Genomic DNA, 57671 nt, shown 5'->3' on the forward strand with positions numbered 1-57671 from the left:
GCTGTGGTATGGTAGACCCTAATGTTTTAGAAAACTGTGGTATCGATTCTAAGGAATACTCTGGTTTTGCCTTCGGGATGGGCATAGACCGTATTGCCATGCTACTACACCAAATTGGAGATATTCGCTTATTGAGTGAAAACGACGTACGCTTTTTAGAGCAGTTTAAGAGCGCTTTGTAAAATTCTTTTTTTGCAGTTTTTGGTTAGATAGGCTACTCTAGTAGGTTAGATATTTTTATTCCTTTTTTTTCATTTCCATTGGGTCAAATCCGTACATAAATTTATTCAACTGTCCGTTCGAGCTTTCCAATCCAACTATATCCATCAATTGCTCAATATAAACACAAACCATTTCTCGATCTTCTGTGTCTAATTCCAGATCGTTTTCTCTAAATCTTGAAAGTCCAATTCTAATCTGTTTTTGATAATCTTTGTCAGTCGCATTTTCAGATTCCGCAACGGTTTTAAAGTCAGATGCAATTTGATTAATTTTCTTTGTAAAAATTGGTCGCAATTTTTCGTCTGTAATTCCTGGGTAATAATTCGGATAGGGTTGAGCAACAAATTTTTTCTTTGCAATGAATTCCGCAAATTGCTCATTAGCATTTTCAGGTGTTTTCATTTCAGTTGCTTTTTGTCCACAAGCAGATAAGGTTAAAAAAAATATGAAAATTTGGATGTACTTCGTCATTTCTCAAATTGTAGCTAACGGTTCAGTATGACCATCAGTTAAGGGTTAATATGCGTTAATTTTCTGTTTAGAATTGTTGTTAGCAATTTTTTTATACGGTGTTGCCCAAAGTATTTTTTATTGCGTTATTATTTCTTTTATTTTTTTCAGTCCGCTATCTGATAAGTTTCCCCATTTCATTGTTTTAGTCGATGGTGTGGAATAGGTTTGTCTTAAGTCAGAATCTAATTCCGTAATTCCAATTATATTTTTTTCGGAATCGTAAAATACGATTGTTTTATGTTTTACAAATGTTCCTATTTCTCCCCAACGATATGATGATGAATCGTTTAGTATTTTAGTAAGTTTTTTAGCTTTAGTAGAATTCAGTTTTTGGTCTGCTGAAAAGAAGTTTCCAAAAATTTTAGCAGAATTCAATTCGGCTTTGGGGAATTCTATTCCGTTTGTTTTTTCTCTTAAAACGTCTGTATTGTATGTCAGTTTATCTTCGTCAGTTCCATTTTGAAAGTCAGAATACTTTTCTCTCAACTCGTTTCTTACTTTTTCAAAGTTCGGATAGGTGAAAAACCGGTATCCTAACAAGAATAAAACTCCGATTAATAAGTATTTAAGGTTTCTAATTTTCATATTGTGGACAACGGTTTTGTGTATGGTTTCGATGCATGTTTGGTTACTAAGTTATTAGATATTACTGGTGTTAGTTCGGTACGAGGATTTTCCGAAAGGAAAATCAGAAGCCAGCAAATGAGCAACTAACTTTGATTTAGCTAAAACTAGCTATTTTTTTTAAACGTTGTTGTAGCCAGTTTTTGTTCAATTTAATTTCCACCATTTTGGTTTTTTCGATTTTTCCCAACGTTTAAATCTTTTGTCCAATATTGGCTTAAATTTTTCATAGTTCTCCCAATTATCCTGGATATGATAAAGTGTTGGTAAATTGGTTCCTAATATTTTAGAATAGTCGTCTAAAAACTTTCCCTTTTGATAGTAGTAATAGCTGAATTCATTTCCCAATTCAGTCAAGTCATCGTCCATTAAAACACCGTCAAGATTCTCTTCAAAAAATTCAGCACCGGTCAATTCCTTTCTTTTTACTTTAGATATTTCTATGCTTAGATGGTCATCTCCATTTGTATCGAAAATTCCATTTTCAATAATCCAAGTTAAATAAAAACCTGTATGAACGTATCCTTGAAATATGTCAAGCTCATCGGGGAATTCTCCTCTAAAATGCCATTTTGCTTTATCATAAACCCCATTAAAATCACTTGGTATTTGTTTTGATTTGACTTCAAAATATTTTTTATCGAGAAATTCCTGTTTTATCTTATTTGCTTCAATAATGGCATTTTCAATTGTTCCGCAATGCTTTCCCCATTTTGGCCCTCCATTTTTTTTAAGTTTTCCTTCTCGGACGTTCAAAATTTCTTTGTCAACTTCTATTTCTACAAAGTCTGTTGATACTCTATTTTTCTTTTCTAAACGAATTCTCATTTAATTGGCTACAACATAAGAATATACTCCCCAAGGAGTATATATCTATTATACACCATCAAATATACATAATTACCTACAAGAACCAGATAAATGAGAACAATAAACTACAAACCGTAACTTTCTTTAGCACTTTTAATCTGTGCTTCTTCTGTAGTTTCAGGATACAAAACGTATCTAGGTGCTAAAATGGGTTTTGCGGTGTCTACGGTTATTTTAAAAATACTTGAAAACGGAAACTGGCCTTGTGTTATTTCTAGCAGTGGTTTTTCTAAAACTTCAAATTCGGTATCATGTTTAGAAACAACCTTAGCCTTCCCTTTCAATTGATAGCCTTTTTGAACCAATACGTCAATAAAACTAAGGCAAACCATTGAGTTTTCATTGATGTTCTTTGCTGTTTGCGGAGAGGCAACATTTGCAATGATAATAGTATCATCGCCATAAACCGTAAAAATTTCTTTGGGAGACACATTGGGGACGTTTTCTAAAGACGAGGTAGCCAACCAACAAAGTACACTGGCCTCTACATAATGTGTTATGTTTTCCGTTAGTTTCATTTTACGAGTTTTAACCTAAATAGCTTAAACGAATTTAGAGGATTTATTTCAAAACCAATTATTTAAAACCCCTATTTTTGCAAATCTAAATCAAGCGCATAAAATGAAAAAGGATATTGAAATTCCGCAAGTTGAAGGAGTATACATTGCTGTAGTTAACGAATATAACGAAGTTTACAAATCTCAAGATTGGAATGCTTACATAATTAATGATAAGGATGTGGATTTAGATATGGTGATTATTGTAACCAGTGGCTACTCCGAGAATAAAACCACATCGGTTTTTAGAAAGCGATTGGACAAACTGCCTAAAAAAAGCTATGCTAAAATTGAGCTGATGCAGGAATCGCTGTTCGCTTTAAACAACACCTTTAAAGTCTCTTTTTTTGAGGACAACAAAATGTTCGATAAAACCTATCTCTTTAGAAAGAACACCATTAATTTAAGAGCCTTACAGCCCATCCCGTTAATGGCTGTTAAAGGTGTTTTGGTGAAGTAAGTATTAGTTTTTAACCCTTCCGACTTTATTACGACTTTAGGTCGCAATAAACCCACCTTACCTTAAAAAAGGGGAAGGAGTTTCCTTTAAATCAATTTTTTATCTATATATGGATTCTCCTCCTTAAAAAAGGAGGAGTGGCTTCAATTTTTTAAAAAATTGAAGTCGAGGTGGTTGTAATCATCTAAAACTATGGCTTATCTCCTGAAGCACAAAAGCCAAATCTTCGAATATCATTTTATTTTCGAATCGTATTACTTTGAATCCTAAATATTCTAATCGCCTTGTTCGTTCTAAATCATAATTCTGTTGAGCGAAATCTAAATGAACAGCACCATCTAATTCAATAATTAGTTTTTCCTGCGGACAATAAAAATCGACTATAAAATGTTCGATACTGTGCTGTCGTCTGAATTTTCGACCTCCTAATTGTTTTAGCTGTAAATGTTTCCAGAGTGTTGCCTCTGCTGAAGTTAAGTGTTTACGGAGGTGTTTTCGGCGCTCTTCTAGCTGTTTTAGGTTGTGGATGTTTTTCATGATATTCAACTGTAAATATACACTTATCCCTTCCGTCTTTATTCCGATAAAAATTGGGATAAAGCCACCTTCCCTTAAAAAGGGAAGGAATTACTAAGCAAAAATTAGTTCAGCTTTTCAGTTAATTTTTTGAAGACTTTTTTAGGGCTTTTCCCCTCGTATAAAATGGCATAAACCGCATTTATTATTGGTATGCGCGTTCTCTTATTATTTCTCTCGTATAGTTGATGCGCACTTTTGGTAGCGTAATAACCCTCGGCCACCATGTTCATTTCCATCTGTGCAGATTTTACGGTGTAGCCTTTTCCGATCATATTACCAAACATTCGATTTCTCGAAAAGGTAGAATATCCTGTAACTAATAAATCGCCCAAATAAGCCGAATTATTAATGTTTCGTTTCATTTTATGGCGCTTCTTTATAAAACGGTTCATTTCACGAATGGAGTTGCTCATAAGTACACTCTGAAAGTTATCGCCATAGCCCAAACCATGAGCAATACCTGCTGCAATAGCATAAATATTCTTCAGCATCACGGCATATTCCACGCCTATAACATCATCGCTTACCTTGGTATTAATGTAATTAGAGGCCAAACTCTTGGCTATTTTCTTGGCCTTATCAATATCTGAACACGATATGGTAAGATACGATAACCGCTCTAACGCCACCTCTTCGGCATGACAAGGCCCTGCAATTACCGCGATATTCTCATAGGGTAAATCATAAAACTTATGGAAATGCTCTCCAACCAATAATCCCGACTCTGGCATGATACCCTTTACGGCAGAGACAATGGTTTTTTTGGATATATCTACTGTAAGTTTATCAAGTTCTGTATGAATAAATGCCGACGGAATAACAAAGAATAAAACATCGGCCCACTCGGCTATTTCATTAATGTCGTTACTTAGCTTTAACTGCTCTAGGTGAAACTCAACCGAACTTAAATAATTAGGGTTGTGCTGCTCTCTTAAAATGTGTTCTTTAGTATACACACTGCGCATGTACCAACCTACCTCATCTACATTTTCACATAGCATTTTTACTATGGCTGTTGCCCAACTTCCTCCACCAAAAACCGCATATTTCAAAGGTTTATCCATAAAAACTATTCTCGTTTATGGCTCTAAAAGTACATAAAATTATTAAAGCCCTTAATCCAAAATTCTTCTAAAACCATTTTTTTGGCACGCGTTTTGAATTCCATAATGCAGAAACCCTAAAACATGTAAGATATGAAGACTCTAAAACTATTTTTTGCATTTGCTTTATCTGCGACACTATTTACATCGTGTTATACAGAAGTTCTTGTTGATGATATTGTAGATGAACCACGTATCTCTGTTAACCAATTACTTAGTTCTTATGAATTGTGGTACGTAGATATTGGAGCTACTCAGGGTTATGGCGAAACGCCTTTCTTGCAAAAAGCCTTTACGATATCATTTCGTGGTGGTATTGTTTACGCCAACAATAATATTGTAGGCCTTGGAAATAGTGGCGGTGGTTTTGGAATTGATGTTGCCGAGTATGATGCTTACGATATGATTCTTGATGTAAATCATGATTTAGATGGGTTTTCTACTTTCGATGTTTTTCAAGTAGACCATAATACCATTGAATTGTATAACCCCGATAATGACACTTCCTACTTTTTAGATGGCTACCAAAGAAACGATTTTGATTACGATTTTGTTTTCTATGATAATATTCATTATTTCTTGCAGGAATACGAGGCTTGGGAAAAAGTTTATACCAGTGATTTTGGTGCGTTAAACGAGTTTGACAATGAAAACTTTTTGCAGTTTTTAGCTGGCGGAAATGATTCTGAATTTAGAAGTTCACAAGATGTAACGGGTACAAATGTAAACCGCCTTGTGTGGGATTATACAGGATTATACGGTGTTGGTAATGTCACCAATAATATGTACCTAAAAACTTTAACATTAGATTATGATTATTTCGACAATGAATATTTTGAATTGACCGTTATTGATGATGAAACCATAGAGTTATTTCACCCGGCGTCTGAGACCGTGTATGAATTTAAAGGTAGGGGCTACATACAGTTCCTCAAGAATGCTGACGCCAAAGGGAAAACAAATTCTAAAGTTGAAAAGAAACGAAAGTTTAAAAATAAAAGGGTAGACAACCCTAGAGAAAACACAAGAACATAATATTATTTGGTTGGTTATTTAGTTTGGGGACCGTTTAAAGCAACTTCGCTTTAGGCGGTTTTCTTTTTTGTTTCCTTATCGATTCGTGTATGAAAAGTTGCGTATTTGCGCCCGAAGGTTCTTCGAAGGAAAATTAGAGTGTCCAATACGTATTAACTTTTGATTTTGGTTAAATTATACATTATTGGCCATAGTCTTTTCAATTTTTGATTTCAACTCTTCTATTTCATTTTCATTGTAGAAAAAATCTATATTATCATTTAAAATTCTATTAAACAAAGGTTTAAATACAAAGTTGTCTTTTAGTTTTTTGTTGTTTTCGAATAAATAGTTTACAATTTTTTTAGCTTCATCTGTTTGATTAATTTTCTGTAGTATTCTAACAATTGATAGCATATGTTGCCCTCCCATAATATTCTCTTCGTTTAGAAAGTCAACTGAGTTATTCTTTATTTTTTCCAAATTGATTTTATCGAAGGGTAATGGGAAATTTGTAAAATTATTTAGAAAATTTAAAGCTTGATTGTTAAAAGCTTGTAATATATATTTAATAGTTTCTATTGCCTCATTTTCACTATTGCCATAGTAAAAAATAGGGTTTTCATTTGGGAGCGTTATTCTTTTAACAAGAAAACAGTCATGGACTTTCATTTTGTTAATATTCTTTTTTAACCAATATGATGCTGGTAAAAAATCAAGATGAACACCTACAAATATTTCACAGCCACCACCATATTTTGTAGCAGATAATTCAAAAATATGAATATATCCATTGTCTAACTTTTTTATAAATTTAAACCCAGAACCTATAAATCCAAATTTTCTAATTTTTGGAGAAAGATGTTTGGTTAATATCTTTTTAAATCCAGCAGTTTTTAAACTTAATGGCAGTATAAAATTAAAATAATTCATGTATTCTTCATGACTGCTCCATTCCTCTATTTTTAAGAACCTTTTTGGTAAATTACTTGAATTCATTTGGTTACAGCTAATGTTTGGATATGAATCATTTTAATTATGTATATCTTGGTTCTTGCTTGTCAGAAGGCAAGAACGAACGTTATTGGAAATTTATATAAGAATAAGCGATTAAAGCGCCCTGACCAATAATTCAGCAGTCGCAGGATTTGTAGCCAGAGGTACATTGTGTACATCGCACAAGCGCATGAGCATGATTACATCTGGTTCGTGTGGGTGTTTCTCTAACGGATCTCTAAAAAAGATGACCATTTTACAGATACCTTCGGCTACCCTTGCCGCAATTTGAGCATCACCACCCAAAGGTCCTGATAACATTTTAGTGACTTCAATCCCTGCATTCTCAACCTTTCCACCTGTTGTTCCTGTTGATATTATAGAGATGTTCTTTTCTTGTAATTTTTCTTTGTGTTGATTTAAAAACTGAACCATATCAGCTTTTTTACCATCGTGTGCAATTATTGCTATTTCCATTTCATTAAATTTTAACTTGTAAGACCTGTGTTAAATTCATTAACCATACTTTTAATAATAGCTTTGGTATCGCCTTCTTTTAAACTTTCAAAAGAGACGTAACCACGGTAATTACTCGCCTGAATAATTTGAGCTATTCGTTTTAAATCTGCAGGAACTTTAGTGCTATCCTTTTGTTTTACATGTTCTTTTACAAAATAATAGTTGGCGTAGGGTGCGAGATTTTCAATTTCTTTATACGGGTCATCAGATGGGAGACTTCCACAGTCCAGTATTAACCCAAACCACTCTGAATTTACCCTTTCTAACACGTCGATAACTTCAGAGCTAGTAAATAAAAATTCATCATGATTCTGTAGCCCTACTATCACACCGTTTTCCGCTCCATATTTAGCGCAAGTCTTAAAATCATCAATCATCCATTGCTTTATGTCCTCTTTAGGATATGCTTTACTTTTATCTCTCCCAGTAAACACTCTCATAATTGGAGAACCCAATTTAGAAGATACTTCAAGCCAATTTTTGATGAGCGCAATATCCTTGTTTCGGTTTTCAGTATTTGGTGTTGCAAAATCATTTCGAACGCCTGTCCAAGAAATATCTAGCCCCAAATTTAGTGCGTGTCTCTTTAACTTAAAAAGTTCCTCATTGGTAGGCTTCTCGGGGTAGGAATCAAAATAATAACCTGTTAAATCTACAGCATCCATACCAATTTCTGCTGCATAGTCCATCATATCGAAAAAAGTCATGGTGCCACTTCGCAATTCTGAATTAAACGAATACGCATTGATACTATACTGCAACCTTGATACTTTTCTTTTTGGAGAAGTTCCCGTATGTGCTAAAAGTCTATTGGCTCCTAAAACAATAGGGGTAAGCATTAAACCCCGTAAAAAATGTCTCCTTGTTTTATCCATAACTGTTGTTTTTGTGAACTTTAGATTCCCAAGGAAAAAATAAGAAATTCTAACTACCTGTAAAAATTCATTTCATCTAAATATTCCCAAACAGGTAGCGGCAGCAAAGGTTTAATGTTTTTACCGTCTTTGATAGCATTTCTAATAAAGGTTGAAGAAATTTCCATGATTGGCGCCTCTATAAAGTGAACCTTATCATGTTTATGTAGCTCGGTTTCTATCGCTACTTGTGATACTCTAGGATATACGTAGAGTTTATAATTTTCTAGAATTAACTCGGCATTTTTCCACTTATGGAAGTGGTTTAAATTGTCCTCGCCCATTATTAAGGAAAAGCTGTAATCTGGATATTTTTCTTCCAGATGAACCAGTGTGTTTATGGTGTAATTTGGCTGTGGTAATTTAAACTCTATATCGCTTGGTTTTAATTTAGGGTAATCTTTTGTGGCGCGATAAACCATTTCTAAGCGTTGGTAATTATCCAACAAAGAACTTTTTTTCTTAAATGGGTTGTGTGGTGTAACTACAAACCAAACTTGATCCAGGTCACTATACTCGGCAAAATGATTAGCAATAACCAAATGCCCAATATGAATAGGGTTAAAAGACCCAAAATACAACCCTATATTCATGGTTATGAGTTAATAAAATTTTTAACTAACACTTCAGCATCTTTAAAGGCATTCTCTAGGTTGTCGTTTACAACAATTTCATCAAATAATGGCGCTGTAGCCAATTCAGCAGAAGCTTTGGCAACACGCATACTTATTTTTTCATCGCTTTCGGTCTTACGCTTTTTCAGTCGGATTTTAAGCTCATCTACACTTGGAGGTTTTACAAAAATTGCTAAAGTCTGTTCTGGAAATTTTCGTTTAATACGTAATCCTCCAGATACGTCAATATCAAAAATAACATGTTTCCCTAAGGCCCAAATACGCTCAACTTCAGTTTTTAAAGTCCCATAGAAATTATCTCTATAAACCTCTTCCCACTCTAAAAATTCTTCGTTTTTTATTTTGTTTTTAAACTCTGATGCTGAAAGAAAATAGTAGTCCTTACCATCTTCTTCTGTGCCTCGCTTTTCACGTGATGTGGCCGATATTGAAAACTCTAAGTTTAAATCTTCAATACCCAACAAGTGCCTTACTATGGTTGTTTTTCCAGAACCAGAGGGTGCCGAAAACACTATGAGTTTACCTGGTTTATTTTCGTTGTTTGTCAAAAGTTTTTAATTTTTTATTGATTGCACTTCGACTGCACTAAGTGTGATTATTCAACACTGTTTACTGTGACATCCTAATGAACATTGATTACTGAACTAAAGTACATTCAATAACTGTTCCTTAATTTTTTCAAGCTCATCTTTCATCTGTACAACCAATTGTTGCATCGGGGCATAGTTACTCTTGGAACCTATGGTATTTATTTCACGACCTATTTCCTGACCTATAAAACCTAATTTTTTACCATTAGAATCTTGGGTATTTAAGGATTCAATAAAATAGTTCAGGTGATTTTTTAAACGGACCTTTTCTTCTGTGATATCGAACTTTTCAATATAATAGACCAACTCCTGTTCAAAACGATTCTCATCGTATTTCTCTTTAAGTTCTTCCACACCCTTTAACAATCGTTCCCTAACAGCTTCGATACGTTCTGGATCTAAAGCAATGACTTTTTCAAGTAAGGTATCTATGTTTTCAATACGCTTTATGAAATCTAATTCCAGAACCTTTCCTTCGTCTTCTCTGTAAATACGCAACGCTGAAACCGCTTTATCTATTTCAGATTGAATGACCTTCCACTCTTCCTCATCAATTTCTTCTCTTACGGTATTTAGAGCATCTGGAAACCTAACCGCCATTTTAAGCAATTCTATTTCGTTGCCATCTACAACATCTTTTAACTGATTTATATATTGCTCAACTACGGGTTTATTGATCTTAGAAGATGTATCCTCTCCAGTAACCTCCATGTAAATAGAAAAATCTACTTTTCCACGTACCAATGCATTAGCAAGTTGCTTTCTTATAACGAGTTCCTTTTCTCTGTAAACAGCTGGCATTCTTGCATTAAGATCTAGATTTTTACTATTAAGGGATTTTAACTCTATAGTAATTTTTTTAGTAGGTAATTGCAAAACAGATTTTCCGTAACCTGTCATTGAATATATCATAAACTTATGTCTTTAAGTTTACAAAGGTAATCTATTTGCATTTTACTGCAAGAGTAGACATATTATTCACCAAGAGTACCACAATGGCCACTGCCACCGCTACCATAAACACGTTCTCCTTTACCATTATCGCATAATTTTGAGGGCCTTGTACCATTCTTACAACCCACAGAATACCACCAACCATTATGTACGGAATCCATTCTTAGAAAAGACACACCTGTTCCGCCAATATGTTCTGCAACCATAGAATTATTTTTCGAGACACTTACTCTTAAAAACGTATGTTCTTTTGGTATGGCTACCTGCAAACTTTGTCCAGGTGCTACGGCAACATACTCGCTTTTAGTATTAGTTTCTAAATTAAGGAACTTGCTATTGTTGTTTCTAAAAACCAAAACCTTGTTTTTATGTTGGCAGGTACCATTGTTTGAGTTATAAAGCGTTCCCTTAACCCAGCCTGTAGGAACATCTTTAGATGTGTTATTTTTAGCATTGTTCGGATTTTGTGGTAGTGCCGCTACCTCTTTTTCAAGTTCTTCCTGATGAAACGTTTCTCCGTTAAAAACAAAGCGAAGTTTATTTAGTTGGCCTTCCTTAAGAATCACATTGCTTATTGCTTTGGTCTTGTAGTTATGCCTTAACGACAGAGTCATAGCAACATTAGCTTGTAAATCTGTTGATATTAACTCTGGTGTAGCCGTGTAACCATACGAAACAACCTTGTCATTTCTTTTAAACTCATACCCAAAATTTAAAAGTTTATTATTCTCATCGACAACCTCTAGCTGAACACGACCATAAGGGGTGAAAATTATATCACTGTTCATGAATGAAAATAACGGCGCTGATGGGATTGTAGCTTTTTCCATTCTAAAACCCTGTAATGAAGTGAGCTGATTTATATCAATTTTATAAAGTCCCTCTGCAAGGTCAAAAGTCTTTTTATATCGTGTAGAACCTTTAAAAACCTCTTTGCCATCTGATAGCCTAACTATAGAAACAAATGGAAAATACCGCTTGCCCAAACCATCATTAAAAACGAGCTTGTAGGGTTTCAATGGATTTTCACAAGACTCAACCCCTAGCCATGATTTATCAATTTCTTTACTAAACTTTGATAATAGAGGTTTATAATATTTTAGTCCACTAGAATAACTTGTTTTTTGGGATGGTGGATTGAACAGAGCATTCCTAGTAAAACGCTTTTTGCCAGCTTTACACTTTATACCCAAACCTCTAACACCGTCAAACCTGTTTTCTATTTCGTATCTAATGTCATCCAATTTGTCTAAAAGCTTAAAGTGATAATGATACCTGTTAAACAACTCCCCTTGAAAATCTTGATTGGTTTTTAATAGATCATCTAATTGCTTAATTTCCTCCTTTAATTTATTTTGCTCATCGGTTGCTACCAGGCCTAACAAATTCCCTATAGCGGCTGCCAACCCCCAAATGGTTGGGTTGTCTAGCTTGGCCAATCTTTCCATTTTGGTCATATCATTCCAACCAGAGGCGTATTCTTTAATCTCCTTGGCATTGACTATAGATTCTCTCAACCCCTCAAAGGCAGCTCTTAATTCGGTGTAATAATTATACGCGTTGGGATTACCAGAAACTTCATTAAGATAATTAGTTCCTGGATCTTCCTTAAAATACTTCATAATTATATCTAATGCTGAAAGCGCAACGTCAATTGTATCTATGGCTCTATTCAATAACCCAATAAAGTTTTTTGATTTACCCGGATTTTTTATAGCATTTGCAATATTTACCACATCTAAAATAACAGAACCTGTATTGCTTAAAAGTTCAGAAGCCATAAGAACATACTCTGTTTGTAATTTAGTCTTTACGTTTTTAACATTCGTTTGGTAATACAATTCCCACTGCTTCTTATACAGGCCTTTTGCCCATTCCAGATAAAATTGGTAATGCTTTATATCTTCATTTAAATTATACAAAGCATTTTGATAACGTTCAATATTCTCGCAATTGACATTTAAACATTCCTCATGGACCATTGGAGCTTGCTTTAATTTTTGGTGAAGTGTAACCAAGTCCTGCAAAGCAATGTACTCGGCCTCACTAAATAAAGATACTTTATCATTTTGTGCCGAAACCGTTTTCAAAAATGAAAAAGCAAATACCAGAGTTAAAAAAAGAACTTTTTGTTTCATCTTGCTATGTTTAAAATTCAAAATTGAAAGTAAAAGATAGTGGTTAAATGAGTAAATGCATAATTTAAAATCTATTTCCAATACACAACTCTTTATTCTTAACCACAAATAAATACTTAAATCTTTAGTTATTCGTAAAAAAATATATTGATACTTTTGTATAAATAATGAGCAAAAGAATAACACTTAAACATATTGCAAGCGAATTTGACGTTTCTATCGCTACGGTCTCTAAGGCCTTGAGCGATAGCTATGAAATAAGTGCAAAAACCAAAGAGAAAATTCAGCAGTATGCGAAGATGCACAACTATACCCCCAATAGTGTTGCGCTTAGTTTACTTAATAAAAAAACAAAGACCATTGGGGTTATTATACCCAATATTATGAATAACTTTTTTGCTAAGGTTTTTGTTGGGATTGAAGCCAAAGCTACCGAAAAAGGGTATAGTTTAATTTCTTGTATCTCTAACGAATCTTATGAGAAAGAGGTAAAAACTATGGAGCTCTTAAAGAATGGTACTTTAGATGGTTTTATTTTATCCTTAGCTGAAGAAACCCAAGCCAAAGGGGCGTACCAACATTTAAAGAACACCATAAACGAAGGGGTGCCGATGGTAATGTTTGATCGTGTAACCGATGCCATTGCATGCGATAAGGTAATTGTAGACGATTTTGAAGGTGCCCGACATGCTACCAATCACTTAATAAAAACAGGCTGTAAGCGTATTGCATTAATTTCCGTAATCCATAATTTAAGCGTTGGAAAACTGAGAGCAGAAGGATACGAGCAGGCGCTTACCGAAAACCAAATAGACATAGATCAAAAACTTATTGTTAAAATTGGTAAACGTGAAGATTTTGAAACAGCTATGAAAATTGTTCTAGCCGATAAATCTATAGATGGTTTGTTATGTTTGGAAGAGAGTTCTGCTGTTCAATCGCTTGAAATCATTAAAGGTATGGGTTTGAATATCCCTCAAGATATATCGATAATTTGCTTTACCAATGGGAAACTTCCCAAATACGTATCACCAAAAATTACGACTATAAGCCAACATGGTAAATACATAGGCGAAATGGCTGCCAATATACTCATAGATCGTTTAGAAGGCAACGCCGAGGCACCTTTTCAAACTAAGGTAATCAAGACCAGTTTAATTGAGCGGGAGAGTACGAAAACCTCTGACTAAAAACGTCTTTTAAACCTTTCCTTCCTTTTTGAATCCAATTAGTAAGCAATACTGCAAAAATTGAGTTCTAACACTTCATTATGCAAAAAATATCCATTTTAATTCTAATTAAACTAATTGTTCTATTCCCATTTATCACTGGCTTAACTAGTGGTAATGATCAAAACATCGACCATCCCAATGTTCTATTTATTATAGGAGATGATATGGGCGTTGATGCCCTGAGCATATACAATATTGGCAATCTTGATGCACAAACACCTAACCTCGACGAATTGAGTGCCAATGGCGTTAAGTTTAACAACGTCTGGTCAGCTCCAGTTTGTTCAGCAACAAGAGCTTCTCTCGTTACTGGTAAATATGGTATTAATAATGGGGTAAACTCCGTACCCGGGAATCTTAGTACAGAACATAAATCTATCTTCAAGGAAATAAAAGAGCAAACCAACGGACTGTACAAAACCTGCGTAATTGGAAAATGGCATTTAGGTAGAAGAAACAATTACCAACATCCCTTTGAGCATGGTGTGGATCATTTTATGGGCATATTATCTTCTGGTGTTAAAGATTATTATAATTGGGAAAAGTATGAAAATGGCAAGATTGAATATTGCAATACCTATGCTACAAAATATTTCACAGACTATGCTATAGATTGGATTAATAATCAAAAACAACCATGGTTTATGTGGTTAGCCCATGCTGCTCCTCATGCCCCTTTTCAAATTCCACCTGAGGGGACGTATAGTAATGACAATACTGAGACCAACAAAGGAAAATACATTGCCATGATAGAGTCTTTGGATTATGAGATTGGCAGATTAATTAATGGCATTCCAAAAAAGGTATTGAAAAATACAGTGATTATTTTTCTTGGAGACAATGGTTCTCCAGGTAGAATGATGTCTGGTTTTCCAAGCGGAAGGGGTAAGAGTACTACCTATGAAGGTGGGGTTAGAGTTCCCTTAATAATATCCGGAAATGGCGTAACACGATATAACGATGAAGAGCAGGCGTTGATAAACGTAAGCGATTTTTACACGACCTTTTCACAAATTGTAAATCCAAAAGCATTTCCTAATGGAAGCCATAATGATGGCATAAGCTTTAGACATTTACTAGACCATTCCGAAGGAAAAAACAGAACTTATAATTTCATGAGTATGGGTGCAAATAGAAGGGTAAAAAATACCACGTATGCCATCAGAAACGAATCTTATAAATTAATAGATAAAGGCGCAAATTATTTTGAGTTCTATGACCTCATTTCAGACCCTTTAGAAAAAAATAATCTTCTAAATTCTAATCACCTAACAGAACGTCAAAAAAATTCAAAAGATGAATTACTGGATTTAATTAATGATATTGTAAATAATTAAAAAGACCTTAACTGATTTTCAGTTAAGGCCTCAATTATTTTACTAAATTGTATATATCTATTTCTTCCAAACACTTTCCATTTCCTCAAGGGTTTTACCTTTAGTTTCAGGAACAAACTTCCAAACTAATAACGCTGCAAGAACTCCCATAATACCATAAATCCAATAAGCGAAACCGTGGTTAAATGTTTCCAACAGATAAGTGTTCTTATCCATCATAGGGAATGTCCATGACACCAAATAATTAGAAATCCATTGGGCAGCCACCGCTACGGCAAGAGCCTTGCCTCTAATTTTATTTGGGAAAATTTCAGATAGCAATACCCAACAAACTGGTCCCCAACTCATGGCAAAACCTGCAACATAAATCAACATAAATATTAGCGCTCCTATACCAACCGATTCCATATAAAAAGAGGTTCCCAATGAAAACATGGCGAATGCCATACCTACGGCCCCAATAATCATTAGCGGTTTTCTTCCATATTTATCTACGGTCATAATTGCCAATACAGTAAACAACAAGTTAACCGCTCCAACAATTATAGTTTGCAGTAAGGCAGCATCTGTTCCAGATCCCATACTCTTAAATATTTCTGGCGCATAATAAAGCACTACGTTTATACCAACAAACTGTTGAAAAACCGATAATAAAACCCCTATTACAATGACTGGGACACCATAGGAGAACAATTTACCTGAGTGGCTAACCACAGTATTTTGAATTTCACCCAAAATCTTTTTAGCTTCCTCAACACCATTCACTTTTGTTAATACATCCAGTGCTTTCTGAGGTTGAGATTTTAATACTAAAGACCTTGGTGTATCAGGAACCATCAACAACATTAACAAGAATAATGTAGCCGGAATTGTTTCAGAAGCAAACATCCATCTCCAGCCAATGGTGTTTAACCAAGAATCGTCGCCTTGTTTTGCAATAAAATAGTTTACAAAATAAACCACCAGCATACCAAAAATGATAGCAAACTGATTCATTGAAACTAGTTTCCCCCTGATTTTAGCAGGTGCAATTTCAGCAATATATAAAGGTGAAAGCATGGATGCGAGTCCAACACCAATGCCACCTATAATTCTATAAACAATGAAAATATAGATAAAAGTATGATTTGCCTCTCCTATAGGTTTAACGAGCATTTCTGGCATGGCAGAGCCTAAAGCAGATAGTAAAAATAAAATGGCTGCCAAGATTAATCCATTCTTACGACCAAATTTTTTACTTATTATACCTCCTGAAAGTCCACCAATGATACATCCTATTAATGCACTGGAAACAACTAAGCCTAAACGCGAATTTGCAGCTGTTTCTTCCAAACCAAATGGTAATACAAAGAAATGCTCTAATGAACTTACGGTTCCAGAGATAACAGCTGTGTCATACCCAAAAAGTAATCCACCCAAGGTGGCCACCAGGGTTAGTTTAATCAAATACTTAGAATTAGTTGTTCCCATAGTTTTAGTGTCTTATATGTATTGGTTGATAATATTTTCGAATAACTCTTGCTTACCACTGGTTAATGGTAATTCACCGTTTTCATTGGCAATATTGTAAAGCGCTTTCATATCCAACTTACCATCTTCAAAATCTTTACCTTTTCCAGAATCGAAAGAACTGTAACGCGCTGTTCTTAAATTTTCATACTGTGACGAAGATATAATTTTATCGGCAGTAATTAAAGCACGTGCAAATGTATCGGCACCACCAATATGTGCGTGGAACACATCTTCCATATCGGTAGAATTTCTTCTAATTTTAGCATCGAAATTCACACCACCGCCTTGTAGACCACCAGCTTTTAGGAACACCAACATCGCCTCTGTAGTTTCTTGAATGTTATTAGGGAATTGGTCTGTATCCCAGCCATTTTGGTAATCGCCACGGTTAGCATCAATACTTCCTAACATACCAGCATTGGCAGAAACCTCTAATTCATGTTGGAATGTGTGTTGTGCCAACGTAGCATGGTTTACCTCAATATTCATTTTAAAATCTTTATCAAGACCGTACTCTTTTAAGAATCCAATGGCTGTAGCAGCATCGAAATCATATTGATGTTTCATTGGTTCCATTGGTTTTGGCTCTATAAAGAACGTACCGTTAAACCCTTGTCCTCTAGCATAGTCTCTTGCCATGGTTAACAATTGTGCCATGTGGTCTAACTCACGCTTCATATCGGTATTTAATAACGACATGTAACCTTCACGACCTCCCCAGAACACATAGTTCTCACCACCTAAGGCAATGGTAGCATCTAGAGCTAATTTTATTTGAGCTCCTGCTCTAGCCACCACATTAAAATCTGGGTTAGTAGAAGCACCGTTCATATACCTAGGGTTTGAAAAACAGTTAGCCGTTCCCCAAAGTAATTTTTTACCGTACTCACTTTGTTTTCCTTTAAGGTAATCAACAATAGTTGCCAATCGTTTTTCAGATTCTGCAAATGTTGCTCCTTCTTGAACTAAATCGTAATCGTGGAAACAATAGTAATCGAATCCCATTTTAGAAATGAATTCGAAAGCCGCATCAGCTTTATCCTTTGCTGCCTGGATAGGGTCTGCCGCTTTATCCCAAGCAAAATTTTGAGTTCCAGGTCCGAATGGATCCGAACCTTGTCCGCAGAACGTATGCCAATAAGCAATAGCAAACTTAAAATGCTCACGCATGGTTTTTCCAGCAACAACTTGATCTGGATTGTAGTACTTAAATGCTAAAGGATTGTCTGATTCTTTTCCTTCATATTTTATAGCATCGATACCTTTAAAATATTCCATAGTAGTATTATTTATTGTTTAGTATAATTTCTAATTCTTTTTTCCAGTTTTGATAAGCCTCTTGGTAAGGTTCTTTATTTTGAAGCGGCATGAAAGTCATAACATGATCATTTTTAGTGATCTTTTCACCAAATGTCTTGAAATCACCATCTGTTAATCCTGCAGCCCTGGCCGCACCAACTGCACCTGTAGTATTATAAATTTCAATTTCGTGACCAATTAGTGTTGCCACGGTATTAGAGAAAATTTCAGCTCTGAATAAATTATCGTTCCCTGCTCGTATCACATTAATTTCGGCATTATCGTTCTTTAAAATTTCCATACCGTAAACAAACGCAAACGCAATACCCTCGAGGGCAGCTCTACACAAATGGGCGTTATTATGAAGATTTAAATTGAAGTTTAAAAAATGGGCCCCAATATTCTTACTGTTCAGCATACGCTCTGCGCCGTTTCCGAAAGGAATAATTGCTACACCATCTGAACCAATAGACACCTCTGCAGCTTTATTGTTCATGGCTTCGTAAGAATCAATACCAATATTATCTTTTAACCAGCGGTACATAATTCCGCAGCTATTAATACACAATAATTTACCAACCGTAGTATTATCTGGCGTATAGTTTACGTGAATAAAATGGTTAATTCTTGAAGACTCTTTAGATTTTAAAGTATTGGTAACAGCGTATACCACACCAGATGTTCCACCAGTTGCAGCTACTTCGCCATGGTTAAATATATTTAAAGACAAGGCATTGTTTGGTTGATCGCCAGCACGATATGTAACAGGCACGCCAGCTGGGATTCCGGTGTCTTCAAAAGCCTTTTCGTTAGTTATACCTTGATTAGTGAAATTTTCAACAATATTAGGAGTTAAGTCTTTATCAATACCGTAATAATCTAATAAGGATTCTGCCAAAGTATCTTTTTTATAATCCCAAAGAATACCTTCAGATAGTCCGTTTTTAGTGGTATTCATTTCGCCAGTTAATTTATAGGCGATATAATCTCCGGGCAACATATACTTGTAAACCTGATTATAAATATCTGGTTCATTGTCTTTAACCCATTTTAACTTGGAAGCCGTAAAATTCCCGGGAGAATTCAACAAATGCTCGGCGCAAAAGTCTTCACCCAAGCCTTTATGAGCATCTTCTCCTATACCTACTGCTCTACTATCGCACCAGATAATGGAATTTCGTAATGGCTTACCTACCTTATCTACAATCACCAATCCATGCATTTGATATGAAATACCAATGCCTATAATTTTTGAAGCATCGACTTTAGTTTCGGCCAAAACCCGTTTTATAGCTTTGCAAACATACGTCCACCATAAGTCTGGGTCTTGCTCAGCCCAATCTTTTTGAAGAGCTGAAATTTCCATTTCTGTTTTAGGCTCGTTTAAGCTTAATATGTTTTCGCCAGAAGCCGAATTTACCAGTGCCACTTTAACCGAAGAGCTACCAATATCTAATCCTATATAATACAAATCTTAAATTTTATCTGAGAATTTTGAACGTGAATGGGGAAGTTGTTCAAAATCAATTTTATTCCAGCTTTAAAAGTATTTATTTATTGTTAATAATCTACATGACCACCAAAACAAAAGATCTTCTCATCCCCATTAATAGCTTAAAAATTATTCATTTAAAAAAACACATAAACCACAAAAACATCAGTAATATCAACCTATTAAAGCGTGCTATGTTGCTTAAAAAAACCTTCAAGTAAATTTACTTAAACCTTTAAGTAAATTTTATGGGTTTAATAAGCGGGTTTATTCATTAAGTGCAATGTACCTCAACAAAGCCTCTATGTAGTAATAGTCTGTGTAATTAATGGGTGAATCGACTTCGAGACCTTTTGGATGGAAGCCTACACTATGTTTCAAAATAAAAAAGTTATTCTCTCCTGTTTTAGCTAAATATTCTTCGCTAGAAAGTTTTGCTAGAATTTTTTCTGCAGCCAAATAATAGGTCGACTTATTAGGTTCCTCTACATATTGGCTTAACTCTAAAAAGCTGGAGGCTATGAGCGCAGCAGCCGAAGCATCTCTTTCGGTATTTGGAATGTTAGGGGCATTAAAATCCCAATACGGGATTAAATCTTCTGGCAGATTAGGGTGATTCAATATAAAACCTGCAATTTTTTCAGCTTGTTCTAAATATTTTGGGTCTTTGGTTTCGCGATAAACCAATGTGTATCCATACAGCCCCCAACTTTGCCCTCTGGCCCATGCAGAAGAATCGCTAGCGCCCTGAAAGGTACCTCTCCAGCGAATACTACCGTTTATGGTATCGTAATCTACAACATGGTAACAGCTATAATCTTCTCGGTAATGGTTTTTAATAGTTGTAGTGGCATGAGTGGTAGCAATATCATAAAGTTCCTTGTTCCCGGTTTCTTTGGCCGCCCAAAATAGAAGCTCAAGATTCATCATATTATCAATAATTACAGGAAATTGCCAACCCATACGGGCGCCCCAACTCCACGAAAGCGTGGTTTTAGTCACCGGATTGTACCTACTAGCTAGTGTTTTAGCTCCTGTTTTTAGAATGTCTTTGTATTGCTCATTTCCAGTTAAGCGAAGTCCATTTCCAAAGCTACAGTATAACATAAAACCAATGTCGTGTGTACCTGTGTAGGTTTTTATAGTGTCTAGAGCCGCATTGGTGATTTCGGCCATGTCTCTAAACGTTTCGTCTTTAGAATAATCATATAAATACCAAAGCGACCCAGGGAAGAATCCACTAGTCCATCCGGTTGGTGGTGTCCAACGTGTTTTCCCATTTTTATGGGTACTCGTTGGGTATTTACCTCTATCTGGAATAGAATTATACATCAACTTGTACTGCACCAAGGCCGTATCTAAGGCTTGTTTAGCTTGATTTACTGAAAAAACTTGTTGCTTTTTAGAGGTAGTGCAAGAGCCCATCACCACAATTAAGGCTATGGCAATTGCATAATGAAATATACTTTTCATGTCTGTTTAGTTGTTAATTTGGATTCTAAAAATAGTAAAATCCTCTCGAGAAAAACAAGGCTAAGTCATAGAAAAAAAATAAACCTCATTTCTCTAAGTTTTAAAGTTTTTTTTGAGGAGGTTTTAAATGAAGACATAAAAAAAAAGGGATAAATCAAATAAATGATTTATCCCTTTGGTACTCAAGGTGGGAATCGAACCCACACTTCCGAAGAAACTGGATTTTGAATCCAGCGCGTCTACCAATTCCGCCACTTGAGCTTTTCGGACAGCAAAAATAGTTTTTTTTTCTATTTTACGCACAAAAATACTCTTGATTATACTTTTCAGGTTAAAATAAATGTATAAATTTGCACCTCGCTAAAAAAACGAGTGCTTAGACACTATAAAACAACACGTTAACCATGGCCATAGTTAATACCGAAGCTAAAATTTTTGCTTGTACACAAAGTGTGGAGTTAGGAGAAAAGATTGCTAAAGCTTTTGGTGAAGAATTAGGAAACGTGATTACTTCAACTTATAGTGATGGTGAATTTCAACCATCATATGAAGAATCTATCCGTGGGGCCAGGTTATTCATTATTGGATCCACACATCCAGACCCAAGAAATTTAATGGAAATGTTGTTGATGATAGATGCTGCCAAGCGTGCTTCGGCAAGACATATTACAGCCGTAATGCCTTATTTTGGATGGGCAAGACAAGACAGGAAAGATAAACCAAGAGTACCAATTGCTGCCAAAATGATTGCTAAGATGTTGGAAGTTGCAGGTGCTACACGTATCATCACTATGGACTTGCATGCCGACCAAATACAAGGGTTCTTTGAAAAGCCTGTAGATCATCTGTTCGCCTCAACCATTTTCTTGCCGTATTTAAAAAGCCTAAACCTTGATAACCTAACTATTGCTTCTCCAGATATGGGAGGTTCTAAGAGAGCTTATGCTTATTCTAAAGCACTTGAAAGCGATGTAGTTATCTGTTATAAACAACGCGCTAAGGCCAATGTGATTTCGCACATGGAGCTTATAGGCGATGTTACTGGAAAAAATGTTGTGCTTGTAGATGACATGGTAGATACAGCTGGAACATTGACCAAAGCTGCCGACTTAATGATGGAACGTGGCGCACTTAGTGTACGAGCAATTTGTACGCATCCTGTTTTATCTGGAAAAGCATACGATAATTTAAAAAATTCAAAATTAGAAGAACTTATAGTAACAGACTCTATTCCTTTAACGCAAGAAAGCGATAAAGTTAGAGTATTGAGCTGTGCCGATTTATTTGCCGAAGTGATGCAGAAGGTACACAACAACCAAAGTATAAGTTCAAAATTTGTAATGTAAATTAATAATTAAATATAAATAAAAATGAAATCGATTACAATCAACGGATCTCAAAGAGAAAGCGTGGGCAAGAAAGCAACAAAGGCCTTACGTAATGCTGGACAGGTTCCTTGCGTATTATACGGAGGGGATAATCCAGTGCATTTCTCAGCACCTGAATTAGCCTTTTCTAAACTGGTTTATACGCCTAATGCGCATACAGTTGTAATTACTTTAGATAATGGTGATACATTCAATGCTGTATTGCAAGACATTCAGTTTCACCCTGTAACTGATAGAATATTACATGTAGATTTCTACCAATTGTTCGAGGACAAAGAAATTGCATTAACTATCCCTGTTAACCTTGTTGGTAACTCCAGAGGTGTTAAAAATGGTGGTGTATTAAGAAGAAACAACCGTAAACTACGTGTTAAAGCACTTCCTGCTAACTTACCTGATTTTATCGAGGTTGATATTACACCTCTTAAAATTGGTGGAAAAGTATATGTTGGTGATTTACCAAGCGATGATTACAAATTCATGCACCCAGACAACACCGTTGTTTGTCAAGTAAGAACGTCTAGAACTGCAGTTGCCGATGAAGATGAAGAGGAAGAAGCTACTGCTGAAGGAGCAGAAGCTCCAGCTGCTGAAGCTGCTCAAGAATAAAACACACGTTTTTATTATAAGAAAAGCATTCTGGTTTATTCAGGATGCTTTTTTATTTTTACACAAATTGAGTTTGTAAATGTTTGCGTTTTTACTGAATCTATTTAAAAAAAATGATTCGTCTTTTAAAGTTGAAGAAGAAAATCCTATGAAAAAATTTTTAATAGTTGGCCTTGGCAATATTGGTGCTAAATATGAAAACACCAGGCACAACATTGGTTTTAAAGTTTTGGATCATTTTGCAAAAAAAGAAGACCTTACATTCGAAACCTTAAAACTAGGAGACCTCACAACATTTAAATTAAAAGGAAGAACATTCATTTTCCTTAAACCAAGCACCTATATGAATTTAAGCGGTAAAGCTGTTTTATATTGGCTTACTAAGGAAAAAATACCTTTAGAAAATTTACTTGTCATTACAGATGACTTAAACTTACCTTTCGGGAGCATTAGGCTTAAAACTAAAGGTAGTGATGGTGGTCATAATGGTTTAAAAGATATACAGGACAAACTTAACACCACTAAATACAACCGCTTTAGGTTTGGTATTAGCGATGCTTTTAGCAAAGGAAGACAAGTAGATTATGTACTTGGAGACTGGAATGATGAAGAAATTGCTAAGCTAGACGAAAGACTAGAACAATCCTGCGAACTCATAAAATCTTTTGCTTTATCTGGTGTCAGCAATACTATGAATAGTTTTAATGGGAAGTAACGCTTAATCTTTACACAAGCATGTTGGGCACAAGCTGAAAAAATCAAATGGCGAAAAAAATTGGACTTTTAATATTAATCATAATTATCTCAATAATTCTCGCTTCGATTTACGGAATTTTGCACAATCAAGCTTCTTATAATATTTCAGAAGAATATTTCACAAATTTCAAATTTGACCAATTTGGACTTTGGGAAAACGGATATGGAGACGAAAGACTAAAAGTTTCAATAGTTGGTGTTTTATCAACTTGGTGGTTCGGACTAATAATGGGAATCATTAATGGACTAATCGGAATTAATCAACAAACGATAAAATTAATGATTAAAGGTGTTGTCGGAGCAACTACTCGGATTTTAATATCTGCATTTATATTCGGTATTTTAGGAGTTTTTGTCGGATATATTATACTCTCAAAATTACATTTTGACTGGAATATACCATCTGATTTAGTCGATCCAAGTAATTTTTTAGCAGTAGGAACAATGCATACACTCAGCTATCTTGGAGGAATGATAGGATTGATTTATGGAATTAAATATCAATTAAAAACAAAAAAAGCCAGTGACCAACAAAGACGGCTGTAGTTCATTACAGCAGAATTTCCTAATCGGTAATTCCTGCGGATTTTTCTGCAAAGAAACCATAGCCAAAAACGTTATCTAACAACTAGTTTTCTGGTAATTTTTCTCAATCCATCGCTTACATTGAGTATATAAACGCCCGATGCAACAGATAATAATTCTATATTTTCTCTAAAATCCCCCACATCTACATACTCGCTTTTAAAGAGAAAGGCACCTGATATATCAAATACCTCTAAAATAACCGTTCGGTTTATAGATCCATTTAATTTTACAGTAAATGCTCCATTATTAGGATTTGGAAACACTACTAAATTTTCGAAACCAAACTCTTCAATATTAGCAGTTGGCACTATATTAAGCGTGTAATCTTCAACTTCACCATCAACAGGATTTGTATTCGGCAATAATTCCGAACCTCCAGTAAACCCAGTTGCTACACGCATAACGGTATTACCTAATAGAGCTTCAACTGGAACAACAACAGCTAATGGCGAATTTGCAGTGGGCTGATCGGTAACATTTGTCGCTTCACCCATATCGTACTCCTCACCAGAATCTGTAAATACTCCATTTTGGTTCCAATCGATCCAAACCATGGTAGCCGTAGTAAAATTTCCATCTGTACTAACATTCACATTTAAATTGTAACTGCTGACTCTGTTTAAATCGGTCGAAATATTAGTAAAATCATTATAACCCTGAGTTTTCGTTGTGGCATTATCTATAGTGTTGATTTGTACTAAAGTGATTGAGGTATCAAATGCCGAATCAGGTAAAACATTTATGGTATAATCTTCTACTTCGCCGTCAAAACCATTTTCACAAGAGGTTACAATACCATCGTCTTTAAACTTTGTAGACACGCGCATTATGGTATTCCCTATGGCCGCATCAAAAGGTACTTGTATGGATAGTGGTGAATTACCCGTTGGCCCATTAGGAACATTCGAAGCATCTCCCAAATTGTATTCCTCGCCGGGGTCATCGAAACTACAATTCTGGTTCCAGTCTATCCAAACCTTGGTATTGGTTATAAAATTACCATCTGTATTTACATTAACCGATAAATCGTAAGCTATATTACGGTTAACATCGGTCTGTACATCTGTATAATCACTATAGCCTGATGGCTTTCCTGAGGATTGGCTTATCGTGTTAAATTGTACTAAAGTGGTACTTGTGTTAAAGTCAGTATTTCCTATCGATTGACAAACACTATTAAAAAATGGTAATTCTATATTTTTATTTTTTGTTATTGTTGATGCATTTCCAACGATATCAAAATTATAATTGCCCTGTGGGACATTTTGTAAATTAGAAATACTTAGTGTAATCGGACCCGAAACGCTTGTACTAGCTGGCGAAAATGTCACCACACTTCCTACAGGATGACCACTTGCGCTGAAGGTAACTTCTTCTGAAAAGCCATTTGCAGTAACATAATCGAAACTAAGAGTTACTACATTATCTCCACAACCTATTGGATTTAAAGTTTCATTAACCATAAAGAAATCAGCATCTGAAGAAATGGAAAAATCGAAATCGGATACATCATAAAAGATGTTATCTGCAGCTTCAACCAATAATCTAGCCTGATCTGTATCGGGAATAGCAGGTACGGTATAACCAAACGACCCGTTATTGGGAACATTAGATGCTATCACCGTTGAAAACGTAGAGCCGCCATCAGTCGATAGCAGGATATTCACATTCTGGCAATTTATTGTGGCGTTAGTTGTCTCCCCAACCTCCCAACTGATAGTTTGAGAACTACCTTGAGCCCAAGATACTGGATTTTCTATAGTAAACGGCATTACATCTTCAACTATAATTTGCATGGTATCGAAACTAGATTGACCGCCTGCAGCGTTGTTGGGTGAGCGATCTCTAACAGTTAATGCCCAATTTAAAGATCTGGCTACGCTAGACACAGTTTCCCAATCACTACCCAATGTTGGGTTTATTTGTTCAATATTACCCGCCAATACACTACGCAGCCTTGGAATATAGCGATTAGGTGAATTAGTGGGTGGCAAAGACCTATTCATGGGTCCTGATGGTAAAGATGGCCCAAAGTTTAAATAATTGGTAACACCGCTATCTATCTGTTCCCAACAATAGGTGAGGTTATCACCACTATCGGCATCAGAGGCAGCGCCTTTTAAAACATAAGGTGTTCCTTTAGGGATGTTGAAATTACTCCCTGCATCGGCAAGTGGTGGATTATTTGCAATAACCTCGGTTGTCTGGCAACTCTTTCCTGATAGGTTTTCTAAAATCTGTTTTACACTGTAGTAATGAAAATAATCATCACCATTAAGCTCTACATTATTGGCACCTTCAATACCTGCATATCCCATTATTGTGGAACCACTGCCGGGTTCTACGTTCACTCCTGTACCTTCACTTTCGAAAGCCCAAGTATGGTTTGCTCCCATTTGGTGACCAATTTCGTGAGACACGAAATCCAAATCAAATAAATCGCCCTCTGGCACACCATTCGATGGTGAAGTAAAAGCACTACCTTTAGAATTGTCTGTACAAACACAACCAATACACCCTGCATTACCTCCACCTCCCGAAGCTCCAAAAAGATGCCCTATATCGTAATTGGCTTCTCCGATCACACTTGTTAAAGTAGATTGCACTTCACCAGACCAAGCGCCATTTACACCAGTGCCAGCCGGTGAATACGGATCAGTACCTGCATTGGTATAAACTACCAAATCGTTATTTGCAATTAGCTGAAATGTAACGGCCATATCCGTTTCAAATATTTCATTTACTCGGGTTAGAGTCGCATTGATTGCTGCTAGGGCATCTGCAACTGTTCCCCCGTGATATGCTGTATATTCTCCTGTTACCGATATGGCTATTCTAAACTTTTGAAGGGTTTGGTCATTAGCCCCACCTTCATTAATTTTAGATGTCACCCCTTTGTTGTTATGGGCTTCATGAAATTCGTTGTGAGTTTCACAAAATAGCTTCTTAGACAAACCTCTATGGCTTTTTTTGTTATAGATTACATAAGTGTTAGAGCCCCTTTCTATAGGTTGCATAAATACATTGGGCTTATCTACATAGGATATCATGGTTTGTATCCCATGGGGGGAGACACTCATTCTCAACCTAGCTCCGGGAGTATCTAAACCAAATCCTATATAGGACTTAATCTCCGGGTATTTTTCGGCTAACTCTGGTGCAAAAACTGGTGCATAAAAAATCTCAAAACGTTCTGAGCGATTTGAAACCCCCGGAAGCGAAACGACAACAGCTTCTTTTTTTTGTTTAGAAAACCTTGTGTTTACACCTCGTAAACTCTCATGGAATTCTGTATTATTAAATTGAAAAAAAGATACTTCTTCTTCGTTTATGTCTAATTTAGAGAAGATTTCAGACTCATCTAAAGCATTTAGTTTTTGCCAAGGCGTGTTTTGAGAAATAGCTGAAAATGCTGTTAAAAACATTGCTATTGAAAAAACATAACGTAGCTTTGCTTTCATAATAATAAAGGGCAATTTTTTCATAACAAATCTAGCCTTTTTAAGTTAAACGAACAATTTCGCCTATTTAATGAGTAGGGTAAAGGATATTTCAGCTTACAAATCTTTAAAACCAACTGTGGTAACCATTGGTACTTTTGATGGCGTTCATATTGGTCATAAAAAAATAATAACACGTTTAGTAAATACAGGGAAGCAAGAAGATTTAAAATCTGTGATACTAACGTTTTTCCCACACCCCAGAATGGTGCTTCAAAAAGATTCTAATATTAAATTAATAAACACGATTGCTGAAAGGCGTGCGATTTTAGAATCTTTAGGACTGGATTATTTACTCATAAAAGAATTTACCCAAGAGTTTTCTAGACTAACTGCTAAAGCGTTTGTTCAAGATTTATTGGTAGATAAATTGAATGCCAAAAAAGTGATTATTGGTTATGACCATAGATTTGGACGCAATAGGAATGCCGATATTGAAGATTTAAAACGTTATGGGGAAATCTTTGATTTTGAAGTTGAAGAAATATCTGCTCAAGATATTGATGATGTTGCCGTAAGCTCCACTAAAATTAGAAAAGCTCTTGACGAGGGTGATATCGAAAAGGCTAATGCGTATTTAGGGTATTCTTTTATGCTAAATGGTACAGTTACCAAAGGTAAAGGACTAGGTAGACAAATAGATTACCCTACCGCAAATATTCAAATTGAGGAGGATTACAAACTAATTCCAAAACAAGGGGCCTACATCGTTCAGAGTAATATCGATGGTGTTATTGTTTATGGGATGATGAATATAGGAACCAATCCAACTGTAAATGGCGATAGACAAACCATTGAAGTTCATTTTTTCGATTTCAACAAAGATATTTATAACAAACCCCTCGAAATTGAACTTTTAAAACGCCTTAGAGACGAACAGAAATTCGACTCTCTGGATGTCTTAAAAGCACAATTAAAAAAAGACAAAGAAACCGCTTTTGCTTTCATAGAAAATCGTCGTGATTAATACATGGTTATTTAAACATATTGATAATTCTGGGCTTATAGTTTTCAGAATCTTCTTTGGTTTACTTTGCTTTTTAGAATCTGTAGGAGCCATTTTTACTGGTTGGATAAAAGCCACCTTAATTGACCCTAAATTCACGTTTTCATTTATTGGCTTTGAGTGGCTACAACCCCTACCCGGAAACGGTATGTATTTTTATTATGCGATTATGGGCTTATTTGGCTTACTGGTCATGATTGGATACAAATACAGATTTAGCATGTTTGCATTCGCCGTGCTGTGGTCTGGCACTTATCTCATGCAAAAGTCCTCGTACAACAATCATTATTACTTACTAATGCTGTTAAGTACCATTATGATTTTTCTGCCTGCAAATCGCTATGCTTCTCTAGATGCCAAACAAAACCCTGATTTAAAGCGTTACTCCATGCCATTATGGTGCAAGCAGATTTTTGTTTTACAGCTCTTAATCGTCTACACCTACGCCTCTGTGGCTAAATTGTATCCCGATTGGTTAGACACCTCGGTGATTGCCTTAATGATGAAATCTAAGTCACATTTTGTTTTGGTAGGCGATATTCTGCAAGAAAAGTGGTTGCACTATGCTTTGGCCTACGGCGGAATTCTTTTCGACGGATTGATTATTCCGTTGTTACTTTTTAAACCGACAAGGAAATATGCTCTTATAGTTTCTATTTTCTTTCACCTTTTTAATTCGTTTATATTCCATATTGGTATTTTCCCGTATTTATCCTTGGCTTTTTCGTTGTTCTTTTTTGAACCTAAAACCATACAAAGGCTATTCTTAAAAAAGAAACCGTTTTACGACGCTGAAGACATTAAAGTGCCCAAATACAAACCATTACTTCTTGGTGTATTTGGCCTGTATTTTATAGTACAAATACTCTTGCCTTTACGACATCATATCATAGAAGACAATGTACTTTGGACCGAAGAGGGGCATCGGCTTTCATGGCGTATGATGCTTAGAACACGCTATGGAAAGGCAACCTTCAAAATCAAGGACAAAGAAACGGGAGTTAGTAAGGTAATAGATTTAAACAACTATTTAACCAAAAAGCAAAAACATCAAGTTAGTTCTAAACCCGATTTTATGTGGCAATTTTCAAAGTATCTTAAAAATAAATTTCAGGAAGAAGGTCAAGATATTTCCGTATTTATTACTTGTAAAGTTAGTATTAACGGAAAGCCTGCCCAGCAATTTATAAATCCTAATGTGGACATAGCCAGTTTAGATTGGGAGCCCTTTAAACATGGCCGTTGGATTTTACCTTCAAAACTGGATTAATCCTCTTTCTAATTTGTTGATTTTCTTCAGTAAAAAACTAAACTTTGCATTACCATAAATTCAAAATTTAGCTTTACTTCAAACTCCTCTTTGTTAGTCCATAATTTTGTTTCATTTAGTTTTTAAGAAACCTAAAAATGAAAAAAATCATGTACTTTTGTCGCTTTAATTTTCAAGACATGTTACAAGTACCTTTTATTAGAGAACATAAAGATTTGGTAATAGAACGCTTAGCAAAACGAAATATAGATGCTAATGAAGATATCAACCAAGTTCTTACTTTAGATGAAGAACGACGAGCGCTTCAAACTAAATTAGACAATGCTTTAGCAGAAGGTAATAAACTGTCTAAAGAAATTGGTGGCTTGTTCAAATCTGGCGACATTGAAAAAGCTAATCTTTTAAAAGCTAAAACGAGTCAGTTAAAAATTGATTCCAAAGAATTAACCGAAGAATTAAACAACAAGGCCGATGCTTTAAGTCAGCTTTTGTATAAAATCCCCAATATTCCTAACGATATTGTCCCAGCAGGGAATACCGAAGATGACAACGAGGAAGTCTTTAGAGAAGGTGATATTCCTGTGTTGGAAGATGGTGCCCTGCCACATTGGGAGCTTGCCAAAAAATACGACATTATAGATTTTGAACTTGGCAACAAAATTACTGGTGCTGGATTTCCGGTTTATAAAGGTAAAGGGGCAAGACTACAACGTGCTTTAATTAGTTATTTTCTAGATAAAAATACAGAAGCGGGTTATACCGAATTCCAATTACCGCATTTGGTGAACGAAGCCTCTGGATTGGGGACCGGTCAGCTGCCAGACAAAGAAGGCCAAATGTACCATGTTACTGGAGACAATTTGTATTTAATACCAACGGCAGAGGTTCCCGGAACAAATATTTTTAGAAATACTGTTCTCAACGAAGCCGATTTACCAGTTGCTATAACTGGGTATACACCCTGTTTTAGAAGAGAAGCTGGTAGTTACGGGGCACATGTAAGAGGCCTTAACAGGTTACACCAATTCGATAAGGTAGAAATTATTAGAGTAGAACACCCAACGAAATCTTATGAGGCTCTGGATAGCATGGTTGCCCATGTTAAAACCATTCTTCAAGAATTAAAATTACCTTATAGAATTTTAAGACTCTGTGGTGGTGATTTGGGCTTTACTTCAGCTTTGACTTACGATTTCGAAGTGTTTTCTACTGCGCAGGACAGATGGCTGGAAATTTCATCGGTATCTAACTTTGAAACCTTTCAAGCTAATCGCTTAAAACTTCGTTTTAAAAACAGTAACGGTAAGAACGAATTGGCTCATACTCTTAATGGTAGCTCTCTAGCATTGCCAAGAGTACTTGCCGGAATTTTAGAAAACTATCAGACAAAAGATGGTGTTTTGGTTCCAGAAGTATTACAACCTTACACTGGTTTTAAAATAATAGATTAGTCCCAACATAAAACATATTAAAACAGAAACAAAATCTTACAAATTTATGTAAGACTTTGTTTTTTTATCGATTAAATACCATAATCTCATGCTGTTTAACGATTATTGGTCGATTTTCTTTGTTTTTCTAGATTTAATCTGGAAGTTAGCTTTACCAAATTTATCAAACCTACTGACCATGAAAAATTTAAAGCGCTTTGTTATTTTGATTGCGCTCATTTTTGTAGCTGGTAAAGTGTTATTCTCAGACTTTGAAATCATAAAACCTGACAATAATGCAACTGCAATTGTGAGCGAATAGGAAATAAGACTTTTACTGGACCTTTTATAAGATTTAACGTTTTTGTACGTTTAAAAGTTGTTCCCAATCTTAATAGTATCGTGATTTTTAATTTTACGGTAATTAATGGAACATTTATTTTTGGTTGGTTAGTGTGCCCGAATTTTTATTCGGGCATTTTTTTATAAAAATATTTAGATTGTCTCCCTACCACATTTGTTATATTTACACTATGAGAGTGGTTTTTGTACTTTGTTTTTTTATATCCTTCAACGTGTTTGCTCAGGATGCAAACCTAGCCATGGATTATTTTAAAAAAGGAGATTATGAAAAAGCGCTGCACGAGTATAAAAAATTATACGCTAAAAATGCTTCGAATATTAGTTATATCAATCAAATTATTGCCTCCTATCAACAATTAGAACAATACGATAACGCCGAGGTATTTCTCTTAAAACTAATTTCTAAATTAAAACATTATCCAGCTTTTCTTGTAGAATTAGGATTCAACTATCAACTTAAAAATGATATGGAGAATGCTAACCTTTATTACAACAAAGCACTAGACCACCTAACAGTTAATCCCAGTCATGTATTTACTATTGGCAGAAGTTTCCAAAAACATACGCTTTTAAACCAAGCTATTTTAGCTTACGAGAAAGCTATGGCACTTAAACCAGACTATAACTTTAATATCCAATTAGCGCAATTGTATGGCGAACAAGGGCAAATTGAAAAAATGTTTAATGGGTATCTTGATTTTGCCGAAACCAACCCAGTGGCAATACCAGATGTTAAAAGACGTATTAACGGTTTTTTAGGTGATAGCGGTGAAGCCGAAAATAATATGCTTTTCCGTAAAATCTTGTTAAAAAAGATGCAGCAGGAACCGCATGTTTTATGGAACCAAATGTTAAGCTGGTTATTTATTCAACAAAAGGACTTAAAAAAGGCATTTATCCAGGAAAAAGCCATCTTTAACAGAAAGCCCGAAAGTTTAGATAGAATAAAAGAACTCGCATTAATTTCTGTAGATGAAGGCAAAAATGATATCGCCAAAGACATCTACAACTATATTATCAATACAGCTCAAGATATTGACACAAAACTAGAAGCTCATTTTCAATTAATTCAAATTGAAACTTCAGAGAGTACCAAAGATGAGTATGACAGTATCAATGAAAAATACTTAGCGCTTTTTGAGGAGTTTGGAAGTTTTGCGCAAACATTGGAACTTCAAATTGCCTATGGTCATTTCTTGGCTTTTTATATGGATAGACCACAAGATGCTACCAAACTTCTTGAAAAATCTTTAGACCTACCTATTTCACAATTACAAAAGGCTCAAGTTAAATTAGCACTTGGCGATATTCTGGTTTTACAAGAAAAATTTAATCAAGCGCTAATCTATTACACCCAAATTCAACGTAACCTCAAAAACAGCACCGTATCGCAAGAAGCTCGATTTAGAGTTGCCAAAACCAGTTACTTTAAAGGTGATTTTAAATGGGCCGAATCCCAATTAAAAGTTCTAAAAGCATCTACATCACAATTAATCGCGAACGATGCCCTAGATTTAAAACTCCTAATTTCTGATAATAAATATGAGGACTCCCTACATACTGCCCTAAAGCTATACGCTAAGGCAGACTTTTTATCCTTTCAAAATAAAACCAATGACGCCATTATGCTTTTAAAAAGAATACTAACAGAGCATAAAACCGAACCAATTATTGCACAGGCCCTATTTAGGCTTGGGATATTGTATAAAGAAAAAGGAGAGGTGAGTTTGGCGGTATTACATCTTGAAAAACTTATTGAAAATTACAGGGATGGTATTCTGGTTGATGATGGTTATTACCACTTAGCCCAGATTTATGAAAAAGATTTAGTACAACCCGAAAAAGCCAAAGCCCTTTATGAGCAGATAATTTTTAATCATGCCGACAGCATTTATTTTGTTGAAGCCAGAAAACGGTATCGAGCTCTTAGGGGAGATGCTATAAACTAAATCACAAACCCTAAACAACAAATTTCAAAAGTCCGTATTTTGGAATTTTTATAATTGGAATTTTTATTACTATGATAATATATAACGTAACCGCAAACATTGACGAATCTATACACGAAGAATGGTTGGTTTGGATCAAAGAGCATATCCCACAAGTATTGGGAACTGGCAAATTTGATAAAGCCACGCTTACCCGTGTTTTAGTTGAAGAAGATATGGGAGGTGTTACCTACTCTATTCAATACAGGGCTTTTTCTCGTGAAGCCTTAGACGCTTATTACAGAGAAGATGCTGAAAGATTAAGAGCCGATGGTTTAAAAAGATTCGCAGACAAAATGTTAGCATTCAGAACAGAGTTGGAAATGGTGGATGAGTATTTTGTAAATATTAATCCTAATTAACAAGAAACAGAACTTTGTCATATCGACAGAACGAAGTATGAGCGACGAGATATCTCATTGATAAGAGATTCCTCATCGTTCCTCGTTCGGAATGACATGTTAGATAAAACACTACAACCCGATGACTATAACAGAATTAGAAAGTGTAACCGATGACGTTATAAATGCTTTTGAAAATTTAATTCCTCAGCTGTCTTCATCTAGTCCATTACCCTCAAAGGAGGATCTAGAAACCATTGTTAATTCTGATACTACTAAACTATTTGTAGCTAAAGAAGGTAATGACATTGTTGGTACCTTGACCTTAGTTTTCAATAAAATCCCAACCGGAGAAAAGGCTTGGATAGAAGATGTTGTGGTTAGCGGAAGTGTTAGAGGTAAAGGCGTCGGTAAACGTTTAACACAATTTGCAATAGATTATGCTCTAGACAAAGGCATAACAAAAATAGATTTAACCTCAAGCCCAGAACGGATTGCCGCTAACAAACTATATCAAAAACTAGGCTTTAAAAAAAGGGTTACCAACGTATACAGGTATTTCATTAATACATAAATTTACATTCCTGTGTCACACTTAGTATTACTGAAAATAAAATATATTTTATTTGAAAGTAGCTAGCGAAACTAGTCTAAGTGCAATCAGGAATTCATTCTTAAAACATTCTCGTAATCGTGGCCAATAATTCTAACCAACATCAAGTAAAAGCCAAAAAACATTTAGGACAACATTTTTTAAAAGACGAAAATATTGCCCGTAAAATAGCTGACACGCTTACCTTAAAAGGCTATAAGAAAGTTTTAGAAATTGGGCCAGGTATGGGCGTTCTCACTAAATATCTTTTAGAAAAAGATGTGGAAACATATGTCATAGAGATTGATACAGAGTCGGTTGAATACCTTCAGGCAAACTACCTCAACCTAGCCCAAAGAATTATCGAACAGGATTTCTTAAAATACGATTTAACTACGGTCTTTGGTAACGAACCTTTTGCAATCACCGGAAACTTCCCTTATAATATTTCATCTCAAATAGTGTTTAAGGCTTTAGATATGAGATATCAAATACCTGAATTCACTGGGATGTTTCAAAAAGAAGTCGCTCAGCGTATTTGTTCCAAAGAAGGCAGTAAAGTTTATGGTATTTTGTCTGTACTTACCCAAGCATTTTACGATGCCGAATATTTATTTACGGTACCACCCTCGGTTTTTAATCCACCACCCAAAGTAGATTCTGGTGTTTTAAGACTTATTAGGAAACAAAATTATACACTGCCCTGTAATGAAAAGCTGTTCTTTAGGGTTGTAAAGCAAGGCTTCCAACAACGCCGAAAAACACTTCGTAACAGTTTAAAAACATTCAATTTATCCGATAATTTAAAAGCAAATAGTATATTTGGCATGCGTCCAGAACAATTAACAGTTCAAGAGTTTATAGAACTTACTGCTTTAATTGAAAACGATGCATAACCGTTTAACGCTTTCAATTTGTCTGAAGAAAAGGAAAATATTCATTTTGAGCTTACCGAAGAACTTTTAGAGCAGGTTAAATTACTTGTTGACGAACAAAAAGACAAAGAACTTCAAAAGCTCTTAAAAGAGTTTCATTATGCCGATATAGCCGAAATTCTAGATGAACTTAATCTAGAGGAGGCTATTTATGTAATTAAACTACTTGATTCTGAAACGACATCAGATATTCTGATGGAGCTTGATGAAGACAATCGTGAAAAGGTTTTAAGGAATTTATCGGCAAAAGAAATTGCAGAAGAGGTTGAAGAACTCGATACCGATGATGCTGCCGATATGATTAGTGAGCTTCCTGAGGAACGTCAACAGGAAGTAATTTCAAAGATAGAAGACGAAGAGCATAAAGAGGAAATACGTGAGCTACTTGCCTACGAAGATGGTACTGCTGGAGCACTTATGGCAAAGGAGTTGGTTAAAGTTTATGAAACTTGGACCGTTGCTGGATGTTTACGACGTATAAGAGGGCAAGCTGAAGAAGTAACTAGGGTTCACTCCATTTATGTAGTGACTAAGGAGGAAAAACTTATTGGACGCCTATCTCTAAAAGATTTAATTGTTGCCAAGAACGACCAAAAAATAGCCGATATCTATATTTCTAATGTGGATTACGTAACGGTAGATGAAGAGGATGAAGAAGTGGCCAAAGTTATGGCCAAATATGATTTAGAAGCTATTCCTGTTGTCGATGAAAATAAAACCCTATTAGGCAGAATTACCATTGATGATATCGTTGATGTTATGAAAGAAGAAGCCGAAAGAGATTATCAAATGGCAGCGGGTATTACAGGTGATGTAGATTCTGATGATAGCATTTTTGAACTCACCAAAGCACGTTTGCCTTGGTTATTTTTAGGATTAATTGGAGGTGTTGGTGCTTTTTTAATTATGGAAGGTTTTAAGGGACTATTTGTAGAAAAGGCGGTTATACTATTCTTTTTTACACCTTTAATAGCAGCAATGGCAGGTAATGTAGGCGTGCAATCTAGTGCTATTATTGTCCAGGGCTTAGCTAACGATGATGTAAGAGGAAGTATCAATAGTCGTCTTTTAAAAGAAATGCTTTTAGCAGCACTTAACGGATTTGTACTGGCTATTTTCTTGTTTTTGTTCGTTTTTTTATTTGAAAGCAGAGTAGATTTAGCTCTGGCTATATCGGTTTCGCTAGTTGCCGTTATAATAGTAGCTGGCCTAATAGGCACTTTTGTACCATTGTTCCTTAATAAAAGGGGAATAGATCCTGCTATCGCAACAGGGCCATTTATAACTACAAGCAATGATATTCTTGGCATATTACTTTATTTCTGGATTGCCAAACTTATTCTTGGTATTTGATTTTGTCATACTGAACTTGTTTCAGCATCTCTTTATGTCTACTTTTGGACTTTATTAATTCTAAAAACAGAAAGTCTTTTCATTTGGAAAGGATTTAGGATAGGCCAATGAAAGTCCTGCACTTAGATACCAATCACGAATTATTAATAAATCAACTAAACGATTTAGGCTTCACAAACCATGAAGATTATAGTTCTTCAAAAGAGGACGTTGAGGCTAAAATTTCTGAATACGATGGTATTGTTATCCGTAGTAGGTTTACCATAGACAAACAATTCCTTAATGCTGCTACTAACCTCAAGTTTATAGGAAGAGTTGGTGCCGGACTAGAAAATATAGATTGTGATTATGCCAAAACTAAAGGTGTTTATTTGATTTCGGCGCCCGAGGGCAACAGAAATGCTGTGGGCGAACACACCTTAGGAATGTTATTATCCCTTTTCAACAAACTAAATAAGGCCAATAAAGAAGTATGTTCTGGTAAATGGTTAAGGGAAGAAAACCGCGGTATAGAACTAGACGGAAAAACGGTAGGGCTTATAGGTTATGGTAACATGGGTAAAGCCTTTGCAAAAAAGCTTAGAGGTTTTGATGTCTATGTGCTATGCTATGATATTAAACAAAATGTTGAAGATGCTAATGCAAAACAAGTAAGCCTGGAAGAATTTCAAGAAAAGGTAGATGTAGTAAGTTTGCATACCCCTCAAACGCCTCAAACTTTAAATATGGTTAACAAAAGGTTTATTCAGGCCTTTAAAAAACCTTTTTGGTTAATTAACACTGCAAGAGGTAAAAGTGTGGTGACTGAAGATTTGGTTTCTGCCTTAAAATCGGGTAAAATTCTAGGAGCGGGATTAGATGTTTTAGAATATGAAAAATCATCTTTCGAAAGTTTGTTTTCTTCTAAAATGCCATTAGCATTTCAATATTTAATTGACGCTGAAAATGTTTTATTATCGCCTCATGTCGCTGGATGGACCGTTGAAAGCAAAATAAAACTCGCCCAGACCATTGTAGATAAAATTAAGGCAAAATTTTGTTAACTTTAGAGTTCATCTGTATCCTCTAAAAGTAATATCGAAATAATGCAATCTAACGCCACTACGCCACAACAGTATTTAGATGAACTTCCAGAAGACAGAAAAGCACCTATCCAAAATTTAAGGCAACAGATTTTAGATAACTTACCAGAAGGCATTGTAGAAACCATGGGCTATGGCATGCTAGGCTATGTTATCCCACACTCGGTATACCCAGAAGGATATCATTGTGATCCTAAATTACCATTGCCTTTTATGAATTTGGCTTCGCAGAAAAATTTTATTGCCGTTTACAGCATGGCCATTTACGCCAAAAAAGGACTTTACGACTGGTTTATTTCAGAATACGCCAAACGCTGTAAGTACAAGTTAGACATGGGCAAAAGTTGTATACGATTAAAACGTATGGACGATATCCCTTATGAATTAATTGGAGAGCTTACAGCTAAAATAAGTGCTGAAGAGTGGATTGAAATTTACGAAGACTCTATTAAAAGTAGAAAAAAATGAAACGAGCATTAACAGATTTTGAAAACACATTCGCCAAAGAGAATGTATTAAAATTTGTAATGGGAGAACGAACTGGTTGCAAGCGTTCTCAATTTTATATTATAATTAATAAAATTTAAACGTGTGAAAAAACGAGTTACGGGTATTGGCGGATTGTTTTTTAAAACTAAAAACCCCAAAGCCACAAAAGATTGGTATAAGAAACACCTTGGTTTTAATACTGATGACTATGGATGTACGTTTTGGTGGAAAGACAATTCGGGTAAAGATTCCTCTACACAATGGAGCCCTTTTTCAAAGGATACGAATTATTTCGAACCATCAAAGAAAGACTTTATGTTCAATTACCGGGTAGATAATTTACACGACCTTATAAACACTTTAAAAGAGGAAGGTGTTACTGTTGTTGGAAATATCGAAGAATACGACTATGGTAAATTTGGTTGGGTTCTTGACAACGATGGAAATAAAATAGAGCTTTGGGAACCGGTGGACGACGCCTTTAAATAAACAATGTGTCATTAAGCGATATACTTCAGTCTTTTAATTTATCAGATTTAAAATGGTTTGCAATAGGTTTTGCAGCCTTTGTTTTGGGTATTTCCAAATCCGGAATTAAGGGTATTGGCATCATTATCATACTGATTCTTGCCTTTGTTTTTGGAGAAAAAGCCTCTACCGGTGTGTTATTACCCATGCTTATAAGTGCCGATATCTTAGCTGTAAGTTATTATAACAGGCACACCCAATGGCGTTTTATTAAAAAACTTTTACCATGGATGGTTGTTGGTGTTTTGGTTGGGGTCTGGGTAGGCGATTCTATTTCAGAAGACGTTTTTAAACGGGTTATGGCCCTTATCATTATTGGGTCTATTTTCATTATGTGGTATTTTGAAAAAAGAAAATCGGTTAGCGTACCTCAAAATAAATTATTCTCGAGTTCTACTGGGTTCTTAGCGGGTTTTACTACCATGATAGGAAACCTAGCGGGGCCTATTTCCAATATTTATTTTCTAGCTATGCGATTACCAAAAAATGAATTTATAGGTACTGCAGCATGGTTGTTTTTTATAATTAACGTGTTCAAATTACCGTTTCATTTTTTTGTTTGGAAAACGGTTTCAAAAGAAACCCTAGTACTTAATTTAACCTTATTTCCTCTGGTAGCCTTGGGTTTCTTTATAGGAGCTAAATTGGTAAAACGCATATCTAATGCTAATTATAGGCGCTTTATAATTATTGTTACGGCTATTGGTGGTTTAATTATGTTATTCCGCTAACAATGAAGTTTTTGTAACATAATTAAAATTTAATATACATATCATGTAAAGTGATTTATAATTTTTAAATTTAATGTCTAACCATAATTCAAAATAAAATGTCTGACGAGAAAAGTTTAAGCGACGACCTAAATGACATGTTAGGTGACGCCAAAGAAGGTGCTAAAAAAGCGGCCGATAAAGCCGGAGAAATAGCTGGGGAAGCCAAAGAAAAAGCAAAAGAGTTTGCAAGTGAAGCTAAGGAAACTGCCTCTGAGTTTGCTGACAGCGCAAAAGAAACTTTTGAGGAAGTTACAGGAGAAAATAAAAAAGTTGTTGCCGGAATTCTAGGAATTTTTTTAGGATGGACTGGTGCTCATAAGTTTATTCTTGGCTATAAGAAAGAAGGGCTTATTTTACTTAGTATTTTTCTAATATCTATCCCTCTTACATGCCTTATAATTGGTGCCTTTACAATTTACATACCTGTAATAATAGGAATAATTGAAGGCATTATTTACCTCACTAAATCTGATGAAGAATTTTATAACACCTACCAAGTTGGAAAAAAACCTTGGTTCTAAAATATATTTTAGGAAAAGTCAAAATTATACAGTTTGGCTTTTTTCTTTTATTTTAATATCGTAATATTGCAATATATAAATAACAATGGGAATAACTAAATCACAAATATTTACGCAAAGACAAAACAACCTAGCTCATTTTTTTAAAGTTCTAGGGCACCCTGCTCGTGTGGCCATCCTTCAATATATTAGCAAGCAAAATGCCTGTATTTGCAATGATTTAGTTGAAGAAATCGGACTCGCTCAGGCTACTATTTCACAACATTTAAAAGAACTAAAAAGTATTGGATTATTAAAAGGTGAAATAGAGGGAAAAAGTATGTGCTACTGCATAAATGTAGAACGCTGGGAAGAAATTCAAAATGAACTGAATACGTTTTTCAATAACACCAAAACGAACTGCTGTTAGTCCATAATAAGCATACGGTTGCTAACCCAAATAAAAAATAGACACATGAAAACACAAGAATTATTTAACATACTGGAACAGAATCAAGGTAAATCACTATGCTTTGAATATGCACCCAATCTCATGGTAGGAACCAATTACCACATTACCGAAGTTAAACATATCGCTGTAGAATCTGTGGATTGTGGGGCCAATGCCGATAGTTGGAATGAAACCATTATTCAATTATGGGAAAGCCCAAGCGAGATTGAAAAAACAAATTACATGTCTGTTTATAAGGCATTGGGCATTCTTAAAAAAGTAGGCAAAATGAAATCGTATCGATTAGATGCCGAAGTTAAATTTGAATATAGTAACGAAACCTTCCATACAGCTCAATTATTTGTTAACGATTACGAAATACAGGGCACTAACTTAATATTTAAATTAGCCGTTGAGAAAACCGATTGCAAAGCAAAAGAAACTTGTGGTATTCCAGAAGACAAACTAACTATGGAGCCTACAAACGCTTGTTGCTCGCCAAGCAGTGGTTGTTGTTAAACCAATGTCATTCTGAGTTTTTCTCTGAAAAACGTGAGAATCTACCTGTTTAAATAAATAGATTCCCGCTGAAGTGTATCTTGCGAGATAGTCAAAAGACGGGAATAACAAAAATATTATATGAATAAAACACTATTTAAAGAAGTTTCAAAAACTATAGAATCATTAGACATAAACTCAGTTTCTGATGAAAGAAGAAATATACTTACTCCATTAGTTGATTATTTAAAGGAAAAGACAGAAGCCAATGACCCCATTCGATTAAACTTTATTTGTACGCACAACTCCAGGAGAAGCCATTTATCGCAAATATGGGCACAGACCATGGCTGCTTATTTTAATATCGATAAGGTTTCATGTTATTCGGGTGGTACCGAAGCCACCGCTATGTTTCCAAAAGTAGGTGAAACTTTAGTGAATCAAGGGTTTAAGATTAATAAACTTTCTGAAGGCAACAATCCTGTTTATAGTGTTAAGTATTCGCAAAACGAACCTGCTGTGATTGCATTTTCAAAAACGTATGGAGATACTTTTAATCCAACTTCAGAATTTGCAGCAATTATGACCTGTTCTTCTGCAGATGAAGGTTGCCCTATGGTTTTTGGTTGTGATAAACGTGTTGCAATAACTTACGAAGACCCAAAAAAATCTGATGGCACACCACAACAAACCGAAACCTATTTTAATAGAAGTTTAGAAATTGCTACCGAGATGAAATTTATTTTTTCTTCTTTAGATTAAGAAATTCAAAGCCATAATCTAAGGGAAGTAAATCTCCAAAACGTCTGCTTCCCATATGTCCTGAAAATATTATGTTTTCAACCTCTGAGTAATTTCCATAGATATCCAATAGGAAGTAAGGAGCCAATATTTGAATACTAGAAGCCTGTTTATATTTGAACACAACAGTAACAGGTTTTTCTTTCTCCGGACTCATTTTTTTTATGGCAGTATCATTAAAAAATTTTGAATTAAAAATAGTATCTGGATTTAACTCAATGCTCTTTTGATATAACCTAAAGTTCTCTTTTTTTAACCTACCTGCATATAAGGCACGCATGAAATGAAGTATTGAACCCTCAAAAGCCTTTTTTCTGCTTTTACGGGCTTTCTTTCCATCAAAATTTGAAATGTTCTGGTAAAAAGGATTGCCTCTAAATCCTATAGATTTCACTTCAAAACCGTTTCTTTTAGGATTAACATTAGTAAACTCGGCCCAAAAAGTATTGAGTTCGTAAGTGATTTTATATTGGAGTGCTCTGTTTTCTATCTGCAACGGTGCAGAGGCGTGTGCGACTAGCTTACGTTCCTTCTTTAAGTATCTAATTATTAATGCGTCTTCATTAAGTATCTCACAGGATCTACCAAACTTAGATGTCCCCAGAAATTCTTTTCTGAATACTTTTAGTTTTTCTTCTCTAGCTAAACCATCATTAGTATTAATGAGGACCTCATCTAACTGCTCATGACTTTCCTCGAGATATATGGTATATGAATTTTGCGTTCTGTAATCTGTAATAAGTTGTTTTTCGTATCCTAAGAAGGAAATAACCAAAGGAGACTGAATAGCCTCAGAATAATCAATAGAAAAATGTCCCTCTGCGTTTGTTATAGTGCCTTTAGTTGTATTATCGAAGTATACAACCGCTGTCTCAATAGGTTTTTGGGTCTTGGCATCTAAAACAATTCCTGTAATGGTTTGGGAATATCCCAAAAAACCCAAAAAATAAATCAAAATGCAAAGGCATTTAATTCTCATTGTTTTCCGTTAGTTTTTGTTCTAATTCGGCTTGAAATTCTTCCATGACGGGTCTTACGGTACTTTCGGGTAAATCGGCAATTTTAATGTACATAAGCCCATCGACCGAGTTATTGAACAACGGATCTACATTAAAGGCCACCAAACGCGCATTTTGCTTTATGTATTTTTTTAGAAGCACTGGAAGTCTTAAGGCCCCGGGTTCTATTTCGTCAATAATTTTGTCGAACTTATTTAAATCAGCTTCGGTTTCATCGAAAACAAAGTCCTTATCGGCATCTTTAAGCTTAACTTTAAATTCTTTTTTAGGCCTTACATATTGTGCCAAATAAGGATCGTAATAATGTGATTTCATAAACTCTATCATCAACGACTTAGAGAATTTAGAAAACTGATTGCTAATACTTACGCCCCCTATTAAATAATTGTGCTCAGGATAACGAAGTGTGGTATGCACAATACCTTTCCAAAGTAAAAATAAAGGCATTGGTTTTTGTTGATAGGCTTTAATAATGAACGCTCTGCCCATTTCTATAGACTCGCTCATCATTTTATACAATTCTGGTTCGAACCTAAATAAATCCTGTAAATAAAAGCCATCTATACCATATCGTGCAAATATTTTAGAACCGAGCCCCATACGGTAAGCTCCAGCTATGAGCTTCTTGTCATTATCCCACAAAAACATGTGGTGGTAATAGGTATCAAAAGCATCTAGATCTATAGCTTCATTGGTTCCTTCGCCAACTTCCCTAAAAGTGATTTCTCGCAACCTTCCAATTTCCCTAAGAATATTAGGAATCTTATCGGCAGGCGCCAAATACACTTCGTAATTTTTACTTTCCAGAAGCCTATAATCTTCCTGTTTAAGAGTCTTGACTTCGGACTCCATAACACTCGTTTCTATAGGCGTAACAATACGCTTTGGAGGTTTAATGGTTTTTAAAGAGGAAGGTATTTTATCTAGTATTTTAGATTTGTCTTCGAAAGAATTAGACAGCATATAAGTCTTCTTTCTTATAAACTCTGAAAACTCTTCAAGAGACTTATACTCCTTTTGGTCTTTGACCAAAATTGGCCTACCTATCCTAACTTTTATTACTCTTCGTTTTTGTGTCAATAATTCCGAAGGCAGCTTTGCCGTTCTAAACGTATCGCTAATTTTCGAAAGTTTATAAAACAGCTTACTGTTCTTGGCGTGAAAGTAAATAGGCACGACAGGTACTTGAGCTTTCATCACTAATTTCATGGCGGCTTCTTCCCAAGGTCTGTCTACGACCAATTTACCATCGCGATAAGTGGATACTTCACCTGCGGGAAATATACCTAGGGGATGTCCTTCTCGTAAATGTAAAATTGAATTCTTGAACCCAGCAATACTAGAGGCTGCATCCTTTCGGTCTTCAAAAGGATTAACCGGCATAATGTAAGGTTTTAGAGGTGCTATTCTGTGTAATAAAAAATTAGCGATAATTTTAAAGTCGCTTCGTTGCTCCAACATTAACTTTAATAGCAAAATACCATCAATTCCTCCAAGCGGATGGTTAGAAATGGTAATGTAAGCACCATCTTTTGGTAAACGTTTTAAATCTTCTTCTGGAATTTCAAATTTTATTTGAAAATCGTCTAGAATACCATTCAAAAAATCTAAATCGCTTAAATGCTTATTACGTTTATAAATTTTATTTAATGTAGATATCTTAAGAACCTTCATTAAAATCCAACCGATAAAAGTACCCAAAAAGCCATACTTATCTAACTGAATGGCTTTTGCAACCTCTTTGGCAGATACTAATCCGGAATCTTGTTGTCTCATAATTAGGGTAAATGTAATAAATACTTTACTTAGTTACTATTTGTACTGTTTGTTCTGTTAATTGTTTAAGTAAAACTTGTTTATCCTTTTCAATATTGTCAATAGCTGATTGCGTATAATGCCGAATCGTGTACAAAGAAACATTTTCGTAATAAGTCACACTAAATTTAGCACGTAACTGCTGTAATAACTTTTCTAAATTATTATAGATATTATCAATACATACCGAAAAACTAATTGCCGAGTTTTGAATCATATCTACTTTCATTTTATGAGTATCCAATAAATTAAAAATATCTCTAATATTATCTTCTACGATATATGAAAAATCTAATGACGCTATCGCTATTAAAACTTGATTTTGCTTTAGCATAAAACAGGGTACCGCCGGTTCTAATGGCAGCCCCTTACCAATTCTAGTCCCCGATTGATCTGGGTTTAAAAACGATTTTACATAAAGAGGTATTTCTTTACGCTGCAATGGCTGCAGTGTTTTGGGATGTATAACCGAGGCCCCATAAAAAGCTAACTCTATGGCTTCTTGATACGATATTTTCTTTAAAAGCTGGGTGTTTTCAAAATACCTTGGATCTGCGTTTAGCACCCCAGGAACATCTTTCCAAACTGTAACACTTTGTGCATTTAGACAATACGCTAAAATAGCAGCCGTGTAATCGCTTCCCTCTCTCCCTAACGTAGTTGTAAAATTATTGGAATCGCTTGCTATAAACCCCTGCGTAACATTTAAAACCGAATTGTCAATTGAAGACACAATAGCTTTACGTGTAGCATCCCAATTAACATTTGCTTTTCTATAATATGAATCTGTCTTAATAAGCGCTCTAATATCAACCCAATTATTATGTATGCCTTGGTGATTTAAATACTCGAAAATTATCGTAGTGGATAATAGTTCCCCATAACTGACAATTTGATCGTAAACAAAATCGTAGTTTGGTGATTTGTTAACCTTAATAAAGGTTCTAATTTCTTCGAATAGGAGTTTTATCTTATTAAAAACCTGATGATTTTCTTTTTCGAATAAATCGAACAGAATGTCATTGTGGAATTTGAAAACCTCTTGTATTGAGCTTTGTAGTTCAGATTTATTGTCAAAATAATTAAAAACGACTCGCTCTAATGCATTGGTGGTTTTAGCCATGGCAGACACAATAACCACTCCTTTAGTGTAGCCAACTTTTTTTAGTACTAGGGCTAAGTTCCTAACGCCATCGGCATCTTTAACCGAGGCGCCGCCAAACTTAAATATCTGCATGATTTAATTTGGCTATATAGTTGTCTATACTTTCTTTACTCATTTGCACCACATCCCAATCTCGCATAACCTTGGCGCCTTTACTTTCGTAAAACGCTATGGCGGGCTCGTTCCAATCTAATACCTCCCAATTAATACGTTTTACGCCTAATCTATGGCTATGCTTCACGATTTCATCTAATAGTGCAGACCCTAGTCCCAATCCTCTAAAACTCTTATTGATTATTAAATCTTCTAAATGAATTGCTTTTCCTTTCCAAGTGGAGTAGCGGTTGTAACCTAGGGCAATACCTTCTACTTGTCCTTCAATTTCGGCTACATAGCAAAAAAATGCTGGGTTTTTTCCAAAACCATCACGTTCTAAATCTTTAACAGTAACCTCCACAGCTTCAGGTTCTTTCTCAAATTCGGCCAACTGTTTAATCAATTCTAAAACACGTGGCATATCTGTTATAGTCGCTTTTCTAATTTTATAATCCATGACCTAAATATTCTAATCAAAAATAATTTAAAAAATTGTTTTTTAGCTTTTTAAAAATAAGTTTAGTTTAAGTATAAGAAATTAATAAATCCTGTAAACAAACCTACTTTCTTTGACGAAAACGTTGTAGTTGCCATAAAATTAACAGATATTTGCGTTAAACTAACACAACATTTTTATGTCCAACAAAAAGCAAACATTAGGTGAATTTATAATCGAAAATCAAACGTCGTTTAAATATTCGTCTGGTGAATTATCGAGCCTCTTAAATTCCATCCGACTAGCGGCAAAAGTTGTAAATCATGAAGTAAACAAAGCAGGTCTAGTTGATATTATTGGTGCTGCTGGCGACACAAACATACAAGGTGAGGACCAGCAAAAATTGGATGTTTATGCCAATGAAAAATTTATTCAAACACTTACTAAAAGAAACATTGTTTGTGGAATTGCCAGTGAAGAAGAAGATGATTACATAACCATCAACAGCCAAGATGAAAACCATCAAAATAAATACGTGGTTTTAATAGATCCCTTAGATGGATCTTCTAATATTGATGTGAATGTTTCGGTTGGGACAATCTTTTCTATATACAGAAGAATAACACCTATAGGAACACCTGTGCAATTAGAAGACTTTTTACAAAAAGGTAGTGAGCAAGTTGCAGCAGGTTATGTCGTTTATGGAACGTCGACCATGTTAGTTTATACAACTGGAGATGGGGTAAATGGATTTACGCTTAACCCTGCAATTGGGTCTTTTTATTTATCGCACCCTAGTATGGAGTTCCCTGTAGATGGTAATATTTACTCTGTTAACGAGGGTAATTATGTGCATTTCCCACAAGGTGTAAAAAATTATATTAAGTATTGCCAAGAAGAAGTTGACGACAGACCTTATACCTCAAGATACATTGGGTCTCTAGTTTCAGATTTCCATAGAAATATGATTAAAGGTGGAATTTATCTTTACCCTCAGAGTTCAAAAAATCCTAACGGAAAGCTGCGTTTACTATACGAATGTAATCCAATGGCGTTTTTAGCAGAACAAGCCAATGGTAAAGCCAGTGATGGTTTTACTAGAATTATGGATATTGAGCCAACGGAACTTCACCAACGTGTACCTTTTATTTGTGGTAGTAAAAATATGGTAGAAAAAGCTGAGGAGTTTATGCACAAGTCTAGATATAGCGTTTAGACTATTTAAACACACTACTTAAAAATAAAAAAGCGAACTATTAAGGTTCGCTTTTCTTATTATATAACTTATTGTTTTCTAAAGTGCCACTAAATCACCTGCTTCATTTTTAGTAGGAAGGTCAGATTTACCCATTAGGTAAATATCGACTTGGCGTGCTGCCTCTCTACCTTCTGAAATAGCCCAAACAATTAGTGATTGTCCGCGACGCATATCGCCAGCTGTGAATATATTAGGGATATTGGTTTGATACTTTCCGTATTCTGCTTTGTAGTTAGAACGGGCATCTCTCTCAATACCTAACTTATCTGCTAATGTACTTTCCGGACCTGTAAATCCAAGAGCCAATAATGCTAAATCGCATGGCCATGTTTTCTCAGTACCTTCAACTTCGACCAATTTAGGACGCTGACCAGGAACCATTTCCCATTCAACATTTACAGTTTTAAGCGCCACTAATTTACCTTTATCATCTGTAACAAACTCCTTAGTATTGATTAACCAGTTTCGTTCTACACCTTCTTGATGAGAAGAAGACGTCTTTAACTGTAATGGCCAATATGGCCAAGGTGTTGTTGGTGAACGATGTCCTGGTGGCTTTGGCATAATTTCGAAATTGGTAACCGATTTAGCACCCTGACGATTAGAAGTTCCTATACAATCTGAACCTGTATCTCCACCTCCAATAACAACAACATCTTTTCCAGTTGCTAAAACTTGGTCTTTAACTTCTTTTCCAAAAACCACTTTGGTTTGTTGCGTTAAGAAATCCATAGCTTGTACTACACCATCGGCATCAATACCTGGTGTTGGTAAGCTACGTCTTTCTGTAGCACCACCACAAAGCACAATGGCATCGAAAGATTTTAACGCCTCAACATCATAATTTACACCAACATTAACGTTGGTTTTAAATGTGATACCTTCTGCTTCTAAAATGGCTACACGACGGTCTATGATTTCCTTTTCCATTTTAAAGTTAGGAATACCATAACGTAAAAGCCCACCTATTTCATCATCTCTTTCAAAAACAGTAACGGTGTGTCCCGCTCTATTTAATTGTTGTGCAGTTGCTAATCCTGCAGGTCCAGAACCTACCACAGCAACAGATTTTTCTGTTCTAACCTTTGGAGGTTGAGGCTTAATCCAACCCTCTGCAAAAGCACGCTCAACAATGTTCTTTTCTATATTTTCGATAGATACTGGATCTTCGATAATTCCTAATACACATGATTTTTCACATGGAGCAGGACATAAACGTCCAGTAAACTCAGGGAAATTATTTGTTGAATGTAAAATCCATGATGCTTTTTGCCACTCCCCTTGGTGTACCATATGGTTAAAATCTGGTATTAGATTCCCCAATGGACAACCACTGTGACAAAACGGAATACCACAGTCCATACAACGTGATCCTTGTTTTGTAATTTCTTCCTCAGATAAAGGAACAGTAAACTCTTTATAGTGTTTTACACGGTCTGTTACCGGTTTATAAGACTCATCCTGTCTGTCAAATTCTTTAAATCCTGTTACTTTTCCCATGACCTTATGCTATTTCTAATTCTTCAACCATTGGCTCTTCGTTAGCAATTCTTTCTAACGCTACCTTATATTCTTTTGGCATTACTTTTACAAACTTAGGTAAGTAATTATCCCAGTCGGCTAAAATTTCTTTACCTCTGTTACTGTTTGTATAAGCTACATGATTTGTTATCAATTCTTTTAATTCGGCTTCATCGGCATCAGTAATTGGGTCAAAATCAATAGTCTCTTCGTTACATAGACCATTAGTAAATTGTCCTGATTCATTTAATACAAATGCATAACCACCACTCATACCGGCAGCAAAGTTTCTACCTGTTTTACCAAGAACAACAATTTTTCCACCCGTCATATACTCACAACAGTGATCACCAACACCTTCTACTACCGCTGTAGCTCCAGAATTACGAACTGCAAAACGCTCTCCTGCAATACCGTTAATGTAAGCCTCCCCGTGAACGGCTCCGAATAAACAAACATTACCAACTATAATATTGTTTTCTGCAATGAAATCTGCTGTTACAGGTTTTTTAACAATAAGTTTAGCTCCAGAAAGTCCTTTTCCGAGGTAATCGTTTGTATTACCCTCTAGAGTAAAGGTTAAACCATGAGCTCCAAAGGCTCCAAAACTCTGACCTGCAGAACCTGTAAAGTTTATATTTAACGTATCTTCTGGTAAACCTAAATGTCCGTAAATTTTAGAGATTTCATTACTTACAATGGCGCCCACCGTTCTATCTACATTTTTGATAGGATACGCTAAGTTCATTTTCTCTTTTCTATAAAGTGCACGATGTGAATCTTTAAGAATCGTGAAATCGATTACTTCTTCTAAGTTATGATCTTGTTTCTCTGTGTTTCTTATGGTAAGATCATGATACTCGGCTGGTCTGTGTAAAATACTTGATAAATCCAACCCTTTAGCCTTGTAATGCTTGATGGCTTTATTGGCATTGATTTTTTGAGTCTGACCTACCATTTCCTCAACAGTTCTAAACCCTAACTGCGCCATGATTCCTCTTAATTCTTCAGCTACATAATAGAAGAAATTAATAACGTGCTCTGGTGTTCCTTTAAAATTTTTACGTAACTCTTTATCTTGAGTAGCAACACCTACGGGACATGTATTTAAGTGACATTTGCGCATCATAATACAACCAGAAGCAACTAATGGCGCCGTTGCAAAACCGAATTCCTCAGCACCTAATAGAGCTGCAATGGCAACATCACGACCAGTTTTTAACTGTCCGTCGCATTCTACAACAATTCTACTTCTTAAGTCATTAAGCACTAAAGTCTGTTGTGCTTCAGATAAACCAAGCTCCCAAGGTAAACCAGCATGCTTTAATGATGTTAATGGTGACGCCCCTGTACCGCCATCGAAACCTGATATTAATACAACATCAGCTTTAGCTTTGGCAACACCAGCAGCAATAGTACCCACGCCAACCTCAGATACTAATTTTACATTAATTCTAGCTTCGCGATTCGCATTCTTTAAATCGTATATTAACTGAGCTAAATCCTCGATAGAGTAAATATCGTGATGCGGCGGTGGCGAAATCAATCCTACGAAAGGCGTGGAGTTTCTGGCATCTGCAATCCATGGTAATACTTTTTCACCTGGAAGCTGTCCACCTTCACCTGGCTTAGCACCTTGAGCCATTTTAATTTGAATCTCTTGAGCGTTCGATAAGTAATGTGATGTTACACCAAAACGACCAGAAGCTACCTGTTTAATGGCAGAGTTTCTACTATCTCCGTTAACGTCTTTTTGGAAACGGCGTCTGTCTTCACCACCTTCACCAGAATTGGATTTTCCTCCAATACGGTTCATGGCAATGGCCAAATTTTCATGGGCTTCACGAGAAATAGACCCGTAAGACATCGCACCAGTTTTAAAGCGCTTAACAATTTCTGTCCAAGGTTCTACCTCTTCTAATGGAATTGGGTCTAATCTATCAAACTCAAACAATCCACGAATGGTCATTAATTTTTCAGACTGCTCGTTTATAGTTTTAGAATAAATATCGTAGCTATTCTGATCACTCAACCTAACGGCTTGCTGTAATTTAGCAACGGTTGTTGGATTAAACATGTGGCGCTCACCATTACGTCTCCATCTGTAATCCCCACCAATATTTAATCCTAAGCGATTTTTAATTTGAGTATCTGGATAAGCGTATTTATAACGCTCGTTAATTTCTTTTTCTATCTCGTATAATCCAATACCTTCAATCCTAGAAGCTGTATACGGGAAATATTTTTCTACAAACTGTGAATTGAAACCAACAATTTCGAATATTTGAGAACCTCTGTAAGAATGTAATGTTGAAATTCCAATCTTATTCATAATTTTCAACAAGCCTTTACCGATGGCTTTATTGAAATTCTCAACGGCTTCTTCTTCGTTTAAATCACTAATAAAGCCTTCCTTAACCTGCATTCTAATAATCTCGTTCACCATATAAGGATTAATAGCCGAAGCACCGTATCCAAATAGGGTTGCAAAATGATGTGGCTCACGAGGTTCTGCAGATTCGATAATAATATCGAAATAAGAACGCTTGCGTAAACGGTTTAATTGGTGATTTACATAAGAACAAGCTAATAATGCAGGAATGGGCGCAAAATCTTTATTTACACCTCTATCGGAAAGAATAATGATATTTGTTTTTCTATCTAAAGCCTTTTCAACTTGTCTTACAATATCTTCTAAAGCATCTTCCAATCCGTTTAAACCTTGCGCTTTTGGATAAAGCATTTGGATGGTTTCTGCCTTAAAACTTTCTACTTGAATGGTTCTAATCTTTTCGAGGTCTCCATTAGAGATTACAGGGTTCTGAATACGTAGCTTTCTACATTGTCTTTCGGTAATACTGAAAATATTACGATCCTTACCAAGATTTAAACTAATATCTGTTACAATTTCTTCACGGATACCATCTAATGGCGGATTGGTTACCTGTGCGAATAATTGTTTAAAGTAATTTGAAATTAACTGAGGTCTATCTGACAGTACTGCCAAAGGTGTATCTATACCCATAGAGCCCAGGGCTTCCTTGCCTTTTTGAGCCATTGGGGTAATCACCTCCTGAATGTCCTCGATAGTATAATTGAATAAACGCTGACGTGTTTTAATGTCGATAGTTTCTATAGGACACGTTTCGTTAGTGTAAGGTACATCTCTTAAATGTAATCTCGTTTTGTTTAACCATTCTTTATATGGTCTTTCAGAAACTACTTTACTTTTTATTTCTTCGTCATCGATAATACGTCCTTCGTTCATATCAACTAAGAACATCTTACCTGGCTCTAATCTACCATGTAATTCTACATCGGCTGGGTCAACATCAACCACACCAACTTCAGATGACATGATCAATTTACCACTCTTAGTTAATGTATATCTAGAAGGTCTTAAACCGTTTCTGTCTAATAATGCACCAATATAATCGCCGTCAGTGAACGGAATAGATGCAGGACCATCCCAAGGCTCCATAATACAACAGTTGTATTCATAGAATGCCTTTTTCTCTTCACTCATGGTTTTGTGTTTTTCCCATGCTTCAGGAATCATCATCATCATGATTTCCGGTAAAGAACGATCGGTATGTGTTAGTAATTCCACTACCATATCCATAGAAGCAGAATCTGATTTACCTGGAAGTACTATTGGGAATAACTTATCGATTTGCGGACCGAAAACATCACTCTTCATTATCTCTTCGCGCACACGCATTCTACTTACGTTTCCACGAAGGGTATTAATCTCACCATTCTGACACATAAAACGGAAAGGCTGAGCCAATTCCCAAGCAGGCATGGTATTGGTAGAAAAACGTTGGTGTACCAAAGCCAATCTAGTCACTAAGTCTTTTTGCTGTAAATCTGTGTAATAAGGCCCTATATCTTCTGGCATGATAATACCTTTATATATAAGGGTGGTTGTAGATAAACTAGGAATGTAAAAATAATCGCTTTGCGAAATCTTAGACAATCTTATTTCATGCTCTGTAATCTTTCTAGCTGCGTACAACTTTGCCTTGAATGTAGCCTCGCTAATATCTTCTGTTTTACCAACAAACAACTGCTCTATGGTAGGCTCTGAAGCCTTTGCAATTTGCCCTAGTTGGGAAGAATCTACCGGTACATCTCGCCACCCAAGGATTTTTAAGCCCTGCGCTTTAATTTCTTTCTCGAAAGTATCTTTACAAAACTCGTACTGATTGTAAACTTTTGGCAAGAAAACCATACCTACAGCATACTCTCTTTGAGCTGGTATTTCAAAATCACAAACACGTTTAAAGTAATCGTGAGGGATATCAATTAACAAACCAGCACCATCTCCTGTTTTTCCATCGGCACTAACGCCTCCACGGTGCTCTAATTTTACCAAAATCTCTAATGCATCATGGATGATTTGATTTGTCTTTTCTCCTTTAAGATTACAAATAAAACCGGCACCACAATTCTCATGTTCAAATTCTGGCGAATACATTCCTTGTTTCTTCAGCATAATCAACTAATTATATTGGTTTAAAACGTGACTAAGTAAGCGAAGATAGTTATACATTTTAAATTAATAATAATGTGGTTTTCATTATTTCGATTTTAACGACGAAGTGGAACTAAATTTAATTATATATCAATATTCCCGGGGTTTTTTAATAAATATTCAATCGTTAAAATATAGTAATAAATGAGGATATCTGAATTAATATTAAATATAGTTAACATTCTTAAAAAGAATAATACGAAAATTTAGAAAATACTGACAATTTTTCAATTAAAGGAGTTAATGAAAAATCAAAAAATCATAAAAATTCACGAATACCTCTAAAAAAATGGGGTAAAAATTAAAATATCTACAAAAATAACCCAATACCCCCTCTTTTTTATGGGGGTTAAAACTTTTTAACATAGTTTTGACTCGTTCTTAAGGAAAATTAACTAATAAAAATTAATCTTAAAAATGAAAACAATCATGAAAAAATTATTTACTCTTACAATGCTTTTAGTAGCATCTGTTATGTTTGCTCAAGATGAAGAGAAATCACCACTAACGGTTTCTGGTAGTGTTGATGCTTATCACCAAACTTACTTAACAGCTCCAGACAACGAAGGTGTTTCTTTCGGAACTGCTTTTGCAGACCAAACTGGATTTGCTTTAGGTATGGCTAACTTAGTTGTAAGCTACGAAGGAGAAAAAGTAGGTGCTGTTATCGATTTAGTAACTGGACCAAGAGGTGCTGGTGCAACTTTTAACACAGATATCGTAGACGGTATCGTAAACCAGGCTTATGTATACTGGAATGTGTCTGAGAGCACTACCTTAACTTTTGGTAGATGGAACACGTTCTTAGGATATGAGGTTATCGCTCCTGCAGCTAACTTCAACTACAGCTGTTCTTACCTATTCTCTAACGGACCTTTCTCGCATGTAGGTTTAAAAGCTGACTTTGCTTTATCTGATGATGTAAGCTTAATGTTAGCTGTAACTAACCCATGGGATACTAACAATATCTCTATGACTGGTGAGTACGGTCTTGGAGCTCAGTTAGGTCTTTACGGACAATACATCAACCTATACTACGATAGTGGTAACAACGGAGGTTTAGGTTTTGAAATCGACTATACTGGTGGATTCGACTTATCTGATTCTTTCTTCTTAGGAATCAACGCTGCTTACAACGATAACGATGGTTCTGGTTTCTACGGTGCTGCGTTATACCCACAAGTAGCTGCTTCTGATACTTTCTCTATTGGTTTAAGAGGTGAGTTCTTCGGTTTACACGGAGATGCTAACCCAGCTGAGGAAAGTGTATTTGCTACAACTTTAACTGGTAGTATTACTGTAGATAACTTAATCATCAAGCCAGAAATTAGATTAGATTCTTGGTCTGATGCTATGCCTTACATCGATAACGACGGGGCTGCTGCAGATAACTTAGCAGCGTTTACTTTAGCCGCAATCTACGCATTCTAAATACATCAAATATTACTTACGCATCCTTCAGAAGGATGCGTAAGTGCTTAAATTAATTACTAACCATAAAATATAAATATTATGTCGTTACTTAATATGCCCCTTTTTATTCAAGACACCGCCGCAATAGAAGGCGATATGGGAATGTTATGGATGCTTATTTCTGGTATCCTAGTATTCTTAATGCAAGCAGGATTCACATTAGTTGAGTCTGGAATGACACGTTCTAAGAACGTGGTTAACATCGCAATGAAAAACGTACTTGATATCGCTGTTGGATCTTTGGTCTACTGGTTTGTTGGGTATTCTTTAATGTATGGAGAAACTGGCGGATGGATTGGCTGGAGTGGTTTAATGTACAACCAAGGCCCTGCTGATTTATTCTTCCAAACAGTTTTCTGTGCTACTGCTGCTACTATTGTTTCTGGAGCGGTTGCTGGTAGAACCAAGTACAACACGTACATCGTTTTCTCTATAGTAATGACTGCATTTATCTATCCTATCGCAGGTGGATGGCAATGGAACGGTGATGGATGGTTAGCTCAAATGGGCTTCATTGATTTCGCTGGTTCTTCAATTGTACACGCTGTAGGTGGATGGGCTGCTTTAATAGGCGCTGCTTTAGTTGGTCCTAGATTAGGAAAATATACTGCAGACGGTAAAGCTGTTAACCTTCCAGGTCATAACAAATTATTAGCTGCCTTAGGTGTATTCATCCTTTGGTTCGGATGGTTCGGATTCAACGGTGGTTCTCAATTAGCTTGGGGTGGTGACGATGCTGTAGGTGCTTCTATGGTAGTTCTTGTTACTAACTTAGCTGCTTCTGCTGGTGCTGTTGGTGCTTTAGCGCTTTCTTGGATCAAATACAAAAAACCAAATATCGATATGACACTTAACGGTGCTTTAGCTGGTCTTGTTAGTATTACAGCTGGTTGTGGTAACATGAGCGAAGTTGGAGCAATTGCTGCTGGTTTCATTGGTGGTATTATCGTAGTTTACTCTATGGAAATCGTTGAGCAAAAACTTAAAATTGATGATGCTGTTGGTGCATTCTCTGTACACGGTCTTGCTGGTGCTTGGGGAACAATTGTTATTGGTCTTTGGGGAATTAGTGGAGATGAAGGTATTGGTATCTTCAACGGTGGAGGATCTGAGCAATTAATGACTCAGTTAGCTGGTACTGCTGCTTATGCCATTTGGGCCGTAGTTATCTCGTTCATCTTCTTCTTTATTCTTAAGAAAACTATGGGACTTAGAGTTTCTGAAAAAGTTGAGATTGAAGGTCTTGATTTATCAGAGCACGGTGCTCTAGCTTACCCAGGTAAGAGACAAAGAGAAATTGAAGAATAATAAAATATTCTGATACAATAGAATACACAAAATAATTTCCAGATGCCTTTAGAATTTGACTAAAGGCATCTGTTTTTATAAAAACCCTAGGCTTACACTTTTGCTTAAGTCTTATAAAATTTGTTTCTTTCAGAACAAATTAGAAAACTATCAAATTATGAAGAAAATTGAAGCAATTATTCGAAAATCCAAATACAGAGCAGTTAAGGAGGCTTTGCATGCTGTTGGAGTAAATTTCTTTTCCTACTGGGATGTTACCGGTTTAGGGAACGAAAAAGAGGGACACGTTTACAGAGGGGTATCTTATAGTACCAGTGACATTCAACGTAGATACTTATCTATTGTTGTAAATGACGATTTTGAAGAAGTTACTATCAAAGCCCTTTTAGACTCTGCAGCAACTGGAGAAGTAGGAGACGGAAAAATCTTTGTTTCTGATGTTTCGGAAGTATATAGAATACGAACTGGTGAAAAAGGTAGCGACACGCTAAAATAAAAACACATACTAACTAACACACACAACTCATAAATTATTATGGAAGGATTATTTACTGCAAATAACGTATGGATGATGATCTGTACGGCACTTGTTTTCTTTATGCATACAGGTTTTGCATTTTTAGAAATTGGATTAACAAGACAAAAAAACACAATCAATATATTATTTAAAAACATCTTCATCATCACAGTTGGTTTATTACTATACTACATCTTAGGATTTAATTTGATGTATCCTGGTTTTGAAGAAGGATCTGCTGGATTTTTCGAA

Annotated in this window: 55 protein-coding genes and 1 tRNA gene (2 of these 56 cut by a window edge); 31 read left to right on the forward strand and 25 right to left on the reverse strand. The window is 35.5% G+C overall.

Features of this window, described 5'->3' with window-relative positions:
• On the forward strand, nucleotides 1-182 hold the final stretch of the coding sequence (gene pheS, locus M0214_RS04720; protein WP_248724317.1) for a phenylalanine--tRNA ligase subunit alpha. 838 nt of this gene lie to the left of the window's left edge; the window shows 182 of its 1020 coding nt (coding positions 839-1020); the start codon falls outside the window, past its left edge; the stop codon is at nucleotides 180-182.
• A 55-nt stretch (nucleotides 183-237) separates the two neighbouring features.
• On the opposite strand, the gene M0214_RS04725 is transcribed toward pheS, so the two are convergent.
• From M0214_RS04725 to M0214_RS04740, 4 genes are all read right to left on the reverse strand, one after another.
• Entirely contained in the window at nucleotides 238-624 is a 387-nt protein-coding gene (locus M0214_RS04725) for a DUF4844 domain-containing protein (protein ID WP_248724318.1), read from the reverse strand.
• A gap of 186 nt (nucleotides 625-810) precedes the next feature.
• Nucleotides 811-1320 carry a hypothetical protein gene (locus tag M0214_RS04730; protein WP_248724319.1) on the reverse strand — a complete coding sequence of 170 codons (510 nt, stop codon included), beginning with the start codon at nucleotides 1318-1320 and terminating at the stop codon, nucleotides 811-813.
• Between the two features lie 186 nt (nucleotides 1321-1506).
• Complete coding sequence (locus M0214_RS04735; protein WP_248724320.1) at nucleotides 1507-2187, reverse strand: hypothetical protein; 681 nt, start codon at nucleotides 2185-2187, stop codon at nucleotides 1507-1509.
• Between the two features lie 107 nt (nucleotides 2188-2294).
• A complete protein-coding gene (locus M0214_RS04740; RefSeq protein WP_248724321.1) occupies nucleotides 2295-2747 on the reverse strand; it encodes a pyridoxamine 5'-phosphate oxidase family protein in 453 nt (150 codons plus the stop codon).
• A gap of 103 nt (nucleotides 2748-2850) precedes the next feature.
• Between M0214_RS04740 and M0214_RS04745 the strand changes: the two genes are divergently transcribed.
• Nucleotides 2851-3246 carry a hypothetical protein gene (locus M0214_RS04745; protein ID WP_248724322.1) on the forward strand — a complete coding sequence of 132 codons (396 nt, stop codon included), beginning with the start codon at nucleotides 2851-2853 and terminating at the stop codon, nucleotides 3244-3246.
• 180 nt (nucleotides 3247-3426) lie between these two features.
• Here M0214_RS04745 and M0214_RS04750 read toward each other — a convergent pair whose 3' ends face one another.
• Nucleotides 3427-3783, reverse strand: coding sequence for an endonuclease domain-containing protein (locus M0214_RS04750; RefSeq protein ID WP_248724323.1), 357 nt, complete (start codon nucleotides 3781-3783; stop codon nucleotides 3427-3429).
• 104 nt (nucleotides 3784-3887) lie between these two features.
• On the reverse strand, nucleotides 3888-4889 hold the full coding sequence (locus M0214_RS04755; RefSeq protein ID WP_248724324.1) for an NAD(P)H-dependent glycerol-3-phosphate dehydrogenase: 1002 nt from the start codon (nucleotides 4887-4889) through the stop codon (nucleotides 3888-3890).
• 132 nt (nucleotides 4890-5021) lie between these two features.
• Here M0214_RS04755 and M0214_RS04760 point away from each other — a divergent pair, with 132 nt between their 5' ends.
• Complete coding sequence (locus M0214_RS04760) at nucleotides 5022-5963, forward strand: nicotinic acid mononucleotide adenyltransferase (RefSeq protein WP_248724325.1); 942 nt, start codon at nucleotides 5022-5024, stop codon at nucleotides 5961-5963.
• A 174-nt stretch (nucleotides 5964-6137) separates the two neighbouring features.
• Here M0214_RS04760 and M0214_RS04765 read toward each other — a convergent pair whose 3' ends face one another.
• The 7 genes from M0214_RS04765 to M0214_RS04795 form a co-directional block, all read right to left on the reverse strand.
• The gene (locus M0214_RS04765; protein WP_248724326.1) at nucleotides 6138-6941 is read right to left on the reverse strand and encodes a DUF4304 domain-containing protein; all 804 of its coding nucleotides are present in this window, start codon (nucleotides 6939-6941) and stop codon (nucleotides 6138-6140) included.
• A gap of 111 nt (nucleotides 6942-7052) precedes the next feature.
• Nucleotides 7053-7415, reverse strand: coding sequence for a methylglyoxal synthase (locus M0214_RS04770; protein WP_248724327.1), 363 nt, complete (start codon nucleotides 7413-7415; stop codon nucleotides 7053-7055).
• An 11-nt stretch (nucleotides 7416-7426) separates the two neighbouring features.
• Complete coding sequence (locus M0214_RS04775; RefSeq protein ID WP_248724328.1) at nucleotides 7427-8332, reverse strand: sugar phosphate isomerase/epimerase; 906 nt, start codon at nucleotides 8330-8332, stop codon at nucleotides 7427-7429.
• A 53-nt stretch (nucleotides 8333-8385) separates the two neighbouring features.
• Nucleotides 8386-8964: a nicotinate (nicotinamide) nucleotide adenylyltransferase gene (gene nadD, locus M0214_RS04780; RefSeq protein WP_248724329.1), complete on the reverse strand. Its 579-nt coding sequence runs from the start codon at nucleotides 8962-8964 to the stop codon at nucleotides 8386-8388.
• A 2-nt stretch (nucleotides 8965-8966) separates the two neighbouring features.
• Nucleotides 8967-9554, reverse strand: coding sequence for a guanylate kinase (gmk, locus tag M0214_RS04785; RefSeq protein ID WP_248724330.1), 588 nt, complete (start codon nucleotides 9552-9554; stop codon nucleotides 8967-8969).
• 96 nt (nucleotides 9555-9650) lie between these two features.
• Nucleotides 9651-10508 carry a YicC/YloC family endoribonuclease gene (locus tag M0214_RS04790; RefSeq protein WP_248724331.1) on the reverse strand — a complete coding sequence of 286 codons (858 nt, stop codon included), beginning with the start codon at nucleotides 10506-10508 and terminating at the stop codon, nucleotides 9651-9653.
• A gap of 62 nt (nucleotides 10509-10570) precedes the next feature.
• Nucleotides 10571-12688 (reverse strand): hypothetical protein, encoded by a 2118-nt coding sequence (locus M0214_RS04795; protein WP_248724332.1) that lies wholly within the window; start codon nucleotides 12686-12688, stop codon nucleotides 10571-10573.
• Between the two features lie 167 nt (nucleotides 12689-12855).
• Here M0214_RS04795 and M0214_RS04800 point away from each other — a divergent pair, with 167 nt between their 5' ends.
• Complete coding sequence (locus M0214_RS04800) at nucleotides 12856-13878, forward strand: LacI family DNA-binding transcriptional regulator (protein WP_248724333.1); 1023 nt, start codon at nucleotides 12856-12858, stop codon at nucleotides 13876-13878.
• 80 nt (nucleotides 13879-13958) lie between these two features.
• Nucleotides 13959-15257 carry a sulfatase-like hydrolase/transferase gene (locus M0214_RS04805; RefSeq protein WP_248724334.1) on the forward strand — a complete coding sequence of 433 codons (1299 nt, stop codon included), beginning with the start codon at nucleotides 13959-13961 and terminating at the stop codon, nucleotides 15255-15257.
• A 57-nt stretch (nucleotides 15258-15314) separates the two neighbouring features.
• On the opposite strand, the gene xylE is transcribed toward M0214_RS04805, so the two are convergent.
• From xylE to M0214_RS04830, 5 genes are all read right to left on the reverse strand, one after another.
• Nucleotides 15315-16727 (reverse strand): D-xylose transporter XylE, encoded by a 1413-nt coding sequence (gene xylE, locus M0214_RS04810; RefSeq protein ID WP_248724335.1) that lies wholly within the window; start codon nucleotides 16725-16727, stop codon nucleotides 15315-15317.
• A gap of 12 nt (nucleotides 16728-16739) precedes the next feature.
• Nucleotides 16740-18047: a xylose isomerase gene (gene xylA / locus M0214_RS04815; protein WP_248724336.1), complete on the reverse strand. Its 1308-nt coding sequence runs from the start codon at nucleotides 18045-18047 to the stop codon at nucleotides 16740-16742.
• A gap of 7 nt (nucleotides 18048-18054) precedes the next feature.
• On the reverse strand, nucleotides 18055-19539 hold the full coding sequence (locus tag M0214_RS04820; RefSeq protein WP_248724337.1) for a xylulokinase: 1485 nt from the start codon (nucleotides 19537-19539) through the stop codon (nucleotides 18055-18057).
• 288 nt (nucleotides 19540-19827) lie between these two features.
• On the reverse strand, nucleotides 19828-21033 hold the full coding sequence (locus tag M0214_RS04825; protein WP_248724338.1) for a glycoside hydrolase family 88 protein: 1206 nt from the start codon (nucleotides 21031-21033) through the stop codon (nucleotides 19828-19830).
• A gap of 176 nt (nucleotides 21034-21209) precedes the next feature.
• Nucleotides 21210-21294 (reverse strand) — tRNA-Leu (locus M0214_RS04830).
• A gap of 143 nt (nucleotides 21295-21437) precedes the next feature.
• On the opposite strand from M0214_RS04830, the gene M0214_RS04835 reads away from it, so the two are divergent.
• The 4 genes from M0214_RS04835 to M0214_RS04850 all read left to right on the forward strand — a co-directional run bounded on the left by M0214_RS04835 (nucleotide 21438) and on the right by M0214_RS04850 (nucleotide 24332).
• On the forward strand, nucleotides 21438-22379 hold the full coding sequence (locus M0214_RS04835) for a ribose-phosphate pyrophosphokinase (RefSeq protein WP_248724339.1): 942 nt from the start codon (nucleotides 21438-21440) through the stop codon (nucleotides 22377-22379).
• A gap of 24 nt (nucleotides 22380-22403) precedes the next feature.
• Nucleotides 22404-23030: a 50S ribosomal protein L25/general stress protein Ctc gene (locus M0214_RS04840; protein WP_248724340.1), complete on the forward strand. Its 627-nt coding sequence runs from the start codon at nucleotides 22404-22406 to the stop codon at nucleotides 23028-23030.
• Between the two features lie 148 nt (nucleotides 23031-23178).
• Nucleotides 23179-23745 carry an aminoacyl-tRNA hydrolase gene (gene pth / locus M0214_RS04845; protein ID WP_248724341.1) on the forward strand — a complete coding sequence of 189 codons (567 nt, stop codon included), beginning with the start codon at nucleotides 23179-23181 and terminating at the stop codon, nucleotides 23743-23745.
• 47 nt (nucleotides 23746-23792) lie between these two features.
• On the forward strand, nucleotides 23793-24332 hold the full coding sequence (locus tag M0214_RS04850; RefSeq protein ID WP_248724342.1) for a hypothetical protein: 540 nt from the start codon (nucleotides 23793-23795) through the stop codon (nucleotides 24330-24332).
• Nucleotides 24333-24403: 71 nt separating this feature from the next.
• Here M0214_RS04850 and M0214_RS04855 read toward each other — a convergent pair whose 3' ends face one another.
• The gene (locus M0214_RS04855; RefSeq protein WP_248724343.1) at nucleotides 24404-27835 is read right to left on the reverse strand and encodes a reprolysin-like metallopeptidase; all 3432 of its coding nucleotides are present in this window, start codon (nucleotides 27833-27835) and stop codon (nucleotides 24404-24406) included.
• 70 nt (nucleotides 27836-27905) lie between these two features.
• Here M0214_RS04855 and M0214_RS04860 point away from each other — a divergent pair, with 70 nt between their 5' ends.
• From M0214_RS04860 to M0214_RS04935, 17 genes are all read left to right on the forward strand, one after another.
• Nucleotides 27906-28841 carry a bifunctional riboflavin kinase/FAD synthetase gene (locus tag M0214_RS04860; RefSeq protein WP_248724344.1) on the forward strand — a complete coding sequence of 312 codons (936 nt, stop codon included), beginning with the start codon at nucleotides 27906-27908 and terminating at the stop codon, nucleotides 28839-28841.
• Nucleotides 28834-30150, forward strand: a complete 1317-nt coding sequence (locus M0214_RS04865; RefSeq protein WP_248724345.1) for an HTTM domain-containing protein — start codon at nucleotides 28834-28836, stop codon at nucleotides 30148-30150. Before M0214_RS04860 ends, M0214_RS04865 begins: the two co-directional genes overlap by 8 nt.
• A gap of 179 nt (nucleotides 30151-30329) precedes the next feature.
• A complete protein-coding gene (gene serS / locus M0214_RS04870) occupies nucleotides 30330-31601 on the forward strand; it encodes a serine--tRNA ligase (RefSeq protein ID WP_248724933.1) in 1272 nt (423 codons plus the stop codon).
• 178 nt (nucleotides 31602-31779) lie between these two features.
• Complete coding sequence (locus M0214_RS15305; RefSeq protein ID WP_256467953.1) at nucleotides 31780-31902, forward strand: hypothetical protein; 123 nt, start codon at nucleotides 31780-31782, stop codon at nucleotides 31900-31902.
• Nucleotides 31903-32182: 280 nt separating this feature from the next.
• Nucleotides 32183-33892 carry a tetratricopeptide repeat protein gene (locus tag M0214_RS04875; RefSeq protein WP_248724346.1) on the forward strand — a complete coding sequence of 570 codons (1710 nt, stop codon included), beginning with the start codon at nucleotides 32183-32185 and terminating at the stop codon, nucleotides 33890-33892.
• A 71-nt stretch (nucleotides 33893-33963) separates the two neighbouring features.
• Complete coding sequence (locus tag M0214_RS04880; RefSeq protein WP_248724347.1) at nucleotides 33964-34293, forward strand: DUF4286 family protein; 330 nt, start codon at nucleotides 33964-33966, stop codon at nucleotides 34291-34293.
• A gap of 121 nt (nucleotides 34294-34414) precedes the next feature.
• Nucleotides 34415-34846: a GNAT family N-acetyltransferase gene (locus M0214_RS04885; protein ID WP_248724348.1), complete on the forward strand. Its 432-nt coding sequence runs from the start codon at nucleotides 34415-34417 to the stop codon at nucleotides 34844-34846.
• A gap of 119 nt (nucleotides 34847-34965) precedes the next feature.
• Nucleotides 34966-35760 carry a 16S rRNA (adenine(1518)-N(6)/adenine(1519)-N(6))-dimethyltransferase RsmA gene (rsmA, locus tag M0214_RS04890; protein WP_248724349.1) on the forward strand — a complete coding sequence of 265 codons (795 nt, stop codon included), beginning with the start codon at nucleotides 34966-34968 and terminating at the stop codon, nucleotides 35758-35760.
• Nucleotides 35761-35778: 18 nt separating this feature from the next.
• Nucleotides 35779-37152, forward strand: coding sequence for a magnesium transporter (gene mgtE, locus M0214_RS04895; protein ID WP_248724350.1), 1374 nt, complete (start codon nucleotides 35779-35781; stop codon nucleotides 37150-37152).
• 107 nt (nucleotides 37153-37259) lie between these two features.
• Nucleotides 37260-38195 (forward strand): 2-hydroxyacid dehydrogenase, encoded by a 936-nt coding sequence (locus M0214_RS04900; RefSeq protein WP_248724351.1) that lies wholly within the window; start codon nucleotides 37260-37262, stop codon nucleotides 38193-38195.
• A 42-nt stretch (nucleotides 38196-38237) separates the two neighbouring features.
• Nucleotides 38238-38702, forward strand: coding sequence for a DUF1801 domain-containing protein (locus M0214_RS04905; protein WP_248724352.1), 465 nt, complete (start codon nucleotides 38238-38240; stop codon nucleotides 38700-38702).
• 123 nt (nucleotides 38703-38825) lie between these two features.
• A complete protein-coding gene (locus tag M0214_RS04910; protein ID WP_248724353.1) occupies nucleotides 38826-39212 on the forward strand; it encodes a VOC family protein in 387 nt (128 codons plus the stop codon).
• Between the two features lie 5 nt (nucleotides 39213-39217).
• A complete protein-coding gene (locus M0214_RS04915) occupies nucleotides 39218-39982 on the forward strand; it encodes a sulfite exporter TauE/SafE family protein (RefSeq protein ID WP_248724354.1) in 765 nt (254 codons plus the stop codon).
• A 98-nt stretch (nucleotides 39983-40080) separates the two neighbouring features.
• Nucleotides 40081-40545, forward strand: coding sequence for a TM2 domain-containing protein (locus tag M0214_RS04920; protein ID WP_248724355.1), 465 nt, complete (start codon nucleotides 40081-40083; stop codon nucleotides 40543-40545).
• Nucleotides 40546-40630: 85 nt separating this feature from the next.
• On the forward strand, nucleotides 40631-40954 hold the full coding sequence (locus M0214_RS04925; RefSeq protein ID WP_248724356.1) for a helix-turn-helix transcriptional regulator: 324 nt from the start codon (nucleotides 40631-40633) through the stop codon (nucleotides 40952-40954).
• A 45-nt stretch (nucleotides 40955-40999) separates the two neighbouring features.
• Nucleotides 41000-41494: a DUF6428 family protein gene (locus M0214_RS04930; RefSeq protein WP_248724357.1), complete on the forward strand. Its 495-nt coding sequence runs from the start codon at nucleotides 41000-41002 to the stop codon at nucleotides 41492-41494.
• Between the two features lie 120 nt (nucleotides 41495-41614).
• On the forward strand, nucleotides 41615-42235 hold the full coding sequence (locus M0214_RS04935; RefSeq protein WP_248724358.1) for a low molecular weight phosphatase family protein: 621 nt from the start codon (nucleotides 41615-41617) through the stop codon (nucleotides 42233-42235).
• Here the strand turns inward: M0214_RS04935 and M0214_RS04940 are convergent.
• From M0214_RS04940 to M0214_RS04955, 4 genes are read right to left on the reverse strand one after another with little or no spacing between them, the layout of a single operon-like run.
• Nucleotides 42213-43229, reverse strand: coding sequence for a carboxypeptidase-like regulatory domain-containing protein (locus M0214_RS04940; RefSeq protein WP_248724359.1), 1017 nt, complete (start codon nucleotides 43227-43229; stop codon nucleotides 42213-42215). The genes M0214_RS04935 and M0214_RS04940 overlap by 23 nt on opposite strands.
• A gap of 13 nt (nucleotides 43230-43242) precedes the next feature.
• The gene (locus M0214_RS04945) at nucleotides 43243-45069 is read right to left on the reverse strand and encodes a GNAT family N-acyltransferase (RefSeq protein WP_248724360.1); all 1827 of its coding nucleotides are present in this window, start codon (nucleotides 45067-45069) and stop codon (nucleotides 43243-43245) included.
• Between the two features lie 25 nt (nucleotides 45070-45094).
• Nucleotides 45095-46345: an aspartate kinase gene (locus M0214_RS04950; RefSeq protein ID WP_248724361.1), complete on the reverse strand. Its 1251-nt coding sequence runs from the start codon at nucleotides 46343-46345 to the stop codon at nucleotides 45095-45097.
• A complete protein-coding gene (locus M0214_RS04955; RefSeq protein ID WP_248724362.1) occupies nucleotides 46332-46826 on the reverse strand; it encodes a GNAT family N-acetyltransferase in 495 nt (164 codons plus the stop codon). The genes M0214_RS04950 and M0214_RS04955 overlap by 14 nt, the downstream gene beginning before the upstream one ends.
• Nucleotides 46827-47004: 178 nt before the next feature.
• On the opposite strand from M0214_RS04955, the gene fbp reads away from it, so the two are divergent.
• Nucleotides 47005-48021 carry a class 1 fructose-bisphosphatase gene (gene fbp / locus M0214_RS04960; protein WP_248724363.1) on the forward strand — a complete coding sequence of 339 codons (1017 nt, stop codon included), beginning with the start codon at nucleotides 47005-47007 and terminating at the stop codon, nucleotides 48019-48021.
• A gap of 78 nt (nucleotides 48022-48099) precedes the next feature.
• On the opposite strand, the gene M0214_RS04965 is transcribed toward fbp, so the two are convergent.
• Together M0214_RS04965 and gltB are read right to left on the reverse strand one after the other, a co-directional pair.
• On the reverse strand, nucleotides 48100-49563 hold the full coding sequence (locus tag M0214_RS04965) for a glutamate synthase subunit beta (RefSeq protein ID WP_248724364.1): 1464 nt from the start codon (nucleotides 49561-49563) through the stop codon (nucleotides 48100-48102).
• A gap of 4 nt (nucleotides 49564-49567) precedes the next feature.
• A complete protein-coding gene (gene gltB / locus M0214_RS04970; RefSeq protein ID WP_248724365.1) occupies nucleotides 49568-54082 on the reverse strand; it encodes a glutamate synthase large subunit in 4515 nt (1504 codons plus the stop codon).
• Between the two features lie 468 nt (nucleotides 54083-54550).
• On the opposite strand from gltB, the gene M0214_RS04975 reads away from it, so the two are divergent.
• The 4 genes from M0214_RS04975 to M0214_RS04990 form a co-directional block, all read left to right on the forward strand.
• The gene (locus M0214_RS04975; RefSeq protein ID WP_248724366.1) at nucleotides 54551-55552 is read left to right on the forward strand and encodes an outer membrane beta-barrel protein; all 1002 of its coding nucleotides are present in this window, start codon (nucleotides 54551-54553) and stop codon (nucleotides 55550-55552) included.
• A gap of 81 nt (nucleotides 55553-55633) precedes the next feature.
• Nucleotides 55634-56902 (forward strand): ammonium transporter, encoded by a 1269-nt coding sequence (locus M0214_RS04980; RefSeq protein ID WP_248724367.1) that lies wholly within the window; start codon nucleotides 55634-55636, stop codon nucleotides 56900-56902.
• 157 nt (nucleotides 56903-57059) lie between these two features.
• Nucleotides 57060-57398 (forward strand): P-II family nitrogen regulator, encoded by a 339-nt coding sequence (locus M0214_RS04985; protein ID WP_248724368.1) that lies wholly within the window; start codon nucleotides 57060-57062, stop codon nucleotides 57396-57398.
• A 39-nt stretch (nucleotides 57399-57437) separates the two neighbouring features.
• Nucleotides 57438-57671, forward strand: the 5' end (the start) of a protein-coding gene (locus M0214_RS04990) for an ammonium transporter (protein WP_248724369.1). The gene runs 1005 nt beyond the window's last position; only the first 234 of its 1239 coding nucleotides appear in the window; it begins with the start codon at nucleotides 57438-57440; its stop codon lies off the right edge, out of view.

The sequence above is a fragment of the Seonamhaeicola sp. ML3 genome (assembly GCF_023273855.1).
Taxonomy (GTDB): Bacteria; Bacteroidota; Bacteroidia; order Flavobacteriales; family Flavobacteriaceae; genus Seonamhaeicola.

Bases quoted from the DNA above. Each gene is read 5' to 3' on its own strand.
- M0214_RS04885 (WP_248724348.1), top strand. From the start codon at position 34,415: ATGACTATAACAGAATTAGAAAGTGTAACCGATGACGTTATAAATGCT.
- M0214_RS04750 (WP_248724323.1), bottom strand. From the start codon at position 3,783: ATGAAAAACATCCACAACCTAAAACAGCTAGAAGAGCGCCGAAAACAC.
- M0214_RS04955 (WP_248724362.1), bottom strand. From the start codon at position 46,826: ATGGATTATAAAATTAGAAAAGCGACTATAACAGATATGCCACGTGTT.
- M0214_RS04900 (WP_248724351.1), top strand. From the start codon at position 37,260: ATGAAAGTCCTGCACTTAGATACCAATCACGAATTATTAATAAATCAA.
- M0214_RS04775 (WP_248724328.1), bottom strand. From the start codon at position 8,332: ATGGATAAAACAAGGAGACATTTTTTACGGGGTTTAATGCTTACCCCT.
- M0214_RS04800 (WP_248724333.1), top strand. From the start codon at position 12,856: ATGAGCAAAAGAATAACACTTAAACATATTGCAAGCGAATTTGACGTT.
- M0214_RS04760 (WP_248724325.1), top strand. From the start codon at position 5,022: ATGAAGACTCTAAAACTATTTTTTGCATTTGCTTTATCTGCGACACTA.
- M0214_RS04860 (WP_248724344.1), top strand. From the start codon at position 27,906: ATGAGTAGGGTAAAGGATATTTCAGCTTACAAATCTTTAAAACCAACT.
- serS (WP_248724933.1), top strand. From the start codon at position 30,330: ATGTTACAAGTACCTTTTATTAGAGAACATAAAGATTTGGTAATAGAA.
- fbp (WP_248724363.1), top strand. From the start codon at position 47,005: ATGTCCAACAAAAAGCAAACATTAGGTGAATTTATAATCGAAAATCAA.
- M0214_RS04770 (WP_248724327.1), bottom strand. From the start codon at position 7,415: ATGGAAATAGCAATAATTGCACACGATGGTAAAAAAGCTGATATGGTT.
- pth (WP_248724341.1), top strand. From the start codon at position 23,179: ATGAAAAAATTTTTAATAGTTGGCCTTGGCAATATTGGTGCTAAATAT.
- M0214_RS04905 (WP_248724352.1), top strand. From the start codon at position 38,238: ATGCAATCTAACGCCACTACGCCACAACAGTATTTAGATGAACTTCCA.
- M0214_RS04980 (WP_248724367.1), top strand. From the start codon at position 55,634: ATGTCGTTACTTAATATGCCCCTTTTTATTCAAGACACCGCCGCAATA.
- M0214_RS04840 (WP_248724340.1), top strand. From the start codon at position 22,404: ATGAAATCGATTACAATCAACGGATCTCAAAGAGAAAGCGTGGGCAAG.
- M0214_RS04795 (WP_248724332.1), bottom strand. From the start codon at position 12,688: ATGAAACAAAAAGTTCTTTTTTTAACTCTGGTATTTGCTTTTTCATTT.
- M0214_RS04850 (WP_248724342.1), top strand. From the start codon at position 23,793: ATGGCGAAAAAAATTGGACTTTTAATATTAATCATAATTATCTCAATA.
- gltB (WP_248724365.1), bottom strand. From the start codon at position 54,082: ATGCTGAAGAAACAAGGAATGTATTCGCCAGAATTTGAACATGAGAAT.
- M0214_RS04730 (WP_248724319.1), bottom strand. From the start codon at position 1,320: ATGAAAATTAGAAACCTTAAATACTTATTAATCGGAGTTTTATTCTTG.
- M0214_RS04920 (WP_248724355.1), top strand. From the start codon at position 40,081: ATGTCTGACGAGAAAAGTTTAAGCGACGACCTAAATGACATGTTAGGT.
- M0214_RS04925 (WP_248724356.1), top strand. From the start codon at position 40,631: ATGGGAATAACTAAATCACAAATATTTACGCAAAGACAAAACAACCTA.
- M0214_RS04965 (WP_248724364.1), bottom strand. From the start codon at position 49,563: ATGGGAAAAGTAACAGGATTTAAAGAATTTGACAGACAGGATGAGTCT.
- M0214_RS04745 (WP_248724322.1), top strand. From the start codon at position 2,851: ATGAAAAAGGATATTGAAATTCCGCAAGTTGAAGGAGTATACATTGCT.
- M0214_RS04790 (WP_248724331.1), bottom strand. From the start codon at position 10,508: ATGATATATTCAATGACAGGTTACGGAAAATCTGTTTTGCAATTACCT.
- M0214_RS04875 (WP_248724346.1), top strand. From the start codon at position 32,183: ATGGATTATTTTAAAAAAGGAGATTATGAAAAAGCGCTGCACGAGTAT.
- M0214_RS04835 (WP_248724339.1), top strand. From the start codon at position 21,438: ATGGCCATAGTTAATACCGAAGCTAAAATTTTTGCTTGTACACAAAGT.
- M0214_RS04825 (WP_248724338.1), bottom strand. From the start codon at position 21,033: ATGAAAAGTATATTTCATTATGCAATTGCCATAGCCTTAATTGTGGTG.
- M0214_RS04740 (WP_248724321.1), bottom strand. From the start codon at position 2,747: ATGAAACTAACGGAAAACATAACACATTATGTAGAGGCCAGTGTACTT.
- M0214_RS04985 (WP_248724368.1), top strand. From the start codon at position 57,060: ATGAAGAAAATTGAAGCAATTATTCGAAAATCCAAATACAGAGCAGTT.
- M0214_RS04880 (WP_248724347.1), top strand. From the start codon at position 33,964: ATGATAATATATAACGTAACCGCAAACATTGACGAATCTATACACGAA.
- M0214_RS15305 (WP_256467953.1), top strand. From the start codon at position 31,780: ATGAAAAATTTAAAGCGCTTTGTTATTTTGATTGCGCTCATTTTTGTA.
- xylA (WP_248724336.1), bottom strand. From the start codon at position 18,047: ATGGAATATTTTAAAGGTATCGATGCTATAAAATATGAAGGAAAAGAA.
- M0214_RS04805 (WP_248724334.1), top strand. From the start codon at position 13,959: ATGCAAAAAATATCCATTTTAATTCTAATTAAACTAATTGTTCTATTC.
- M0214_RS04765 (WP_248724326.1), bottom strand. From the start codon at position 6,941: ATGAATTCAAGTAATTTACCAAAAAGGTTCTTAAAAATAGAGGAATGG.
- M0214_RS04950 (WP_248724361.1), bottom strand. From the start codon at position 46,345: ATGCAGATATTTAAGTTTGGCGGCGCCTCGGTTAAAGATGCCGATGGC.
- xylE (WP_248724335.1), bottom strand. From the start codon at position 16,727: ATGGGAACAACTAATTCTAAGTATTTGATTAAACTAACCCTGGTGGCC.
- M0214_RS04725 (WP_248724318.1), bottom strand. From the start codon at position 624: ATGAAAACACCTGAAAATGCTAATGAGCAATTTGCGGAATTCATTGCA.
- M0214_RS04935 (WP_248724358.1), top strand. From the start codon at position 41,615: ATGAATAAAACACTATTTAAAGAAGTTTCAAAAACTATAGAATCATTA.
- M0214_RS04930 (WP_248724357.1), top strand. From the start codon at position 41,000: ATGAAAACACAAGAATTATTTAACATACTGGAACAGAATCAAGGTAAA.
- M0214_RS04855 (WP_248724343.1), bottom strand. From the start codon at position 27,835: ATGAAAGCAAAGCTACGTTATGTTTTTTCAATAGCAATGTTTTTAACA.
- nadD (WP_248724329.1), bottom strand. From the start codon at position 8,964: ATGAATATAGGGTTGTATTTTGGGTCTTTTAACCCTATTCATATTGGG.
- M0214_RS04755 (WP_248724324.1), bottom strand. From the start codon at position 4,889: ATGGATAAACCTTTGAAATATGCGGTTTTTGGTGGAGGAAGTTGGGCA.
- M0214_RS04975 (WP_248724366.1), top strand. From the start codon at position 54,551: ATGAAAAAATTATTTACTCTTACAATGCTTTTAGTAGCATCTGTTATG.
- M0214_RS04735 (WP_248724320.1), bottom strand. From the start codon at position 2,187: ATGAGAATTCGTTTAGAAAAGAAAAATAGAGTATCAACAGACTTTGTA.
- M0214_RS04945 (WP_248724360.1), bottom strand. From the start codon at position 45,069: ATGAGACAACAAGATTCCGGATTAGTATCTGCCAAAGAGGTTGCAAAA.